The organism is Streptomyces millisiae (assembly GCF_031845425.1).
Taxonomy (GTDB): Bacteria; Actinomycetota; Actinomycetes; order Streptomycetales; family Streptomycetaceae; genus Streptomyces; species Streptomyces millisiae.
Genome location: NZ_JAVREM010000024.1, coordinates 1 through 56,051 on the forward strand (window position 1 = coordinate 1; position 56,051 = coordinate 56,051).

Sequence of the window (56,051 nt, forward strand, 5' to 3'; positions counted from 1 at the left end):
ACGCTCGACCCGCCCGCCCTTCCACGCTGCGCGCCTGCCCGGTCCCCGGCGATCGGCGCGGCGCGTCGCCTCTGGCGGGGGGCGAGCCTCTGCGTCCCGGCGGCAGCGCAGGGCAGCGCCACCCACTCACCCGCACTTCCGTGCTGCGCGCCCCCGTAGCCGCGGTGCGAGGCGCGTGGTGTTGGCACGGCTGCCCTGCGCTGCCGGCGCTACGCGTCTGCCGCCGGTGGTGTGGTCGGCCCGCGACGGCCGTGTGGTGCGCCGAGGCGCTCTCGCCTCCGGGCGGAACGTGTGACAGGCTGCCGGTCAGGCCGGCTTGCGGAGGCCGCGCCGTCGCCCGAGCCCTGCGGGCAGCGCGCGGCGCCGCCGGTTCGGCGGGCAGTGCCGCCGCGCAGCGGCAAGCCCGCCCGGGCGCGCGGCCACAGCCGGCGCGCAGCGCCGTCGCGCCGTCGCCCCAGCCCGCGCGGCCAGCGCTCCGCCGCGCGTAATAGTCCACACACTCACCGTCATCGTCCACAGCGCCGGTCCTAGCATCAAAACGATTCACCCCCCACACAATCCGGACGGAGAATCCCATGCGCAGGACGAGCGCGCGATTCAGGCTGGGCAGTGCAGTGGCAGTGATGACAGCGGTGGTGACCCTCGGCGGGCTCACCGCGACGAGCGGCGTCGCGGCGGAGCCGGTCGAGACGGTCGCCGTCGGGACCCCCACCGGCTTCGGCCGGGCCACCACCGGCGGTGCGGGCGGCAGTGTCGTGACGGTGACGTCCGCCAGTGCCTTCGCCTCGGCGGCAGCGAGCAGTTCCACCCAGGAGATCCGCGTCAGCGGCACGATCAACCTGTCGAGCATGACGCGGGTGACCTCCAACAAGACGATCATCGGCGTCGGCAGCAACGCCCGGATCACGGGCTACGGCCTGAACATCCGGCAGGCCAACAACGTGATCATCCAGAACATCACGTTCTCGGGCTCGGCCGACGACGGCATCAACATCGAGTACTCGACCAACGTCTGGGTCGACCACAACAACTTCACCGGCCACAACGACGGCGCCCTCGACATCAAGCGGGCGTCGGACAACATCACCGTGTCCTGGAACCGCTTCTACGGACAGGACAAGAACAGCCTGCTCGGCCACTCGGACGACAACAGCTCCGAGGACTCGGGTCGGCTGCGGGTGACCTACCACCACAACTGGTACGACGGCACCAACCAGCGCAACCCGCGGGTGCGCTTCGGCAACCCGGTGCACGTCTACAACAACTACTACAGCAACATCGGTAGTTACGGCGTCGCCTCCACCACCAACGCCGGCGTGCTGGTCGAGGGCAACTTCTTCGAGAACACCGACGACCCGTTCCACCGGGGCGAGGGCAGCTCGCCCGACGGCGCGCTGGTGGCCCGTAACAACCACTTCGTCAACTCGGGCACCGGCGAGACCGGCGGCAGCGTCGCCGGCATCCCGTACAGCTACAGCGTCGACACCCCCTCGGGCGTCAAGTCCAGCGTGACCTCCGGGGCCGGCGTGGGCAGGATCTGACCCGCCCGCACCACCCGTACCACTCCCGGACTTCCCGGCGACAGGCCGGCGGCTCGCGGTATCCCACCGTGCCGCCGGCCTTGTCGGCGTCGCTCCCCGGCGCTATCGTCCACGCCACCCCAGCACTGAAACGTTGAAAGCCCACAGCGCCCCCAGCGCTCGCAGCCGTCCGTCCGTCCCAGGAGCGAGGAAGCCCCATGGCGGAACACGGGTCCCCACCGGCGTGGCGTCACAACGGTCAGCGGCAGCCGCGGCCACGGCGTCTCCGCAGGCCGACCATCGGCCTGGTCACGGCCAACATCCACCTCGGCGTCGGCGCCTCCCTCTGGTCAGGCGTGCTCGAGGCGGCGGAGCGCGAGGACGTCAACATCGTCTGTTTCCCGGGTGACGCCCTCACCCCCGGCGGCGCCCCGCGCAACGCGCTCTACGAACTCCTCGACCAGTCAGGGCTGGACGGCGCGATCTGCTGGACCTCGACGCTCGGCCTGCCGGTCGGCGGCGAGCGCTCCGCCGCGCTGGTCCGCAGGCTGGGCGGCCTCGGCCAGGTGATCAGTCTCAACCGGGCGCTGGACGGGCACGAGACGCTGCTGCTCGACTCGTACGCCGGGATGCGCAAGGCCGTCGGGCACCTCGTCGAGCACCACGGCCGCCGCCGACTCGCCTGTCTGCGTGGGCCGATGGCCAACCCGGTGGCGCTCGACCGGTTCCGCGCCTTCAGCGACGCGCTGGCCAGGTACCGCATCCCGCAGGACCGGGCGCTGGTCTCGGCCTCCCTCGACTACGCGGCCGGCGCCGGCGCCACGGCGATGCGGGTGCTGCTCGACGTGCGCGGACTGCGCCCGGGGCGCGACTTCGACGCCGTCGTGGCGTGCAGCGACGTGCTGGCCGCCGACGCGCTGCGGCTGCTCACCGAGCGCGGCGTGCGGGTGCCCGAGGACGTCGCGCTGATCAGCTTCAACGACTCGGTCGAGGCCAGGATCAGCGACCCGCCGCTGACCTCCGTCGCGCTGCCGTTCGGCGAACTCGGTTCGCTCGCCGTGGAGACCATCCTCGCCAGGCTGCGCGGCGTCCGGCCGCCGGAGCGCAGGGCGGTGCCCGGCACGCTGGTCATCCGCAGGTCCTGCGGCTGCCCCTCGCCGCTGGTCACCCAGGGCGGCGCGGGTCCGCAACCGCCCGCCGAGCCGCCGGAGTCGGCGCCAGGCCCGCTCGACGAGGAGTTACGCACCGCCTTCCACGCGGACGCCGAGGCCGACGGCGGCGCGTTCCTCGGCGAGTTGGAGCGCCGTGTCGGGGGCATCGAGGGCTTCGAGGACATCGCCGCCTGGGACCGCGCGCTGCTGCGGCTGCGCGCCGCGGTGCCGGCCGACCCGCGTGCCGAACGGCTGCTGGGCCAGGCCAGGTTGATGGTGGCCGACAAGTCGCGCCGGCTGCTCGAGTACGAGCGCTGGACCCTGGAGCAGGAGTCCCGGCGGCTGCGCGTGCTGTCCACCACCCTCACCACCGCCGTCGACCTGTCCGAGATCGACGCGGCACTCGACCGCCATCTGCCCCAACTCGCCATCCCCGGGCATCGGTTGGTCGTGGCGGAGGCCGAGGGCGCGGCGCCGCAGGGCCCGCCGCCGCTGCCGCCGGCGGACGGTGAGCGGCGGTTCACGGCCGTGCTCGAACCGCTGCACATCGGCGACGAACCGCTCGGCTACGCCGTGTTCGACGCGGGGCCGCGCCGCTACGCCGCCCGGCACGGGGCGCTCTACCGGGCGCTCGGCGAGCAGATCAGCGCCGCGCTCAAGGGGGTTCGGCTGTTCACCGAGGTGCGCCGGGCGAGGGACGCCGCCGAGCAGGCCAGCAGCTTCAAGACCCGGCTGCTCGGCAACGCCAGCGACGAGCTGCGCACACCCGTCGAGGCCATCCTCGGCCACACCACGCCGGGCGAGCCGGCGCACGAGGAGGCGGCCCGGCTGCTGCGGCTGATCGACGACCTGCTCGACCTCTCGCGCTCCGAGATCGACGCGCTCGGCCTCGACCGGCGGCTGCTCGACCCGCGTCCGCTGCTCGCCGAGACGTTCCAGGACGCGGCGGCCGGTGGCCGGCTCAGGCTGCCGCGCCGGCTGCCCGCGCTCTGCGCCGACCCGGACCGGCTGCGCCAGATCGTCCACAACCTGTTGACGGCGGCCGGGCGTTACCCGGACCTGAGCGTGGACGTGGCGCCGCCGTGGCTCACCGTGCTGGTCACCAGCCCCGAGTTGGCCGCGCCGTCGCACGAACCGGCCGAGGACGAGCGGTACTTCCAGCCGTTCGCGGCCGGCGGGCCCGGCGGCCGGCTCGGCCTGGCGATGGCCCGCCGGCTGGCCGTGCTGCACGGCGGCTCGGTCACCCTGCACCGCGGCCCCGGCCCCTTCGGTTTCCGGCTCGACCTGCCGCTGCCCACGCCGGCCGAGCCGACCGGGCCCCGGGCCGCGCGGGGCCCGGCCGGCCCCACCCTGCTGATCGTGGAGCGCGCGCTGCCCGAGGTGGCCACCGTCGCGCGCCGGCACGGTCTGCGCCCGCACCGGCCGCACCAGGACGAGGACATCGCGACCGTGGTGGCCGCCCACCCGCCGGCGGCCGTCGCCTGGGACGCCGGCCAGGCGACCCCGCAGGAGTGGGCGGCCGTCCGCCGGCTGCACGACCATCCGGCGCTGCGCGACGTGCCGTTCCTGCTGTACGGCCCGATCGTCGGCAAGGACCTCAACCAGGCGCTGCACGCGCTGCGCCCCTCGGGACTCGCCGCGCCGGCGCTGGTGGTGGGCGGCTCGGCGGCCTCCAGGGAGCGGTTCCGGCGGCTGCTGACCGGCGTGCTGCCCGGGCGCACGGTGCGCGCGGCGGCGGACGGCACGACGGCGCTGGCGCTGCTGGCCGAGGAGGCGCCGGGGCTGCTGGTCGTGGAGCGGGTGCTGCCCGACATGGGCGGCTTCGAGCTGGTGGAACGGCTGTGGCACGACTGCCCGGTGCTGATGCTGAGCGACGAGGGGTTCACCTTCGCCGACGTCCGACGCGCCGAGCCGCACCCCGGGCTCGTCCTGCTGGGCCGGGGCATCCTCACCGACGCCGAGACGGCGCGGCTGCTGACGTCGTTGACCTCGGCCTCGCAGCGCCAGCAGCGGGCGGCCGACCCGGCGCCGGTGCGCTACGCGCTGGCCTACATCGAGCAGCACTACCGGCACCGCTTCTCGCGCTGGCAGATCGCGCAGGCGGCGGGCGTCAGCGAGGACCACCTGGGCCGGCTCTTCCACCGCGAACTCGGGCTGACCCTCTGGGAGTACCTGACCCGGTTGCGCATCGAGCGGGCCAAGGAGCGGCTGCAACGCAGCGACGACAACGTGCAGACGGTGGCCCGGGCGGTCGGCTTCCACGACCGGGCCTACTTCAGCCGCGTCTTCCGGCGGCTGACGGGGGTGGCACCGCACGCCTACCGCGACGCCTCGTGACCGGGGCGGAAAAGCGTTGGTGGCCGCGCGGGCGCCGCTGTTACGGTCGCGGATCGTGAACGACGACTGGCTGACGGTGAACCGCGAGAACTGGGACGACCGGGTGCGGGTGCACGCGGAGAGCTCCTTCTACGACCTGCCGGGGTTCCGGGCCGGCGCCTCGCCGCTCCGCTCGTTCGAGCGGGCCGAGTTGGGCGAGGTGGCGGGGAAGCGGCTGCTGCACCTGCAGTGCCACATGGGGCAGGACACCCTGTCCTGGGGGCGGTTGGGAGCCGAGGTCACCGGCCTCGACTTCTCGGCGAAGGCCGTTGAGCAGGCCCGCGCGCTGGCGGCCGACGTCGGCCTCGCCGACCGGGCACGGTTCGTGGTCTCCGACGTCTACGAGGCGCCCGCCGCGCTGCCCGGCGAGCGGTTCGACATCGTCTACACGGGGCTCGGCTCCCTGGTGTGGCTGCCCGACCTGACCCGCTGGGCCGAGGTCGTGGCCGGCCTGCTGGCCGAGGGCGGGGCGCTGTACCTGGTGGAGTTCCACCCGGCCACCGACATGCTGGGGGAGGACGGGCGGACGGTCGACCACGACTACTTCGACGCGGAGCCGTGGCGCCAGGACCACGCGTACACCTACACGGACGGGCCCGCGCTGGAGAAGACGGTGTCCGTGCAGTTCCTCCACCCGCTGGGGGAGGTCGTCAGCGCGCTGGCGGGAGCCGGGCTGCGGGTCGAGTTCCTGCACGAGCACCCGTTCACGATCTTCCAGCGCTATCCGGTGCTCGAGGAGAGCGAGCCGGGGATCTTCACCTTCCCGCCGGGGCATCCCCGAGTGCCGCTGATGTTCTCGCTCCGGGCGCGCCGCTGAGCCTCGCCCGACGCCTGCGCCTGTTGAACGATTCGTTCACGTCAATTCGTTGACAATGGAGTGAACCCGGGGGCAGGCTTGTGCCATGACGGAAGCACTCGCACCCGACCCGTTTACTCCCCCCGACGCCGCCGCGGCGCGCGAACACCGGGGCGCCGCCGCGCTGTTCAGGATCGCCGAGCGGCACGCGGCCACCGAGGCACAGCGCGCCCGCCAGACCAACCCGCACCTGCCGGCCCCGCACGAGGCCGTCCGGCTGGTCGCCTTCCTGCTGAGCGGCGCGGCGCGGCCCGAGGAGGGGGAGCCGGAGGTCGACCGGGCGGACATCATGGCCGCGCTGACGCTGATGCCCCGGGTGCGGGCGGAGCTCGACGAGCTGGAGGCCGGGCTGCTCACCATGGCCCGCGGGCGCGGGCTCACCTGGCAGGAGATCGCCTTCGGCCTCGGCCTCGGCACCCCGCAGGCCGCCCGCCAGCGGCACGCCCGGCTGAGCGAGCGCGCGCCCGAGGCGGGCGACGACTGAGCCGGGGACGGCCGAGAGGGCTCAGGCGATTCTGGAGGTGGAGGAGCGCATGCTGCGCTTCTCGTACTCGGCCTTGGCGGTCTGCAGCAGCCGCTGCCACGAGGCGACCGTGGGGCGCCTGCGCAGCAGGGCGCGGCGCTCGCGCTCGGTCATGCCGCCCCAGACGCCGAACTCCACGCGGTTGTCCAGGCCGTACGCCAGGCACTCGGCCCGCACGGGGCAGCCGCTGCACACCGCCTTGGCGCGGTTCTGCGCGGCGCCCTGAACGAACAGTTCATCCGGATCCGTCTTGCGGCAGACCGCGTGCTTAGTCCAGTCCACAACCCAGCTCATGCCGGTGCCGTTCCTCTCCCAGACGAGGGCTCCCCCACGGCGGCAAGTGGCATATGACCGCTTGCCAGTTGAGGACGTTACGGAAGGCGGACGGCAACGCAACACCCCCTATGGGCCTAATCTTTGATGGCCCGATCGGACTATGCGGTCCGTGAAGTCACCCGTGTGAGGGATGTTGGGGGTCCTGGTGGGGAGAACGAGGACTCTCTCTGTGGAATACCCAGCGGAACGGAAACCACCCGTCCGGGCTAAGGCGACTTGACGGCGCCGCAGAGGGGTGGCATAGGAGCGCCGGAACGACGGTACCTCCCGGGCGGCCGCGCCGCCCGGGGTACCGCGAAAAACCGGGAAATCCAAGGGGATCAAGGGGGGAGGCGGGGGCCTCAGACCAGCGCGGCCAGCTCGGCGGCCGGCAGCGAACCGGGCTCCCGGCCGTCCCGCGCGAAGGCGTTGGCGATCCGCGTCAGCGCCTCGTTGACCGGGGTCGGCACCCCGTGCAGGCGGCCCAACAGCACGATCTCGCCGTTGAGGTAGTCCGCCTCGATGGTCCCGGTGCCGCGGCGCAGGCTCTGCCAGGACGAGCCGCGGCTCGCCGGCGCCCCCGGCACATCGCGGATGTCCATCCGGTCGCCGCGCAGCGCGCGTTGCTCCTCCTGGCCCGCGAAGGGGATGCCGGCCGCCGCGAACACCTCGCGGCCCTCGTTCGCGGCCCGGTGGAACAGCTCGCCGAGCGCCGGGTCGGCGCCGAGCGGCCCGGCGACCGCCTCCACCGAGTTGGCCAGGTTCATCAGCAGCTTGGCGTACTTCCAGCGCATCACGTCCTCCTGGACCGGGGCCAGGAAGCAGGAGCGCTCCAGGTCCTCGGCGATCCGCCGGGCCGTGTCGTCCACGCCGCCCGGGTAGCGACCGAGGTGCAGCATCCCGCTCAGCGGGGCGCAGGGCGCGACCACCACGCCCGGCTCCAGGAACACGGAGGGCAGCCACACGCAGACCCCGTACACCCGGGGGAACCGCCGCAGTGCGAGACGCTCGTTGGCCACGCCGTTCTGCGCGCACAGCAGCGGCAGGTCGCCGGCCACCGGGGCCCAGGCGTCCAGGGCGGCCACCGTGTCCTGCGTCTTGACGGCCAGCACCAGCACGTCCTCCGCCGTCGGGCGGTACTCCTCGGGCCCGGACAGCACCGGCAGCCGCAACGTCAGCGAGTCGTCCGGGGTGAGCAGCCGCAGCCCGCCCTCCCGCAACGCCTCGCCGTGCGCGCCGCGCGCCACGAGGACGACCTCGTGCCCAGCCTGTGCCAACCGTCCGCCTATGCTTCCGCCGACCGCGCCGGCGCCGATGATGATGTAGCGCATCACACCATTCTCGCTCCGGCGCGTTTCGGGCGCGGAGACGGGAACTCCCGGCCCGCCGTGTGCGTCATGTTCACAACAGCTCTTGGTCATTGCCCTGGGGGGAGCGATGGGTGAGCGACTGCACGGAGCACACGGCCAGGAGGCGCTGACCGACGGCCTCGTGCCGCGCCTGGTCGGTCTCGAGCGGCTGCGCGACCGACGGATCGCCCAGGAGTTCCCCGGCGCCCGGCCCGTCGTCGAGGTGTCGGCCGGCCGGGCCGGCGGCAAGACGGTGCTGCTCGACGCCCTCTACTCCGGCTACAACGGCCGGGTGCCGCTGGCCAGGGCCGACCTGGCGGCGCCGGGATTCGGCGAGAGCGGCCTGTCGGGACTGCCGGGCGGCGGCTCGGAGCCGCCGCGCAACGCCTCCCCCGTGACCCAGCTGCTCTACCTGCTCTCCTACAAACTCGGGCTGCGGCCACGGCGGTTCACCCAGGCGCCGACCTTCCCCCGACTCGCGCTCGGGCTGCTGGTGGTCACCACCTGGCGACCTGGCACCGGCGCGGAGACGGACGTCGCACCGGCCGAACTCCGCACCGCCGAGGCACGGTTGCGCGAGATCATCCGGGAGGACAGCCCGGACGCCAAGCGGCGCAAGGAGTTGCTGCGGCAGTGGTTCGACGCGCTCTCCACCCATCTGCCGACGGTGCTGACCGTGTTGCCCGGCATGGAGGCCATCACGCAGGCCACCCTGGCGACCGCCCGCGACCAGCTGCTCGCGGCCCGGCCCGACCGGGGCGCGCTGCGCTGGTGGGGCGAGCGGCTCGGCCGCTTCCAGGGCGACGACCTGCAGCGACTCTTCGCCCTGGTACGGGACTTCCGCCGGCTCGACGCCAGCCGGCAGAGCGCAGAGGAACTGCTGGTCGCCGCCCTGCTGCACGACATCGCCGACCACTACGGCTTCCTGCGCCGCCGCAACCGGACCCCGGCCCCGCTGATCCTGCTCGACAACGCCCACACCGCCGACGGCCGGCACTTCGTCCGGGTGCTGCTGCGGGCCTGGGACTCCCTGCCGCGGGGCGCCGTGCGCCCGGTGGTCGTGATCACCAGGCCGGCCATCGACACCGGGGGCCTCGGCATGGCCGACATCGCGGCCCGCACCCCGTGGCTGCCGGCCGAGCGCGGCGCGCCCGAGCGCTGGCTGCTCCGCGTCGAACTGGGCGCCGTGCGGCCGGAGGACATCATGCGGATGCTGGGCTCCGCCGACTACCCGCCCCATCTGCCCCGGCTGATCGCCCGGTTCAGCGGCGGCCGGGCCGGCTGCGCCCGGCTGCTGGCCGACGCGGTGGTGGAACGGCTCAGCTCAGGCGACCCCTGGCAGCCCCGCTGGCTGCTCACGCTGCCGCCGGCCGGGGACGAGCCGGACCGTCCCGCCACCGTGGGCGAACAGGTGCTGGAGCGGCTGCTGCCCGACCGCCGGCTGCGCGACGACCTGACGCGGCTGGCCATCGCCCTGGACGACGAGGCGGCCCGCCGGCTGTGGGCGCTGGTCGGCACGGACGAGCAGCCGGACGCCGGCCCCGGCCATCCGGCCAGCGGCCGGCTGCGCGCCGTCCGCGACGAGTTGGACGGCGCGCACTGGCGCCGCGAGCCCTGGCGCTGGCCGAGCGGGGAGGACCAGCCGGGCGGACCGGGGCACCGAAACGTTCCGCTGGTCGGGGACCGCGCCCTGCGCGCCCTGCTGCTGTGCCGTCTCGCCGCCACCGCCGGCGAGGAGCAGTGGACCAGGCTCCACCGCCGGCTGCGCTCCGGCTACAACCGCGACGACCTGCCCCCGGGGTCGGTCAGGCACGGCGTCGCCTATCTGCACCACACCCTCGCCCTCGGCGATCTCGACACCGTGGAGCGCGCCCTGCACCACCGGTTCGTCAACGCGCCGCCCGAGGAGTGGCTGGCCGTCGTCAACGTCGTCTGCGCCGCCCCCCACCCCCCGGCGGGGCCGCGCGGCGCGGCCCGGCGGTCCACCGACACCGACTGCCCGGTCTGCGCGGCGCGCGGTCCCGCGGACCAGGACCCGCTGCCGGCCCACCGGGCGATCAGCCGGCTGGTGCACGCCGTCTGGCGGCTGTCCGACCCGCTGGCGCAGGCCGGCACCGACGACGACTTCGACCGGGTGGAGTCCGCGCTGCTCACCCTCTACGAGCACAACGACGAGCACGACGTCCTGCTGGCCGCCTGGCGCGAGTGGCCCGCCCGGCTGCGGGACGGCGCCCAGGCACCGGATCTGCCGATACCGAGGGGGTACCGACCATGAGATTACGCGGCTGGGGTCCGCTCACCAGAGCCCTGGCGGGCGCGCTCACGCTGGCCCTGCTCGCCCTGGCCGGCTGGGTCGGCTACGAGCGCTACTGGCCCGACACCTCCTGCGGCCGCGGCGTCGAGGAGCGCGGCCCGGACGCCGAGTGCGTCGGCGTCACCGACGGCGAGTTCGTCTTCCACCCGGCCCTGGAGGAGGTCTCGGCCCGGATCAAGGAGGAGAACGACCGGGTCACCGGCTCCGACGTGCCCTATGTGACGGTCGCCTTCATCCTCCCGATGACCTCGGACGACGAGGTCGAGCGGCGGCAGACCCTGCACGAGGTGCAGGGCGCCTACCTCGCCCAGTACCGCGCCAACCACCGGGCCCAGCAGACCCGCCCGCCGATCCGCCTGGTGCTCGCCAACCCGGGCCGCAACAGCGCCCAGTGGCGGCCGGTGGCGGAGGAGCTGCGGCGGATGGCCGACTCCCCCGAGCACAACCTGCGCGCCGTCGTCGGCTTCGACGTCAGCACCCGCACGACGGCCGAGGCCATCTCCTACCTCACCAACGAGGCCGGCATCCCCATGGTGGCCGGGCCGCTCACCGCCGACGACCTCGGCAACTCGGAGGAGCACATCCGCTACCCGGGACTCGCCCGGGTGGTGCCGGACAACAGCGACCAGGCCGCCGCGCTGGCCTCCCTCTACTCGAACATCGACCCGGCCCGCACCCTGCTGGTCGAGGACCTGCGCGAGGACGACAACTACATCGCCTCGCTGCGCGACGTCTTCGGCCGCGTGACCTCGGACGCGCCCAACGCCCCCGAGCAGTTCGTCTCGCCGCCCGACCTCACCGACGAGGGCAACCTCCCCAACGACTTCCAGCGGATGGTCGCCACCATCTGCACCTCCGAGGCGGAGGTGATCTACTTCGCCGGCCGCAACGTCCAACTCCGGCTCTTCGTCAACGCGCTGGGCGCCCGCGGCTGCGCCGAGAAGGAGTACACGGTGGTCACCATCTCCGGCGCCTCGACGCTGCGCACCGACCCCGAGTTCGACTGGGGCTCCCTGGAGAACGACGTGACCGTCCGCTACGCCACCATCGCCCACCCCGACGCCTGGACCGGCGAGAACGCCCCGGGCACCGGCGGCTCGCCCGAGGCACTGGGCGAACTCCTCGACCTGATGGCCGAGACCGGGCAGGGTGACGTGGAGCAACTCACCGACGGGCGCGCCATCACGATGTACGACGCGACGCTCACGGCGATCACGGGGATCCGCAACTCCACCGGCGGAGAGGTCTCCGTGCCCGCCCTGGAGGACGTCGGGAACTCCTGGCTGCGGATGCACGGCGGCGGGAAGGTCGAGGGCGTCTCCGGCTGGATCTGCCTGAACAACCATGGCGACCCCCACAACAAGGCCGTCGTCGTGGTCGAACTCGACGCGGACACCGAGGACATCCGCTTCGTGGGGCTCGCCTGGCCACAGGGCGCCCCACCGGAGCCGGACTGTCCCCTCCCCAACCCGGACTGACCCCGGCGGCCGGGCCGACCCGGCGCGCCCGGCCCGGGCCGCGGGCGGGGCGCGCCGGACGCGGCGTCACCAGTAGACGACGACCCGGTCGCCCTCGGTGACCTCGTCGAAGAGCTGGGCTATCGCGGCCTCGTCCCGGACGTTGACGCAGCCGTGGGAGGCGCCGTTGTAGCCGTTGGCCGCGAAGTCCTGCGAGTAGTGCACGGCCTGGCCGCCGTCGAAGAACATCGCGTAGGGCATGGGCGAGTCGTAGAGCGTCGAGTGGTGGTTGCGCGACTTCCAGTAGACCTCGAACTCGCCCTCCCTGGTGGGCGTCTCCTCGGCGCCGAAGCGCACGTCCACCGTCATCCGCACCTCGCCGTCGATCACCCAGGACAGCGTCTGCGAGGTCTTGGAGACGCACAGCACCCGGCCCGTCAGGCAGCGCTCGTCCAACTCCTGCGCCGGCTCGACCTCGGGGATCTCGACGGGCGGGAACATCTCCTCCTGGCTGGGGGCCGTGGTCTGGCTCGTCAGCGCCTCCCAGGTCGGCTCGAAGACCGTCCCCGTGGCCTCGATGCCGGCCGCCTCCTGGAACGCCCGCACCGCGGCCGTGGTGACGTCCCCGTAGTAGCCGGTGGGGTTCTCCTCGAAGTGGCCCGCCTGCTTGAGCCTGGCCTGGAGCTCCCGCACCTGGTCCGAGTTGTCCCCGTAGCCGAGTATCTGCTGGGGCGGGTACAGCTCGTCCTGGCTCGGCGCGCCCGTGGCCTCGGTGAGCGCCGCCCAGGTGCTCGCGAACACCGTGCCCGAGACCTCGAGGCCCTCGGCCCGCTGGTACTCGGAGACGGCGCCCAGCGTGACGTCCCCGTAGTAGCCGGTCGGCTGGGCCAGGAAGTGGCCGAGCGCCGCCAACCTGGCCTGGAGCTCGCGCACCTGCTCCGACTCGTCGCCGAAGTCGAGCACGACCTCCTCGGTCTCCTCCTCGGCCGCGCCGTCGTCGGCCTCCGACTCCCCGTCCTCCCGCGGCGATTCCTCCTCGCCCGGCGCCGAGCTGGACGGATCGCCTGACCCCCCGCCCTCGGCGCCCTGCGCCGAACAGCCGGTGAGCAGCAGGGCAGCCACGGCGGCTGCGGCCGCCGCCGGAGCGGCCACTCTACGGAAGAGCGCGGTGCGCATCAGTGTTCCCCCTGGAGCTATCGGACCCTAAAGGACCTCACTGATAAAGATGCGCCTACCCGGCGGAATGTTGCACCCGGCCCATAACGAAGCAGCCACGATCGGCGCACGGCCGTCGCGCGCGGGGGCGCGCGGGCGTCAGCCCGTGGCGCGCCCGGGCAGCAGCGCGAGCACCGAGTCGACCGAGGCCACGGCCTCGGGGTCGGCGGCCCGCTTGTCCTCCCGGTAGCGCAGCACCCGGGCGAACCGCAGTGTCACACCCGCCGGTTGGGGGCCCCTCCCAGACGGAGTCTGGGGGAGTGTGGAACGCTGCACCCCGTCGAACGCCACCTCCACCACGAGTTCGGGCCGCACCCGCACCACCCCGCCGTCCCGCCGGTCCCGCCCGCCGTCGTCCTCGGCCAGTTCCAGCAGGCGTTCGGTCTGCCAGGCGAGCATGGCGTCGGTCATGCCCTTGAAGGTCTTGCCCAGCATCACGAAGGAGGTGCCGTCCGCCGACCGCGCGCCCAGGTGCAGGTTGGACAGCCGGCCGCGGCGCCGGCCGTGGCCCCACTCGGCGGCCAGCACCACCAGGTCCAGGGTGTGCACCGGCTTCACCTTGAGCCAGGCCGCGCCGCGCCGTCCCGCGTTGTAGGGCGCGTCGAGCGCCTTCACCAACACCCCCTCGTGGCCGCGCGCGAGCACCGCCTCGGCGAACTCCCGCGCCGCGCGCCTGGACTCGCCGGACGCCGGTTCTGGCACCGGCAGCCGCCGCACCCGGCGCGGCTCGGGCGCCACCCTGGCCAGCTCGGCGTGCCGCCGCTCGGTCGGGAGCCCGAGCAGGTCGCGGCCGTCCACGGTCAACAGGTCGAAGAAGACCGGGGAGAGCGGCAGCGCGCCGGAGAGCGAGCCGACCCTCCCCCGGCTAACGCCGGGAGGTGCCCCCAACGACACGTCCTGGAACGGGTGCGGCCGGCCGGCCTCGTCGAAGGCGATCACCTCGCCGTCCAACACCGCGCTGGCCACGTCGAGTTCCAGGGCGGCGGCGCGCACCTCGGGCAGCCGGTCGGTGATCTCGTCCAGGGTCCTGGTGAAGATCCGCACCGCGTCGCCGTCCCGGTGCACCTGCACCCGGATGCCGTCCAGCTTCTCCTCGACCACGCAGGGGCCGAGCCGGTCGAGCGCCTCGTCGAGGTCCTCGGCGCTCTGCGCCAGCATCGGCAGCACGGGCCGGCCCACGGTCAGCCGGAACTCGGCGAGCGCGTCCCGGCCGCGCGCCAGCAGCGCCTCGGCCACCGCGCCGAGCGAGCCGCCGAGCATCACGGCCCGCCGCACCTCGTCCGGCGCCGCGCCCACGGCCGCCGCGAGACCCTCGGCGGCGAGCGCGTCCAGCGCGCCCTGCCTGAGCTCGCCGCTGATCAGCCGGATCAGGAAGTCCTGCTCCTCCTCGGTGGCCTCGGCGAACAGCGCGCCGAGCAGCTCCCGGCGCCGGCCCGTGGCGCCGGCGCCCGAGGCGGCGGCGATGTCGGCCAGCGCCGCGTCGGTGGCGGCCACCGTGAGCCGGGGCTCGGGGGCGGGCGGCGGCCGTTGGCCGGACAGCGCCCGCCAGCCCACGCCGAGCCGGCGCTGCGGCAGCCGCCCGGCCAGGTAGGTGACGACGACCGGGGCCTGGGCCGGCTCGGTGCCGGCGAGCAGCCCGGCGAGCGCGGCCACCTTCGCCGACCGCGACCTGGTGGCCGCGACCTCCCGGGAGGTCCGCGCGACGTCGGCGAGCAGCATGCTCCTCATCCTCGCCCGGCCCGTCCCGGCGCGCACCCGCTCAGCGCAGCAGGTTGAGGCTGGCCACCACGGTGAACAGCAGCACCAGCCGCTCGAACCTGGCCTGGTCGATCCGGCGGATCAGCCGCCGCCCGGCGAACGCGCCCAGCAGCACGCCCCCGACCAGCGCCGCGTTCAGCAGCAGCGACTCCCCGTCGATCAGGCCGAGGCCCACGCTGAACGGCACCTTGAAGAGGTTGACGATGAAGAAGAACCAGGCGGCGGTGCCCAGGAACGCCAGCTTCGGGAAGCCGGCCGACAGCAGGTACAGCGACATCACCGCGCCGCCGGCGTTGGCCACCATCGTGGTGAACCCGGCGAGCAGCCCGAACACCGGGGCGCGCCACCGGCCCGTGCTGGTGTCGGTCTCCGCGCGCCGCTGCCGCCACAGGTGCAGCGCGACGACCGCGAGCAGCACCCCGCCGATCGTGCGGCGCATCACCGTGTCGTCGACCACCGCGATGAACCCGACGCCCAGCACCACGCCGACCGCCACGGAGGGGAAGAGCCGCAGCAGCGCCGACCAGTCCACGTGCCTGCGGTAGGCCCGCACAGCCAGCATGTCGCCGAAGATCAGCAGCGGCAGCAGCGCCCCGCTGGACTCGCGGGCGGGCAGCGCGGCGGCGAACAGGGCGACGCTGATGGCGCCGATGCCGCCTATCGAGGTCTTGGCCAGGCCCACCAGGACCGCCGCGACGCCGAGCAGCGCCCAGTCGATCCCGCTCAGCCCGCTCACCACATCCGGAGACTCTATTCACTCGAACGGGCGGGTGGGGAACTTGTCCGGCGTTCGGTACGTGATAACGGCGTGACGAAGTTTCGGCTACCGAGCGTGTCCCGGCCCCGGATGCCGCGCACGGTGCGCGGCAAGCGCACCCTGGTGCAGGTCGTCATGGCCGTCGTGGTGCTCGCGCTGCTGCCGGCCACCTGGGTGCACGCCTCCACCCACGACCGGATCAGGTCCGTGGGGGACGCGCCGTCCGCGCCGGTCGCGGTGGTCTTCGGCGCCGGGCTCCGCGCCGGCGGGGAGCCGTCGGCCTGGCTGGCGCACCGTCTCGACGCGGCCGCCGAGCTCTTCCACTCGGGGCGGGTCGAGGCCCTGCTGGTCACGGGGGACAACAGCACCGAGGAGTACAACGAGCCGGACGCCATGCGGGAGTACCTGGTGGGTCTCGGCGTGCCGGCGGAGCGGATCGTCGCCGACTACGCCGGCTTCAACACGTGGAACTCGTGCGCCCGCGCCGCCGAGGTGTTCGGTGTCACCCGGGCGCTGCTGGTCTCGCAGGAGTTCCACATACCCAGGGCGCTGGCCCTGTGCCGTGCCGCCGGTATCGACGCCCACGGCGTGGGGGTGCCCGAGCACCTCAGTGGCCTGCGGGTGTTCAGCTCGCTGCGGGAGATCGCGGGCGCCGTCCCGGCCGCCTGGGACGCGGCCTTCACCCCGGAGCCCCAGTTCGACGGGCCGCGTGAGACACGTCTCCAGGAGATCCTTGCCGCCGTAGGAGAAGAAGATGATATGGGTGGTAGTTAACCTGCTGGTCGCTTGACGGCGAGGTGGAGTTTCGCCCGGGGGACTAGACAGGCCCGACGTCCCTGGTCCCGAGACCCGCGAACGGAATCATGCCCCACTCCACCCCCACGACCGCGACCCTGTCGACGCCGACGACGTCGCCCCCGCGCGGCCCCGCCCCGCCCGCTCGCGAGCACCGCCACGACGTCGACCTGATGCGGGTGATCGGCTCGGTCGCCGTGATCCTCGTGCACACCGCGTCCTCCTTCATCCACGCCGTCGACGACCAGGAGGCCAACGGGGCCGGCGCCTTCTGGGTGGGGCACGTCGGCGAATCGTTCAGCCGGTTCGCGGTGCCGCTGTTCTTCGCCATGGCCGGCTGGGTGGTGCTGGTGGGCGCCCCGCCCAGGGACGAGCGGAAGATGTGGACACGCATCATCCGCAACACCGTGCCCGTGTTCGTGTGGAGCCTGGCCTACGTCACCTGGGCCTGGCTGCGCGACCGCAACGACGACCCGGCGGTCGACCTGGCCGCGCAGTCCTTCTTCGGCGACATCCGCCCGGCGTACCACCTGTGGTTCATGTACGCCTACATCCCGATCGTGGCCGTGCTCGCCTTCGCGGTGCTGGTCAGGGCCGGCAAGCACCCCTGGGGCCTGGGCCTGGCGCTGCTCGGCGTCGCGGCCGGCCCGACCGTGTTCTCCACTGTGACCGATGTCACCGGCTTCGACGAGCTGCCCGAGTTCGGCTGGAGCTTCGGCACCTACCAGGTGATCTACGCGGTCGGCGGCGCGCTGCTGATCGGCCTGCCCCACCGGGTCCCCGCCCGGTGGCGCTGGGGCCTGCTCGTGGTGCTGGCGGCGGCGCTGGCCGGCACCCTCTGGTACTCCACCCAGGTCCACTACCCCATCCCCTACGCCCACCTGTTCGTGGGTGTCTCCACCGTGTGCCTGATCCTGCTGCTCAACCGGGTGCGGGTCCCCGAGCGGTGGCGGCCCGCGCTCTCCAGGCTCGCCGGCGCCTCGCTCGGCGCCTACCTGGTGCACGTGTTCTTCGTCGAGGAACTGGTCGACCCGCTCGTCTCCGCCGACATGAGCGGCTTCGCCGCCGCTTGGACGATGCTGGGGATGCTGGCCGTCACCGTCGCGCTGTCCTACGGGGCCAGCCTGCTGTGGGAGCGCCTCGGCCTGCGCCGATGGCTCGGCTGAGCGGAACGGATCAGCCACCGCGAATTCACCAGGAGGACGCGGTGAGGTGAGGTCCCGTCAGGTTTTGCCTGCTAGAAGTTCTCGATCCGAACTTCGGCTTCGAAAACCTGATGAACGGGACCATGCTCACCTCCATCCCAGCCCCACCGGCCGTCGCAGCACAGCCCGAGCCGGTTGCCCAAGCCCGCGAGCACCGCTTCGACGTCGACCTGATGCGCCTGGTCGGCTCGGCCACGGTGATCTTCGCGCACACGTCGGCCACCTTCATCCACGCCACCGACGACGACCGGGCGAACGGGCCCGGCGCCTACTGGGTCGGGCACATCGGGGACTCGGTGAGTTCGTTCGCCGTGCCGCTGTTCTTCGCCATCGCCGGCTGGGCGGTGCTGGTGGGCGCCCCGCCGCGGGACGAGCCGCGCATGTGGGCGCGCGTCGTCCGCAACAGCGTGCCGTTGTTCGTGTGGAGCCTGGCCTACGTCGCCTGGGCCTGGCTGCGCGACCGCAACGAGGACCCGACGTCCGACCTGGCGGCCCAGGCGTTCTTCGGCGAGACGCGCCCGGCGTACCACCTGTGGTTCATGTACGCCTACATCCCGATCGTGGCCGTGCTCGCCCTCGTGGTGCTGGTCAGAAAGGGCAGACATCCCTGGCGACTCGGGCTCGCGCTGCTCGGCGTCGCGGCGGGCCCGACCGTGTTCGCCACCGTGGCCGAGGTCACCGGCTTCGACGGGCTGCCCGAGTTCGGCTGGAGCTTCGGCACCTACCAGGTGGTCTACGCCGTCGGCGGCGCGCTGCTGATCGGCCTGCCCTACCGCGTCTCCCGCCGGCTCCGCTGGGCGCTGGCGGCCACGATGCTGGTCTCGTTGGCGGCCGTCGTCTGGTACGACACCACCATCCACTACCCGATACCCAACGCCCACGTCTTCGTGGGGGTCGCCACCATCTGCGCGATCACGCTGCTCAACCGGATACCCGTGCCGGAGCGCTGGCGGCCCACGCTCTCCAGGCTGGCCGGGGCGGCGCTCGGCGCCTACATGGTGCACGTGTTCTTCGTCGAGGAACTGGTCGACCCGCTCGTCTCCGCCGACCTGAGCGCGCCGCTCGCCGCGCTGCTGCTCCTGGTGATGCTGACGGTCACCCTCGCGCTGTCCTACGGCACGAGCCTGCTGTGGGGACGCCTCGGCCTGCGGCGGTGGCTCGGCTGAGCCGAGCCGACACCGGGGCTCAGCCGCGGCGCATGGAGCGCCGCACCTTCCGGGCGAATCGCAACGCCGTGCGACCGCCCGGGAGTTGGCCCGTGATGCTGGCGCCGATGCCGCCGGGCAGCGCCAGCGTGGTCAGCCGCGCCCGCACCACATAGCGAGACGCCGCCCTGCCCTGGTTCGCGGCCAGCCACTCCTGGGCCTCGGCGCGCAGCTCGGGATAGCGCTTGAACTGCATGCAGTAGCCCACGGCCCGCACCAGCGGGCCGAGCTCGGCGCCGACCCCCGCCCGCGCCGTGACCACCTCGCCGGCCCCGCGCTCCTCGATGTCGGGGACCAGGGCGTCGACGATGGTCAGCGGGATCCGGTTGCTGTTCTGGAACGGGGTGAGCCGCCCGAGCACCGTGCCGGTGCCGAGCCGGGCGATCGGGATGCCGTAGTAGGCGGAGGCCGTCAGCAGCGCGGTGGAGAAACACCCCACCACCAGGGCGGGCCGCAGCCGGTGGAACACCGTCTCGGCCAGCATCGGCGAGTCGAGCACGGTGAGCCGCACCCCGACCTCGGCCGCCGCCTTCTCCAGCGCCTTGGAGTAGCGGGCCGGCGCCGTCGGATGCGGCTTGAAGACCACCGAGTGGCAGCCGGCCGCGGCGGCACCGCGCAGCATCCGCGCGTGCAGCTCCTCCTCCTCGGCCGGCTCCAGGATGTTCAGCGCGGCCAGGTACTGGCCGAGGACGACGGCCGTGGACTCGTGCTCCGCGCCCTCCAGGGCGCCCAGCACGGACGGGTCGCTCTCGGCCGCGCTGATCTCGTCGAGCACGGCGCGGAACGCGTCGTTCGGCACGGTCTCGGCCGGCACGCCGTAGTCGGTGAGCAGCATCGGCGCAAGACCCGGCACCAGGTCAAGGTGGATCAGCCGCTGGATGCGGCAGGCGGTGTTCCAGTTGAGCCGGTCCCTGGTGGGGCCGTAGCTCATCAGGCCGTCGGCGTAGACGTGCACGTCGGCGTCGGCGAAGATCGCGGCCAGCGCGATGGAGTGCTTGGCGTGCACCGACTCGACGACCAGGTCCATCGGCCCGTCGGGCAGCTCCCAGGCGGTGCGCAGCAGCCGCTCCCATATCGGGACGTCGTGTTCGCGCGGGGTCCAACTGCCCGGATGGTGCGGCTCGATGGTCTCGTTCCAGTTGATCACCCGGTCGAAGCGGGTGACGATCCGGCCCCAGCCGGTCATCTCGGAGAGCAGCACCGAGGTCTCGGGGATCGCGGCGTTGTTGCTCACCAGCAGGATCCGCTCCTCGGCGGCCTCGTCGGGCCCGAAGAGGCCGGCGTCCAGCGCGGCGGCCAGCGTGGCGGCGCCGTAGAGCGTGGAGACCTCGAAGATCTGGGTGCGCGCCGGGGTCGTGGCTTCGGTGCTCATCAGGCCGCGGTCACCTTACGCGTCGTCGTCCGGCCGAGCAGCCGGCGCAGCACCCGGCCGCGCTCGGGGCCCATCTCGTTGATCGTCCGGTCCAGCAGTTCCTGCGGCATCCGGTGCAGCGCCTCCGTCGACATCTGCCGCAGCCTGCGGGCCACGTCGGACTGGTGCCGGTCCGCCTTGCCGATGTGAAAGGCGATCATGGCGCAGTAGGTGCGAACGATCTTGGGCAGGAACCGGTCCGCCTCGGGGTGGGCCAGCACCTCCTCCATGATCAGGTCGTGCGCGGGGATGAAGTCCAGCTGCCGCTCGTCGCCGACCTGGGTGAGCGAGGTGCTGATGCCGCGCCGGTAGAACAGACCGTGCAGGCCGGTCGAGACGTAGGAGCGCGCGCGCAGGTGCAGCTGCCAGGTGAAGACCCGGTCCTCGCAGGTGCGCAGGTTCGGCACGAAGCGCACGCCGAGGTCGTCGAAGACGTTGCGCCGGCAGACCATGGACCAGACGTTGGGGTAGTCCACCATGCTCTTCCGCTGCGCGGGCAGGATGCCGTCGCGCGGGTCCATCAGCGTGTTGCGGCGCGGCGCCGGCGCCCGCTCCAGGGTGCGGCTGGTGCCGGTGACCTGTACGTGGTCGGTGCGCACGAAGTCGCAGTCGAACGACTCGACGGCCGCCAGCAGTTGGGTGAGGTAGCCCGGCGCGTACCAGTCGTCGCCGTCGAGGAAGGTCAGCCAGCGCCCGCGGGCGGCGTCGATGCCGGTGTTGCGCACCTGGGAGATGCCGCGGTTGGTCTCGTGGTGGATCACCCGGACCCCGGGGATACGGGCCGCGGCCTGGTCCAGCATCTCGCCGGTGGCGTCCCTGGAGTGGTCGTTGACCAGAATGAACTCCCGGTCGTCGCCCACGTTCCGGGCGAGCGCCCGCAAGGTGTCGGGCAGGAACTCCTGCATGTTGTAACAGGCGACGATGACGGAGAGTTTGGTCACGCTGGCTTCCAGTGGCTTTGGGCAGGTAGAACGCGACGTTAAACAGATTGCCGACGCGAAAGGGTACGAGAGGGTGACGTCAGGGTGAACGGTGGCGGTACGGTCGATGATCCCATCGCCTCGCCCGGCGCGTGACGAGGCGGGCGAGGCGGCGGGCATGCACCGGGCCGGACGCCGGTTCGGTGGTCAGGAGCCGAGCTGTGCGGCCACGTCGTCCGCGTAGCTGGTCAGCCGGGTGTAGACGCCCGGGTAGCCGGCGCGGGCGCAGCCGTAGCCCCAGGAGACGACGCCGGCCAGCCTGCCGTCAAGCACCAGCGGCCCGCCGCTGTCGCCCTGGCAGGTGTCCACGCCACCCTGCGGCAGCCCCGCGCAGACCATGGCCGCCGCGTCGAACTCCGCGCCGTAGGACTCGTCGCAGTCGGCGTCCGTCACGGTGGGCACCACGGCGGTGCGGAGCTGGTTGGAGGACGGGCCGTTCTCCCGGGTGGTGCCCCAGCCCACGATCCGCGCCGAGCTGCCCGCGGCGTAGACGTCGGTGTCCGTGGCGCCCACGTAGGGCAGCGTCTGGTACGGCATGGCCTCGGCCAGCGTGATGACCGCGACGTCGTTGGTGATCGTGGCGCTGTCGTACTCCGGGTGCACCCAGATGTCGCTGGCCTCGATCTCGGTGCCGTCGGTGCCGTTGCGGTAGGTGCGGCCGCCCACCACCACGACGTCCTCCGCGTCCTCGCCCTCCATACAGTGCGCCGCGGTGACCACCTTGGTCGAGGTGACCAGGGTGCCGCCGCAGTACTGGTAGCCGCTGGTGTCCGTGATCTGCATGACGTACGGGTAGGCCGCGGCCGTGGTGGTGGAGCCGCCGACGATCGGCTGGGGGGCGGCGCTCGCGGCGGGCGCGGTCAGGACGGCGGCGACGGTGGCGACCGAGGCGGCCGCGGCGACGGTGGCCAGGGCACGACGGCCCGCGGGCAGGAGGGACATGCTTCTCCTCAGGGTGGTGTGGGGGTGGAGGGGAAGTACCGACGGAGAGGAACGGTGGGGGGAAGGGGTGGGGGCGCGGCGTCGTTGCCTGGCGCGAAGGGCCCCACCGCGTGGGCGCGTCGGCTCGGGTTCGCGCGACGCGACGCGTGGTCGCTTCACGCTAGCCGGCCCGGGAGACGGCGCCCAAGAGGGGAACTCCCCATAATCGGGGGCCCCTTGGCGTCCCGGTGCGGACCCCACATGGGGAAAACCCGCTGTGGGGCGTGGGGTTCAGGCCGGCGCGCCGGCCGCGAGCCGAACCACGTCCACCCGGGAACGGACGCCGAGCTTGCGGTAGACCCGGGTCAGGGTGGCCTCGACCGTCTTGACGCTCACGCACAGCCGGGCGGCTATCTCCCGGTTGGTGCCGCCCTCCGTCACCAGGCCGACCACCCGGCGCTCCATCTCGGCGAGCGCCGCGAACGGGCCGCCGCCACCGCCCACCGCGTCCCGGCCGCGCGCCGGCTGGATGGCGGGGGAGGGGCGGGCGGCGCCCGCCGTGAGCGCCGTGAGCGCCGCGAGGCGCTGGTCCTGCGACGCCTCGGCGCGCAGCGCGGCCGGCAGCAGCGGATGCGTGAACCGCACCACCCCGTCCTCGGCCGGCGGCTCCACCACCCGCAGCCGGACCGCCTCGGCCACCTCCACCACGGCCCGTGGCCGCCCGGCCGCCCGCAGCGAGTCCACGGTGGGCGACGCGGGCCCGAGCCCCACCCCCAGGCTCGCCAACAGCAGCGTCTCGCGGGCGCCCGGCGACAGCGGGCCGAGCAACCGACGTGCCTCCGCCCGTAGGTGGGCGGGCATCGGCAGCGGCTCGCCGGGGCGGGGCACCGCGCGCCCGCCGGCGACCGCGCGGGCCAGCTCCAGGGCGAAGTGCGGGTTGCCGCCGCTGGTGCGGTGGATCTCCCGCAATGCCCAGCCGGGGACGCCCGCCGCCAGGCGCCGCCCGAGCAGCTCCGCGAGCCGCCCGAACTCCAACGGCTCCACCGGCAGTTCCTCCGCCGGCTGGGGCAATGCGCGTAGATGAAGGGCGACGTCGCCACCCGTCAGCGGAGTGCGCACGGTGGCCACCACGCCGACCGGCAGCCGCCGCACCCGGCGCGCCGCGAAGGCCAACAGCTCGGCGCTCGGCCGGTCCAGCCACTGCAGGTCGTCGATGGCGAGCACCACCGGCCTGCCCGGCCGGGCCAGGGCCCGCAGCAGCGACAACACCGCGAGCCGCAGGGCGAGTTCGCCCTGCCGCCGGGACACGGCCGGCGGACCGCCGGTGAGCGCCGCGTCCAGCGCGGCGCGCTGCGCGGCCGGCAGCGCGTCGACGGCGGCCAGGCCCGACTCGTCGAGCTGGTCGTACAGGTCGATCAACGCCAGGAACGGCAGCCGTGACTCGGCGCGCGCCGGCGCGCAGCGCAGTACCAACGCGCCGTCCCGGTCGGCGCGGTCGGCCAGCGCTTCGAGCAGCGCCGTCCGGCCGATGCCGACCGGCCCGGACAGCAGCACCGCCCGGCCGCGGCGCAGCCGGTCCCCGGCGCGCGCCAACAGCTCGGTCCGGCCCACGAGGGGCCCCTCGGCGCCGAGCTCGGGTGGGGGACGGCCGTCCGCTGTGTCGAGCACCGATCAATACTGATCGAAACCCCGGCCGCCGCTCAATACGACGTCATCGGACCTTCACGTCCGGACCGCGGCGCGCCGGTTCGTCCCGGGGCGTTCGCGGAGCGCGTACCGCGCGACGGCTGCCCCCGCCGCGCGGCGTTCCTACCCTGGGGGGATGAGCGACCACGCCCCGAAACCCGCCCCCGACGAGGCGGAGCACGCCGCCCGCGTCGTTCCCCTGACCCCGCGCCCGGAGGCGCCCCGCGCCAAGGAGCCGCTGTGGCGGCACCTGGTCGGCGACGTGCTGCGCCACGAACGCCGGACCCAGGAGCGGACCCTCAAGGACGTGGCCGACGAGGCCCGCATCTCCATGCCGTACCTCTCCGAGCTGGAGCGCGGTCGCAAGGAGGCCTCGTCCGAGGTGCTCGCCGCCGTCGCCCGCGCCCTCGGCCTCAGCCTGGCCGAGCTCCTCGCCCGCGCCCACGGCCGACTCGCCCCCGCGCCCCGCACCACCACCTCCTCCGTCACCCGCCTCGCCCCCCGCCACGGCCGCACCCCCGGCCGCCACTCCAGCGAACTGCGCCTCGCGGCGTAGCCGCGTAGCCGCGCGGCCGCGCGGCGGTGTTCTCCCCCTCTGGTCGGAGTTCGGTTTTCGACCGTGGGCGGATGACCTGGAGACCACCGCGCCCGAGGCTTCGGGTATGACTTCTTCACGAACAGTTGCCGGGGGCTCGGCGGCCATCAGGGTCGAAGGGCTGACCAAGCGTTATGGCCGTGGAACGGCGGTGGACGACCTGTCGTTCACGGTCGGGCCCGGCAGGGTGACGGGATTCTTCGGCCCGAACGGGGCAGGGAAGACGACCGCGCTCAAGGTGGTCGTCGGACTGGCGCGGCCGACAGCGGGCCGAGCGTTCGTCCGGGGCACGCCGGTCACGACGAGCAGGCCCGACGCGCGCCTGCTCGGCGTGGCCATCGAGCCGTGCGGGGCCCATCCCGGCCGAACCGGTCGGGCGCACCTGCTGTCGCTGGCCGCGCTGGCCGGACTACCCCGCCGCCGGGTCGGCGAGGTCCTGGAACTCGTCGGCTTGGAGGAGGCGGCCAAGGGCCGGGTCGGGAAGTACTCGATGGGCATGCGCCAGCGGCTCGGGCTCGCCGCGGCACTGCTGGGCGATCCGGAGATCCTGGTGCTGGACGAGCCGGTGAACGGCCTGGACCCGCAGGGCATCCGCTGGTTGCGCACGCTGCTGCGGGAGCGGGCCGCGAACGGTGGCACCGTCCTGCTGTCCAGCCACATGCTGGGCGAGGCGGCCCAGACCGTCGACGACGTGATCGTGATCGACCGGGGCCGGCTGGTCCACGAGGGCGCGATCCGGGACCTCGAACGGTCCGGGGAGAGCGTGGTCGTCGTGCGCACCACCGAGGCCGAGCGCCTGTCGAAGTTGGTGGTCGCGGCCGGTGGCCGCGCGGAACGCGATGACGATGCCGGAGGGGGGCTGCGGGTCGAAGGGCTCGACGCCGCGGAGGTCGCACGGCTGGCCCACCGCGACGGCATCCTGCTGGAGGAGGTCGTCCAGCGGACCGCGTCGCTCGAGGACGTGTTCTTCGGTCTCACCGGAGGGGCGGACCGTTGAGCCATCTGCTGCGAGGCGAACTGATCAAGACCGTGACCACCCGGACCGTGCTGGGCTTCGCGGTGGGCGGGATCGCGTTCGCGGTCCTCAACGTCCTGGCGGTCGCGGTGTGGTCGGGCACGCTGGACGAGGTGCCCGAGAAGGCGGAGGCCCTGTCGGCGTTGCCGATCCTGCTCCTGCTCTGGGGGTTGGTCGGTACGGCCGGGGAGCATCGACACCGGACGGCCGCACCGGCGGCTCTCGTGGCCCGCCGGGACCGCGGGGTGGTGCTGGCGGCGCGCATCGCCGCCTACGCGCTGACCGGGCTCCTGCTCGGCACGCTGACCACCACGGTGTCGGTCGGGCTCGCGTTGCCGCTGCTGAGCGACCAGCCGGGCCCCGACCTCACCTCGGGAGACGTCGGTGCCGTCGTGGCGGGCAACCTCACGGCGTTCGTCCTGTCCGCGATCCTGGGCGCCGCCCTCGGCGCCCTGATACGCAACCCGGTCCTGGGCGTGGTCGTCCTGCTGATCGTGAACTTCGCCGTGGTCCCGCTGCTGTCCGACGTCTGGGAATCGGGGATCAACCTCACGCCGTTCGGCGCGGCCGGGATCCTGAGCCGGATGACGCACAACACGACGCTGTCGGTGGCCGAGGCGGGATGGGTACTGGCCGCGTGGACGGTCGCGGCCACGCTTGTCGCGGTCATCGTCGAGCGACGGCGCGATCTGGCGTGAACCGGCACCTTCGGCGGGCCCGGGCGGCGTACGGCCAGCTGGTCGCGCGCCGCTCGGCGCTGTTCGACATCGCGCTGGCGGCCATCACGACCGCGGTGGAGCTGGGGCTGCTCTTCGACGACGACACCCGGGTCCGCCCGACCCCGGTCGTGGTGACGGTGCTGGCCGGTTCCCTCCTGCTCGTCCGCCGCCGCGCGCCCCTGGCCGTCCTCGTCGCGGCCTGTGCGGGGGCCGCGGTGCTCGTGCCGCTGGGCTACTCCCCGGGCGGGGCACTCGTGGTGGTCGCCCTCGCCTCGCTCGCGGACCTGCGTGACCGAAGGGTCTCGGGAGCGGCGCTCGTCCCGACGACGCTGTTCCTCCTGTCGGCGAGCATCTCCTCGCCGCCCATCCCGATCGCCGCGTGGGCCCTCGGCTCGTACCTGCAGACCCGGCGGCGCTACACCTGGGCGCTGGAGGACCGTGCGGCCACCCTGGAACGGGAGCGCGAGCAACTCGACCAGATCGCGGCACAGCGGGAACGCACGGCCATCGCCCGCGAACTCCACGACATCGTCGCGCATTCGGTCACCGTCATGCTGATCGGCGTGCGCGGTGCCCGGGACGTCCTGCCGACCGAGCCTCGGGTCGCGGCCGAGACCCTGGAACGGGTCGAGGCCAGCGCGGAGCAGAGCCTGGCCGAGCTGCGCCGGATCCTCGGCCTGCTGCGCACGACCGACGACGGCGCGCAGTGGCGACCACCGCCGTCGCTCGACCAGCTCGCCGAGCTGGTTTCCGAATACCGGACCGCCGGGATGCCGGTGCGGCTGGAGCTGACCGGCGAGGCCCGGCCGCTGGCCGTCGGCCTCGAACTGTCGGCCTACCGGATCGTCGAGGAGGCGCTGACCAACGTGCTCAAACACGCCGACCCCACCCGGGTCACGGTGACGCTCCACTACGGGCGGACGCGGATGGACGTCAGGGTCGAGGACGACGGCGGCGGCCGCGGCCCGGCCCCGGCGGGCGCCGGACACGGCATCCGCGGGATGCGGGAACGCGCGGCGGTGGCGGGCGGCAGCCTGGACGCCCGCCCCACCGCCGACGGATTCCTGGTGACCGCCCGGCTCCCCGTCGAGGATGTGGCATGACCATCCGCCTGCTGATCGCCGACGACCAGGAACTGATCCGCACCGGCCTCCGGCTGTTCCTGCAGACCCAGCCCGACCTTCAGGTCGTCGGGGAAGCCGCCGACGGCCGCGAGGCACTCGCCCAGGCCGCCGCGCTGCGCCCCGACGTGGTCCTGATGGACATCCGCATGCCGCGCATGGACGGCGTCGAGGCCACCTCCCGGCTGACCGCCTCCGGAGCCTCGTCCCGGGTGCTGATCCTCACGACCTACGACCTGGACGAGTACGTCTTCGGCGCACTCCGGGCGGGCGCGTCGGGTTTCCTGCTCAAGGACGCCTCACGGGACCGCCTGCTGGAGGCGATCCGCGTCGTGCACGCCGGTGAGGCCCTGCTGTCGCCGTCGGTCACCCGCAGGCTGATCCAGGACTACGCCACCCGCACCGAACCGCTCCGGCCCCCGACCAGGCTGCTGGCCGCGCTCACCCCCCGGGAGCGCGAGACGCTCCTCCTGGTGGCCAGGGGCCTGTCGAACCCGGAGATCGCCGCGCACCTGGTCGTGACCGAGGCCACGGTGAAGAGCCACATCGGCAGCGTGTTCGCCAAGCTCCAACTGCGCGACCGCGCCCAAGCCGTGGTGTTCGCCTACGAGAACGGCGTCGTCCACCCGGGCGGCCCGGGCTGAGCCGCCCGACCCCGCGCCGGCCAGGCGCCCCGCGTCGCCCGACCCGCGCCGGTCAGGCGCCCGGAAGTGACGGTCGGCGGGTCAGGACCTGGTCCGCGAGGCCGTACCGCACCGCCTCGTGGGCCGTGAACACCCGGTCCCGGTCCATGTCGGCGCGGAGCGTGGCGACGTCGTGCGGCGTGTGGCGGGCCAGCACCTCCTCCACCTGCGAGCGGATCCTGACCATCTCCTTGGCCTGGAGGCTGAGGTCGGAGACCGTTCCCTGCCGGCCGCCGCTCGCCGGTTGGCCGAGCAGCACCCTGGCGTGTTCGAGCACCACCCGCCGGCCCGGGTCGCCGCCGGCGAGCAGCACGGCGGCCGTGGACGCCGCCTGCCCGACGCAGATGGTGGAGATCGGGGAGCTGACGTAGGTCATCGTGTCGTAGATGGCCATCAGCGAGGTGTACGAGCCGCCCGGCGAGTTGAGGTAGATCGAGATCTCGCTCTCCGGGCTCGCCGACTCCAGGTGGATCAGCTGCGCGATGACGACGTTCGCCACGCCGTCGTCGATCTCGGTGCCGAGGAAGATGACGCGCTCGGAGAGCAGCCGGCTGTAGATGTCGTAGGCGCGCTCGCCGTTCGGGGTGCGCTCGACCACGGTCGGAATCGTGTACTGGCTCATCCTCAGAACCCCGTCCTTCGCTGAAGGCCGGCCGGCCGCACGTCGTCGAGCGACGTCAGCACGTGGTCGACCAGCCCGTACTCCTTGGCCTCCTCGGCCGTGAACCAGCGGTCGCGGTCGCCGTCCCTGGCGATGGTCTCGGGGGACTGGCCGCTGTGCTCCGCGGTGATCCGCTCGATGGTCCGCTTGGTGTGCTCTAGGTTCTCCGCCTGGATCTCGATGTCCGCCGTGGTCCCGCCGATGCCGGCGGACGGCTGGTGCATCATGACGCGGGCGTGCGGCAGCGCGTAACGCTTGCCGGCCGCGCCCACGGTGAGCAGGAACTGTCCCATGCTGCCGGCGAACCCCATGGCGAGCGTGGCCACGTCGTTGGGGATCAGCCGCATCGTGTCGTAGATGGCGAGCCCGGCGTGCACCGAGCCGCCCGGGCTGTTGATGTAGAGGCTGATGTCGGCCTTGGGGCTCTCGGCCGAGAGCAGCAGGAGTTGGGCGCAGATCCGGTTCGCCGACACCTCGTCGACCTGCGTGCCGAGGAACACGATCCGCTGGGTGAGCAGGCGGGCCGCGAGATGGTCGTCGAACCGGCTGGGCGGGGTGTCCCCGTCCGTCGCCCGGATGGGCAGGGTTGCTGTCATCGGTCCTCCCTGTCGGGGTTCGCGGGGCGCGGCGCCGGCGCGCCGGGCCGCTCTCCTCCCACCCTCGGCCCGTTCCGGCGCGCGCCGAAGGTTTCTCGGCCCGTGGCAGATCTCCTCTCAGCCGAGCGCCAGCCGGGGGCGCGCGACCGCTTATGCGAACGGCGTTCGACAGCTAGCATCCGGAGCTTGACTGGGAGCGCTCCCAACCGCCCGGGCTCCCAACCGTTTTCGCCCCACCCCCCACCCCGCGGCATCGAACGGAAGGGACGACCGTGCAGAGCCGTACGCCTCCCCCGCTCATCCCCCTCCTCACCCCCCTGCTGACCGCCCTCACCGCGCTGGCGATCCTGCTCGGCCTGGCGGTCGCCGCCCCCACCGCCCACGCGGCCGAGGACCGCCGGCCGCCGGCCGTCGCCTCGGCCCAGTCCACGGTCGCGGCCATGCAGCCCGGCTGGAACCTCGGCAACACCCTCGACTCCACCGGCTCGGACGAGACCTCGTGGGGCAACCCGCGGGTCACCCGCGAGCTGCTGCGCTCCATCAGGGCGCAGGGCTTCAACAGCGTGCGGATCCCGGTGACCTGGAGCCAGCACCAGGGCGCGGCGCCCTCCTACTCCATCGACCCGGCCTACCTGGCCCGGGTCAGGGAGGTCGTCGACTGGGCGCTGGCCGAGGGGCTCTACGTGCTGATCAACGTGCACCACGACTCCTGGCAGTGGGTGATGAACCTGCCGACCCAGCACGACGCCGTGCTGGCCCGGTTCACCGCCACCTGGACCCAGATCGCGAACACCTTCCGCGGCTCCTCCGACCGGCTGCTCTTCGAGAGCATCAACGAGCCGTTCTTCGAGGGCAGTTCGGGTGACGCCCAGAACGCCCAGCTGCTGCACGAGCTCAACACCACGTTCCACGGCGTCGTCCGGCGCTCCGGCGGCAACAACGCCAGCCGGATCCTGGTGCTGCCGACCCTGCGCACCAACGCGGACCAGGCCAGGCTCGACGAACTGACGGCCACCTTCACGGCGCTGAACGACCCCAACCTGGTGGCCACCGTGCACTTCTACGGCTTCTGGCCGTTCAGCGTGAACGTCGCCGGCTACACCCGGTTCGACGCGGAGACCCAGCAGGACCTGGTCAACACCTTCGACCGGGTCCACAACGCGTTCACGGCCCGCGGCATCCCGGTGATCGTCGGCGAGTACGGGCTGCTCGGCTTCGACCGCCACACCGGCGTCATCGAGCAGGGCGAGAAGCTGAAGTTCTTCGAGTTCCTCGGCAACTACGCGCGCTCGCGCCAGCTCACCACGATGCTGTGGGACAACGGCCAGCACTTCAACCGGACCACGCTCCAGTGGAACGACCCGAGCCTCTTCCGGCAGATCAGGTCCAGCTGGACCACGGCCTCGTCGACGGCCGCGACCGACCAGATCTTCGTCCGCCGCGGCCAGACCCCGGCCGCCGCGACCATCGCCCTGAACCTCAACGGCAACACCCTGAGCTCGCTCCACCACGGCTCGACCCAGCTGGTGCGGGGCACCGACTACACGGTGAGCGGCGACCGGCTCACCATCACGGGGCCCACCCTGGCCCGGCTCACCGCCTCCGGGGCCTACGGCGTCAACGCCGTGCTGTCGGCCCGCTTCTCGCGCGGCGTGCCGTGGGACCTGAACGTCATCACCTACGCCCCGCCGACCGTGCGCGCCGCCAGCGGCACGACGAACGGGCTGACCATCCCGACCGCGTTCAACGGCGACCAACTGGCCACCATGGAGGCGGTCTACTCGGACGGCGGCTTCGCCGGGCCGCACAACTGGACCTCGTACAAGGAGTTCGGCGCCGCGTTCTCGCCGAACTACAGCGGGGGCGAGATCACCCTGCCCGCCGCGTTCTTCGCCGAGGTCCGCGACAACTCCACGGTCACGCTGACCTTCCACTTCTGGAGCGGCACCACCGTCCGCTACACCCTCACCCGCTCCGGCTCCACGGTCACCGGCACCCCGGCCTGACGCCGGGGTCCAGGACCCTAGGACCGGGCCGCCGGCTGGGTGTTGGCGGCGTGCAGGTCGATCATGGTCCGCACCGGCGGCGGCAGCCAGGCGTCGACGGTGGCGGCCCACGGGTTGGCCAGCCGCTCACTGATCTCGGCCACGCTCGGCCGGGCCGCGGGATCGGGCGCCAGACAGCCCTGCACGAGATCCCGCAGCCCGGCCGGCAGCATGCCGAGGGCCGCCTGGACCGGCTGCCCGTCGGCGAGCGCCGCGATGCCACCGACGTGGCACAGCACCATGCCGTACGCGTACACGTCGGTGGCGGGCGTGACCGCCCCGCCGGTCAGCTGCTCGGGCGCGAGGAAGCCGGGCGTGCCGACGACGTGTCCGGTGCGGGTCAGGGCGGTGCTGTCGACGGCGCGGGCGATCCCGAAGTCGATGACGCGGGGGCCGCCCTCGGAGACGATGATGTTGCTCGGCTTCAGGTCGCGGTGGATGATGCCGCAGCCGTGGATGCCCTGCAGGGCCTCGGCCACCCCGCCCGCGATCATGTACAGGGTGGGCGCGGGCAGCGCGCCGTGCCGGTTGATGACGTACTGGAGCGAGGGGCCCGGGATGTACTCGGTGGCCAGCCACGGCGGTTCGCCGGCCGGGTCGGCGTCGACCACGGCCGCGGTGCGGACGCCGCCCACCCGCCTGGCGGTCTCGACCTCCCGCGCGAACCGCCGGCGGAACGCGTCGTCGGCCTCGAACTGGCCGCGGATCACCTTGACCGCCACCAGCCGCTGGTCCGGTGAGCGGCCCAGGAAGACCGTGCCCATCCCGCCCTCGCCGAGCCGCGCGACCAGGTCGTAGGCGCCGACCCGGCGCGGGTCGCCGCTCTCCAGCGGCCACTGTCCCGTCTCGGCGGGGCCAGCGGCCCGGGGGCCGCGCGCGGCGGGTCCCGCGTCGACCGGGTCGACGAGGATCCGGTCGATCCGGACGCCCCAGGCCGCCGCGGACGCGCTCAACTCCTCGTGCAGCGTGGTGCCGATCCGGGTGCGCGAGCCGAGCGCCTGCTCCCGGTCCAGCGAACCGACGTGCGCCCGCACCGAGTTGTCGACCTGCTGCTGCAACGCCTGCTCGTGGTCGGCGACCTCGTACATCGCCTGCACCGGGTCGAACACCTCGACGTAGAGGGTGATGTCGACGCTCAGCTGGCCCCCGTCCCTGGTGGCCACCGGCGCCGACGTCATCCGCACCACCCGCAGCCTGGTCTCGACGCGGTGCGCGACCTTCTCCAGCCACGGGATGACCAGGTTCCAGCCCGGCCGCAGCGTCCGGTGGTAGCGGCCGAACCGTTCGACGAGGAAGACCTGCCCGGCCGGGACGGACTTCGCCGCGGCGATCCCCAGCACGATGAGCAGCGGCAGGCCGACCGCGTTGGCGATCAGGGTGATGACGAGATCCAAGGCCACTCCTCGGCCGGGGTGTGGTGCACGACACGGACGACGCGGCCAAGACTACGGTTCGCCGTTCCTCGGCCGTGACGCCAACGACCCTTCGCCGCAAGGCTGTTGCTTGTCAATTCGGTCGTTCCCGAGTCCGGGGGGTACAGCCCGCTGTAGTCCCGATCGGGTGGCCAGCGGGCTCGGCCGCCGCCCCCCGCCGTCACTAGTTTCGTTGCTCGTCAGCCCAGCCGAGACCGAACCACCGTGACGGGAGCCCGACATGGACGACCCCTACCTCCTCACCGGCGACACCGCGAGCGCCCCCACGCCGCCCGCCGCCGCCCGGCCCGGGCTGCTGCCGGGGCTGCTCTGGCTGGTCCTGGCGGTCAGCGTGGTCGGCAACTCCGTGGGCTCGCTGGCCGGAGCGCCGACCGCCGCCCACCTCGCCTTCGGCACGGTCACCGCGCTCAGCGGGGCGGCCCTCGTCGCGCTCCGCCTCAGGTCGCGCCGGTGAGCGCCACCGCCACCCGGCCGGCCCCCGCGATCGTCCTCACCCGGGTCGGCAAGACCTACCCGGGCGGGGTGCGCGCCCTGCGCGACGTGTCGCTGACCGTGGAACGCGGCACCTTCCTCGCCGTGATGGGCCCCTCGGGCTCCGGCAAGAGCACCCTGATGCACTGCGCCGCCGGGCTCGACGTGCCGAGCGAGGGCGGCGTCGCCGTCGACGGGCACGAGATCGGCCGGCTGAACGAGACGCGCCGCACCGAACTGCGCCGGGAGCGCGTCGGGTTCGTCTTCCAGTCCTACAACCTGGTGCCCTCGCTCAGCGTCGCAGAGAACATCACCCTGCCGCTGCGGCTCGCCGGCCGCGCCCCGGACCGGGAGTGGGTGAACGCGCTGGTGGAGCGGGTCGGCCTCGCCGGCCGGCTCGGCCACCGACCGACCGAGCTCTCCGGCGGGCAGCAGCAACGCGCCGCCATCGTCCGGGCCCTGGTGGCCAGGCCGGCCGTGGTGTTCGCCGACGAGCCGACCGGCGCGCTCGACCTGCGCACCGCCCACCAGGTGCTCGACCTGCTGCGCGACCTCGTCGACGAACTGCGGCAGACCGTCGTGATGGTCACCCACGACCCGGCCGCCGCCGCGCGGGCGCACCGCGCCCTGGTGATGGCCGACGGCCGCGTCGTGGACACCCTCGACCGGCCCACCGCCGTCGAACTCGCCGACCGACTCGTCGCCCTCGGAAAGGACTGAGCCCCATGCTGCGTCTCGCGGCGGACATGGCCAGACGCCGGATCACGGCCCTGCTCGCCGTGGCGTGCGCGGTGCTCGGCGGCGCCGCGCTGATCACCGCGACCGGCGTGCTCGCCGAGTCCGGGCTCCGCTCCCACCTGCCGGCCGGCCGGCTCGGCGACGTGGACGTGGTGGTCGCCGCCGACCAGACGTTCAGGCCCGGCGGCGACCTGCCGATCGCGCTCCCCGAACGCGGCCGGGTGCCGGCCGGGCTCACCGACCGCCTCGCCGAGCTGCCGGGCGTCACCGCGGCCGTCGGCGACCTCGGCTTCCCCGCCGCGCTCCTCGCCGCCGACGGCCGGGTCGTGGCGACCGAGGACCCGGCGACCGCCGGGCACGGCTGGGCGTCGATCGGCCTGTTCGCCGACCCCGAGGTCGCCGGCGCGCCGCCGGCCGGCGCCGGCGAGGTCGCGCTCGACGCCGCCCTCGCCGCCGCCGGCGCCGTGCGCGCCGGCGACCGGGTCCTGGTCTCCGCGGCCGGCCGGACCGCCGAGTACCGCGTCTCCGCCGTGGTCGACGCGCCGGGGGCCGGCCTGCTCTTCGCCGACCCGACCGCCGCCGACCTCGCCGGCCGCCCCGGCACGGTCGACCTCGTCGGGCTGCGCGCCGAGCCGGGCGGCGTCGCGGCGCTCGCCGCCGCGGTACGGGACGAACTCGCCGAGGAACCCGGCCTCACGGTCGCCACCGGCGCGGACCGCGGCGACCTCGCCGAGCCCGAGGCCGGCGCCGCGCGCTCCCTGCTGATCCTGCTCGCCGGCTCGCTGTCCGGCGTCGTGCTGCTGGTCACCGGCTTCGCCATGGCCGGCGCGCTGGCCGTCTCCGTCGCCGGGCAGCGCCGCGAACTCGCCCTGATGCGGGCCGTCGGCGCGACCCCGAAGCAGATCCGCCACCTCGCCGCCGCCCAGGCGAGCATGATCGCCGCCGTCGTCCTGGTGCCCGGCGTCGCCCTCGGCTACCCGCTGGCCGAGCGGTTCAGGGCCGCGCTCGCCGAACGCGGCGTCCTGCCGGAGGCCCTGCCGCTCACCCGCGGCCCGCTCCCGGCGCTCCTCACCGTCCTCCTGGTGGCGGCCGTCGTCCAGGTGTCGGCCAGGGGCGCCGCGTGGCGCACCTCCCGGCTGCCGGCCACCGAGGCGGTCGCCGAGTCGCGCGTCGAGCCGCGCGCCCCGTCCCGCCTCCGCACCCACGCCGGCCTGCTGGTGATCGCCGCCGCGACCACCCTCTCGGTCGCGCCGCTGCTGGCGCGGAACGCGCTCGGCGCGGCCGCCACCTCGATGGCCGGCATCGTCGGGGCGATCGGCCTGGCCATGGCGGGCCCGGCGCTGGTCGGGCGGGCGAGCGGTGCCCTCGCCAGGCGGCTGCCGGCCCGCGCCTCGGCCGCCAGCTGGCTGGCGACGGCCAACGTCCGCGGCCACGCGCCGCGCCTGGCCGGCGTCGTCAGCGCCGTCGGCATGGCGGTCGCCTTCGTCCTCACCTACGTCCTCGCCCAGACCACCGTGCTGGCCGCCGCCGACGCCGACGTCCACGACGGCACCCTCGCCCAGCACCGGATCGCCGCGCCGGCGCTCGGCGGGCTGCCCGCCGACGTGCTGCCGGAGGTGCGGGCGACCCCCGGCGTCCGGGCCGCGGTCCCGGTCGGCACCACCACCGTGATCCACTCCTACCGGATGCTCGGCGAGACCGAGGTGGAGTCGGCGTCCGCGCTGGTCCTCACCCCGGACGCGCCGGCCGTCCTCGACCTCGACGTGCGGTCCGGCAGCCTGGCCGACCTCACCGGCGACACCGTCGCGGTCAGCGAGGACGTCGCCCGCACCCGCGACGCGGGGCTCGGCTCCCGGGTGAGCCTGGTGCTCGGCGACGGCACCCCCGTCGAGGCCCGCGTCGTCGCCGTCTACGCCCGCGGCCTCGGCTTCGGACCGATCGCGCTCTCCCGCGACCTCGCGGCCGGCCACACCACCAGCGACCTCGACCAGAGCCTGCTGGTCCGCGCCGACGACGCGGCGGGCGCCGAGGCCGCCCTCGCCGAACTCGTCGCCGCCCGCCCGGGACTCACCCTGGAGGCGACCGCCCTCGACACCGGCGGCGAGGCCCCGCCCGAGGTCTGGATGAACCTGGCCGTCGTCGTGGTCCTCCTCGGCTACCTCCTGCTCACCATCGCCAACCGGCTCGTCGCCACCACCGCCCAACGTCGCGAGGAGATCGCCGCGCTCCGCCTCATCGGCACCACGCCCCGGCAGATCCGCGCCATGATGCGGCGCGAGGCCGCGATCGTCACCGCCGCCGCGCTCGCCGCCGGGCTGGCCCTCTCCGCCGTCCCGCTCGCCCTCCTCGGCCAGGGCTTCCTGGACCGACCCTGGCCGGCGGGACCCGGCTGGCTGCTGCCGGCGGCCGCCGCCACGGTCGCCGCCGTCGCCTTCCTCACCACCGAACTCCCCACCCGCCGGGCGCTGCGCGCCGCGCCCACCGGCTGAGCCGCGGGACCGCCGGTCACGCCATCGTCTTCGCCCCGTCCAGGGCCTCGCGGACGATGTCGGCGTGGCCGGCGTGCTGCGCGGTCTCCGCGATGATGTGCAGCAGCGCCCGGCGGGCCGACCAGCGGGCGCCCGGCTCCCACCACGGGGCCTCCGGCAGCGGGTGGTCGACGCTCAGGTCGGGGAGGGTGGCCACCAACTCGTCCGTCCTGCGGGCCGTCTCCTCGTACTCGGCCAGCACGCCCGCCAGCGTCTCGCCCGGCAGCAGCCGGAACTCGTCGGCGAGCCTGGCCTGGTTGGCCTCGTCGGTGAAGTCGCCGAGCGCCGAGGGACCCTTCTCGATGAACGCCACCCAGCCCCGCTCCTGCGCGGAGACGTGCTTGATCACCCCGGCCAGGCACAGCTCGCTGACGGTGGTCCGCCGGGTGGCCTGCTCGTCGGTGAGGTCCCGCGCCGTGTGGCGCAGGAAGTGCCGGTGCAGCGCCAGCGTCTCCAGCAGGTCGGCCCGCTCCGAGTCCAGCTTCGCGTCCTGAACGGTCATGATCTCCGCCTTCCGGTCTCTCCGTCGGTCGAGAACGACGCTATGGGCCCCTCCGGCCACTTCCTGACCTGAATTACGGGAGACTCACTCGTATGGCGAACACCAGCTCCCGGACCCTGCGGCTGCTCTCCCTGCTCCAGACCCACCGCTACTGGCCCGGCACCGAACTGGCCGACCGACTCGGCGTCTCGGTCCGCACCCTGCGCCGGGACGTCGACCGGCTGCGCGAACTCGGCTACCCGGTCGAGGCGCGGCGCGGCGTCGAGGGCGGCTACCAGCTGGCGGCCGGCGCCGCGCTGCCGCCGCTGGTGATCGACGACGACGAGGCCGTCGCCCTGGTCGTGGCGCTGCGGGCCGGCGCGCAGGGCGGGGCGGAGGGGATCGCGGAGCCGTCGGTCCGGGTCCTGTCCAAGGTGACGCGGGTGCTGCCGGCCCGACTGCGGCGGCGCGTGGAGGCCCTGCACGCGATGACGGTGCCGGCCGGCTGGGGGGCCGCCGGCGACGCCTCCTTCGACCCGGCCGCCCTCACCGTCCTCGCGCTGGCCTGCCGGGACGACGAGCAGCTCCGCTTCACCTACACCGCCGCGTCCGGCGAGCCCACCGAGCGGCACGTCGAACCGCACCGCCTGGTCTGCCTCGGCCGCCGCTGGTACCTCGTCGCCTACGACCTCACCCGGCACGACTGGCGCACCTTCCGGATCGACCGGCTCTCCGCGCCCCGCACCACCGGCGGCCGCTTCCGCCCCCGGCCGCTGCCGGCGGCCGACGCCGCCGAGTTCGTCCGCCGCGGCCTGCGGGAGCTGCCGCGCCCCCACCGGGTGGAGGTGCTGGTCGACGCCCCCGCCACGACCGTCCGCGCCCGCGTCGGCCGCTGGGGCACGGTCGAGGAGGTCGACGCCACGCGCTGCCGACTGCTGATGACCGCCGACACCCTGAACTGGCCCATGCTGGCGCTCGGCTCCCTGAACGCCGACTTCACCGTCCTCGGCCCACCAGAACTCCACACCGAACTCCACACCTGGGCCACCCGCTTCACCCGCGCGGCGCTGGCGCCTGACGGCGCCTGACGCCACGACGCCTCGCCCGCCGGCGCTCGGCGCGGCTTCGGAAACGGCGGGACCGACCGCGCGGCGCCTGCCGGCGGCGGACGGCTGGCCGGCGCGCGGCGCGCGCCCGGCGTGGCTACGAACGGCGGCGGCCGCCGCCGCGGCGGCCGCCTGTGGTTCCGGAGCCGCGTCGGGCGCCGGTGTTCTGACGTCTGCCCTGCGACGCGCCGCCCTTCGACTGCGCCTTGCCCTTGGCACTCTTGGCGCCTGCGGCGCCTGCGGCGCCCTTCGCCGCGGTCTCCTTCTGGCGGCCTCGGGAGCTGTTGACCGTCCGGCCGCGGACGATGCCGATGAAGTCCTCCATCAGCTCCGTGGTCCTGTCCTCCCGCCACGACAGGCCGACCCGTGACTCGGGGACGCCGGTGAGCGGCCGGTAGGTGAGGTCCCTGCGGTGGTACAGGCGGGCGAGCGACTGCGGCACGACCAGCAGCCCCACCCCCGCCGCGACCAGTTCGACGGCGTCCGCCGTCGTGGCGGGGCGCTCGTTCGCGGCGCGCCCCGGTGGCCGTTCCCAGTCGAGCGTGTCGTCGAGCGGGTGCAGCACCAGCTCGTCGGCGAGGTCCTCGACCGACACCTCGTCGACCGCCGTCACCACGTGGTCCTTCGGCACCACGACCACGGTCGTCTCGGTGTAGAGCGGGATCACGCTCAGGTCCGTCCGGTCGGTCGGCAACCGGAGGAAGCACGCGTCGGCCTCGCCCGCGCGCAGCGCGTCGGACGCCTCGGCCGCCGGCACCCCGGCGAGCGTCAGCGGGACGTCCGGCATCCGCTCGCCCCAGATCCGCACCCACTTGCCCGGGGTCACGCCCGGCACGTACGCCAGCCGGAACGAGGTGGCCGCTTCCGATTCCGTCACGACGTCCGTCATCCCGCCAGGCTAACCGGTCCTGGTCCGAGGGCCGGGCGCGCGCTCGTTACCCTTGGCGGCATGACCTCGCACCGGACCTCCCAGACGATGAAGCCCGCCACCGCGGCGAAGAAGCTGGAGGTCTACCTCCCGGCCACCCCCGCCGAGTTCCAGGAGGGCGTCGTCACGCGCGCCGAGTTCGACGCGCTGCAGACCGACCCGCCGCAGTGGCTGCGGGACCTGCGCCGTGACGGACCGCACCCCCGCCCGGTGGTTGCGGCCAGGCTCGGCGTCTCCATCGCGGGGCTGGCGCGGGGCGGGGTCACCGAGGCCCTCACCACCAAGCAGATCGAGGCGCTGCGCAGCGACCCGCCGGAGTGGCTGGAGCGGGAGCGCGCCACCCAGGCCGAGGTCCGCAAGGAGGCGGACCGCATCAGGGAGAAGCGGGAGAAGCAGGAGAAGCGGGAGAAGCGGGAGAAGGCCGCGGCGCGGGACGCCGGGCGCGGTCGCCCCCGCTCCTGACGCGCGCCGGCCATCACCGACCAGGACGGAGCGTTCGGGGCCACGCAGGTGCGGGCCGTCTACCGGTATGACGGCGACCAGCACGCCGGTCCTCGTCGGCCCGGCCTCCTGGCGCCAGGACCGCGCACCGTCACGGACGTACCAGTCCCGCGCTGATTGCGATGAGCGCGTAACTCCCCATCCTTCCCAGCCCGTTGAGTGAATACTCTCCCCTCGTTCGTCGAAACGCCTCGAGGGGATATCTGATGCGCAGGACCATACGTCTCGCCCTGCCCGCGGTCGCCGTCGCCACCGCGCTCGTGTTGGCCGGCTGCAAGAGCGGCCGTGGCGGCGGCTCGTCGTCCGGCGACCACAGTGGCGGGAGCAGCGGCACCGGCGGCCAGCACGACGATGACGACGACTTCGACATCGACATCGACGGCACCACCGGCGGGGGCACCACCACCACCACCGGCGGCGGCTCGGGCGGCAGGAACGACAACAACACCGTGCCCACCAACGCGCAGCTCGAGGGTGACTGGTACACCGGCGTCGACCCGATGGCCGCCAACCTGGAGATCGAGGCCGGCCAGGTCACGTTCTACGAGGACTTCGACGTCGAGGGCGACGTCTGCCAGGGCGTCGTCAGCGACGGCAGCCTGACGCTGACCAGCTGCGAGCAGTACGGCACCCAGAGCTGGAACGACGACTCGGCCACCCTGGCCCTGTCCGGCGACGTCCTCCAGGTCACCTGGGCCTCCGGCACCACGATGGAGATGCGGAACATCCACACCCCCGGCAGCTTCACCGACGCCGAGCTGGCCGAGCTGGAGGCGACCATCGACCGCCTGAACGGCATGTGAGGGCAGGCAGGGGCAGGCAGGGGCAGGCGAGCGAGGCGAGGCGAGGCGAGGCGGCGCGGCGGGGGCCGGGCCGCACCCCGCCGCCGATCACGCGGTCACGCCGGGGCCGGGGAGTGCGGCCCGGTGTCCTCCCGCACCGCCGCGAGCACCTGGGCGGCGGCCAGGTCGGCGCCGGCCAGCAGCGGCGACGGGGTACCCGGGGTGGCGCCGATGGCCGAGCCGGGCTGCACGCCCTCGGCCGGGATGCCGAGCACGACCACCCGCTCGTCCGCGACGCCGGCCGCGTCCAGGAGGTGGAAGCCGTCCGGGGTGACGTCCAGGGTGCCGCTGGACACCGGCGGGCCCTGGTCGCTGGGCCAGCGGTGCAGCCGCGCCCGCCCCGCGCGCAGCAGCGTGTCGAGCAGCGGGTCGTCGGTGTCGGTGACGATCCCCTTGGACATGCGGGTCTCCACGAAGGCGCGGGCCCGCACCGGCGCGTCCCGCCGCACCGCGGACCGGCCGACGAACGCGCCGTCCTCATGGCTCACCGAGGCGTCCTCGCCGAGCAGTTCGAGCACCCCCGCGTCGATCAGGGCAAGCACCTGGGCGGTGCGGTGCGGCGGCGGACCCGACGCCAGGGCGAGTCCGAGCGGGGTGAACCAGCCGTCGACGTCCCGCGCGACGCTGCCGCCGTCCAGGGCGCCGCGGGTCACCAGCCGCCGCACCGGGCCGCGCAGCGCGGCCATGGCGCGGTTGACGGCGTTGCGGGGGCTGGTGAGGGGGGCGTGCATCGCGTCCAGCTCGTCCTCGACGTGCTCGCGCACCCACCGCCGCCAGGTCTCCTCGCTCACCGGGCCCGGCGAGCGCGGCCGGTCGAGCCGGCCCACGGACAGCGCCCAGCGGTCCGAGGTCACCGCGGCCGCGACCACCTCGTCCACCTCCGCGTCCCGCGTCGCGGCGCGCAGCCGGTCGAGCAGCCCCGCCTCGTCGGTGCCCGGCCGCAGCGCCTCCGGGCGGTGCGCGAGCAGGGTGGAGAGGTGCGCCCAGGCGAACTCCCTGGCGAGCCGCGGCCACACGTCGCGGCGGAAGTCCTGCCCGCGGCCGGCGGCCGTCCGCTCGAACCAGTCGCGGGTGGCGAGCCGGGGCTCGTACCGGGGCGGGAACCCCGTCGGGTAGGTCGCCTTCGACCGGTACGGCAGGCCGCGCCGCGAGCCGGCCACCAGGTGCGGCTCGCGGCCGCTCGGCAGGTAGCGCAGCCGCGCCGGTCGCGCCGGGTCGCCGGCGGGCTCGAAGCGGCCGCCGCGCCCCTCGGTGAGCAGCGCGACGACGTCGAAGAAGTTGGCGCCCAGCCCCGCCACCAGCACGGTCTCGCCGGCCGGCACCAGGTCCCAGTCGCGTTCCGCGGGCATGCCGGGCTCGACGTAGACGAGGCCGTCGCGTTCGGCGGCCGCCACCAGGGACCGCACCCGCGGCGAGCGCTTGGCCTGCACCATGCCCTGGGCCAGCACGACGACGCGGCCGGTCAGCTCGTGACCGTCGGCCAGCCGGACGGCGCGGGACCCGTCCGGGGCCGGCGCCAGGTCCACGGCGGTGCCGATCAGCCGGGTGACCGCCACCCGGCCCGTGGCCTCGGCCCGCGCCAACTGCTCCCGGTAGTACACGCCCTGGATCCGGCGGGTCGGGTAGGACCACGGGCGCAGCTCGGCGGCCTCCGCGGCCACCCAGGCGGGGCGGTCCGGCGGCGGGCTGCTCTCGCGCGCCCAGGTGATCAGGTCGGGGCCCGGCGTCACCGGGCCCGTCATGGGCGTGGACTCGTCGGTGTAGATGGTGGTGTGGGCGCTGTAGGTGTTGTTGAGGAGCAGCGGGGACTGGTCCGTGCGCCAGGTGGCGCCGGCGCCGACCTCCACCCGGTCCACCACGGCCACCCGCACCGGCGGCGCGCCGGCCGGGTGCCGGGCGGCCAGCCGCTCCACGACGGCGACCGCGCGGGGGCCGCCGCCGACCACGACCGCGTCGAAGGCGGCGGCGGCCGTCACGCCGACTCCGCGGCCGTCGCCGTCGCCGGCAGCGGTTCCAGCGCCGCCGGCCGCACCTCGACGCCGTTCTCGCCCCGGGTGACCCGGACGTCGAGTCCGTAGACCCGGCTGAGCACGGCGGCGTCGAACGCCTCGGCCGGCGGCCCGTCCGCGACGACGCGCCCGCCGTCCAGCAGGACCGCCTGGTCGCAGAAGTGCGCCGCGTGGTTGAGGTCGTGGATGGCGATCAGCGCGGTGACGCCCTCCTCCCGGGTCACGGAGCGGACGATCTGCAGCGTCTCGATCTGGTACCGCAGGTCGAGCGCGGACGTCGGCTCGTCCAGCAGCAGCACCCGTGGCCGCTGGGCCAGGGCGCGGGCGATGAGCACCCGCTGGGCCTGCCCGCCGGAGAGCTGGGACAGCGGCCGGTCGGCAAGATCGGTCAGGCCGAGCCGGTCGATCGCGGCGTCCACGACCTCCCAGTCGCGCCGGGTGGGTCGCAGCCCGATGTGCGGGGTGCGGCCGAGCAGCACGGCCTCCCGCACGGTCTGCTCGAAGGGCGTCGCGCCCGACTGCGGGACGTAGGCGACCACGCGCGCGTGCTCGCGGCGGGAGACGGCCAGCAGGTCCTGGCCGGCGAAGGAGACGGTGCCGCCGGCCGGCGCGAGCACCCGGGCGATGATCTTGGTGAGGGTGGACTTCCCCGAACCGTTCGGGCCCAGCAGGGCGCAGAAGCCGCCCTCCGCCACCCGGAGGTCGACGCCCTCCAGGACCGGGTTGCGCCGGTAGGCGAACCGGACCGACGCGACTTCGAGACTCACTGGGCGGCCCTCCTGGTCAGGATCAGGTTGATGAACACGGGGGCGCCGATGAAGGCGACGACGATGCCGACCGGGATCACCGAAGGCGCCAGCACGGTGCGCCCCACCGTGTCCGCGACCACCAGCAGCAGCCCTCCGGTGAGGAAGGAGAACGGCAGCAGGTAGCGGTGGTCGGCGCCGATCGCCAGGCGGGCGATGTGCGGTCCCACCAGGCCGACGAAGCCGATCACGCCGCAGAAGGACACCACGACCGCCGCCAGCACCACCGAGACCACGATCAGCCCCACCCGCACCGCGGTGACGTTGACGCCGAGGCTCTTGGCCGCGTCGTCGCCGGCGAAGGCGATGGCGTTGAGGTCGCGGCTGAACCAGAGCAGCAGCGGCAGCGCCGCCAGCGCGAAGCAGCCCACCACCAGGACGTCGTTCCAGCCGGCGTCGTTCACCGAGCCGAAGGTCCAGCGCACGATGGCCTGGAGGGTGTTCTCGTCGGCCACGAACTGCAGGGCGGCGGTCATCGCCTCGAAGAGCTGGGTGAGCGCGATGCCGAGCAGCAGCAGGGTGGCGGCGGACATCGCCTTGGCGGAGGCCAGGCCGAGGACCAGCGCGGAGACCGCCAGCGCGGTGCCGAGCGCGCTGCCGATGACCAGCCACGAACCCGATCCCGCGGAGCCGCCGGTGACGAGGATCGCCAGCGCGGCGCCGAACGCGGCGGCCGGCGAGACGCCCAGCGTGAACGGGCTGACCAGCGGGTTGCGCAGCAGGCCCTGCATGACCACGCCCGCCATCGAGAGCGCCGCGCCGGCCGCGAAGGCGAGCAGCACCCGGGGCAGCCGCAGGTTGATGATGACCGAGTAGGTCTGGGCGAAGTCGGCGTCCAGCACGCCGCCGAACACGCGGAGGCGGACCGCGCGCCACACGTCGGACAGCCCGGCGTCGGTCGTGCCGGCCGTGACGCACCAGGCGATGACGAGGACGGACAGCACCGTGCCGGCCCAGAGCACCGCCGGCCGACCCGTCCACGCCCGGCGCCGCCGCTCCCGCCCCTCGGACGGCTCGGACGGCTCGGGGGCCGGCGCGCGGGGGACGGGTGCCGCCGCCGTCTCGCCAGCTGAGATGCTCATCTCGCGTCAGCTCACCTTCTGGATGTACGCGTCCTCGCCGGGGAACTCCGTGCCCTGGAACTCCTCGGCCCACCGCGCCAGGTAGTCGCCGGGCTCGACGTCGGCGAACTCCTCGGGGTGCAGCCAACTCGCCAGGTAGAGCGCCCCGATGGCCTTGGACAGGCCGCTGGTGGCCCAGCCGTTGGTCACGAAGACCCGGTCGCCCGTGGTCGCCGAGAGGTCCTGCCAGCCGGCCCGCCCGAGCAGCTCGTCGCGCAGCGTGTCGAACCGCTCCTGCCCCGTCGGCTCGGCGGAGGGCCCGAACTCGTGGACCACGACCTCCGGATCGCGCTCCAGGATCGCGGCGGGGTCCACCGTCGTCTCGGACTGCTCGTCCCCGCCGGTGTCCAGGTCGCCGAAGACGTTCTCGCCGCCCGCGGCCACGATGATCTGGTCGAAGCCCGAGCCGGGCAGCCCGGTCAGGTACGGCTGCTCGGTCTCCCAGTACACGCGCACCGGCTCGGTGCCGGCCACCCGCTCGTCGATCAGCCCGAAGATCTCGTCGTAGAAGCCGGAGACCCGCTCGGCACCCGCCGGCTCGCCGAAGACCTCGCCCAGCAGGTCCACGGTCTCGTGGAACACGTCGAAGTCCCAGGCGGTGGCCACCACCACGGGGATACCGAAGGACTCGAGCTGCTCGCTGGCCTCCTGCCAGGCCCCGTTGCGGGGCAGGATGAACACGTCGGGGTCGAGTTCGACGACCGACTCGTAGTTGATCTCCTGGAGATCCTCGCTGACCACCTCGTCGTCGGCGATGTCCAGGTAGGGCAGCCGGGTCTGCGAGACCCGGTCGAAGCCCACGACCCGGTCGCCCGCCCCGATGGCCTGGGCGAACTCGTTGCCGTAGCTGTTCAGGACGACCGCGCGCTCGGCGGGCCCGTCGAGCTCCACGGTGCGGCCGACGTCGTCGACGACGGTGAGCGAGCCCTCGCGGTCACCGCTGCTCTCCTCCGCTGTGTCCTCGGTGGTGACGGTCCCGCAGGCGCCGGCGAGGAGCGCTACGGCGGTCGCGGCGGTCAGGGCGGACAGGCGTTGTCTCATGACGATTCCGTTCTGTTCTCGGGTCGGATCAGGGCCAGTAGGGATCGCCGAGGCTGAGCATCAGCCGGTTCGCCCAGGCGAAGAAGGCCGTGGCCGACACCAGGTCGGTCAACTCGACGTCGGTGAGCCCCACGGCGCGCAGCCGGTCCACGTGCGCGGTGGTGGCGCTGACCGGGGTGGTGGCGAGCGCCGCGGCGAACTCGACGATCGCGGCCCAGCGGGCGTCCTGCCCCTCGGCCAGCGGGGCGGTCTCCAGGGGCAGCCAGTCGGCGTCCCGCTCCAGCGAGACCGCGAGCAGCCGGTCCACGTCCGCCGGCCGCTTGGACATCTGGGCGGACTTCCGGGCGTGCACGGAGGCGCAGTACACGCAGTCGGTCACCTTGCTGGTCGCCGCCGCGGCGAGCTCGCGCTCGGCGCGCGGCAGGCCCTCGGTGGTGGCGAAGATCGCGGCGTCCAGCGCGGTGCGGGCCGCCAGCACCCTGGGCAGCCGGGCCAGCAGCCGGAAGTACTCGCCGTTGGTCTTGCCCCGGAACGAGGCCTCCTGCTCCTCCGTCAGCTCCTCGGTCGGCACCGGCGGCACCCACGCCGTCCAGGACAGCAGCTCCCTGGTGTACTCGACGGGACGCTCACGCCCGTTGGACGCCGTCCGCGCGGTGCTCTTGACCCGCCCACGCCCGGGCGTGGCCCGCCCCGGCGCCGCCGCCCCGACCGGTTCCCTGCCCTCGATCAGCCGCAGCCCCTGGATCGCCCGCGCCTGGAACGCGGTGAACGCCGCGACCTGCGAGATCGCCACGATCTCGTCCGGCGACCACCCCGCCTCGACCAGCCGCTCCAGATCCGCGCGGGTGGCCAACGCCGGCGAGACGGTGATCAGGTCGACATGGGCCACCGCCGCCCGCAGCGCCGGGTCCTCGGGAAGCTCGTCCGCCCACAGCGCCGGGTCACCGCCCCGCTCCGCGTGCTCCTGAACCAGCTCTTCCACGCCGTGCCGCCGCGCGGCCAACGCGGCCAGGCCGCGCCGCACCGGCACCTCGTCGCCGAACAGCGCCTCTCCGGCCTGCTGGGCCCGCGCCGCCACCAACGGCTTGGTGCCGCGCGCCGCCTCGATCCCCTCCCCGAGACCGGCCAGCCGCCCGATGTCGTCCTGCTCCGTGGTGCCCATGAACTCCGCCTCGCCGTGCCTGCTCACTGAAGGCCGAGGCACGGGCAAACCGCTCGGCCGTCCACATTTCAAGACGGAGTTCTCACCATGCGAGAACTCACCGGAGCACGCTTGCCGCATCACCGCAGCCGGGTCGTCTCCCCGGGGGCACCCCACCGTGCAGGAGGGTTGCCGGCCAGCTAGCCGGGGCTTCACGCTGGCACTCTTGACCTGCGCGGAAAAGTAGCCGACGAAAACGCCCCAGAGAACCCGCTGTCCGCCATATGAGACATGCGTCCACGCGCCGGGTGGCACCTGGTCCGCGCCTCACATCTCCGACACGATGACGCGATGCGTCCCTTCCGCTTCCTCACCGCGCTCGCCCGACCCCACGACGGACCTGGCCTCGCCGCCCACGCGCGTCGTGCCGAGGCCATCGGCTACAGCGCCCTGGTGATCCCGGACCACCTGCTGGCCCAGTACGCGCCGATCCCCGTCCTCGCCTCCGCCGCCGCGGCGACCGAGACGCTCCGCGTCGGCACCTTCGTGTTCAACACCAACCTGCGGCACCCCGCCGTCCTGGCCCAGGAACTCGCGACGCTCGACCGCCTCTCCGGCGGCCGCCTGGAGATCGGCCTCGGAGCCGGCTGGAACAAGCCCGAGCACGACGCGATCGGCATCCCCTTCGAGCCCGTCGCCACCCGGGTCGCCAGACTCACCGAAGCCATCCGGGTCCTCAAGGGCTGCTTCGCCGACGAGAGGTTCTCCTTCGCCGGCGAGCACTACACCATCACCGACTACGACGCGCAGCCCAAGCCGGTCCAGCGCCCGCACCCGCCGTTCTTCGTCGGCGGCGGCGGAAGGCGACTGCTCACGCTCGCCGCCCGGGAGGCGGGGATCGTCGGCCTGGCGCCGCGACTCGGGAAGGACGCGCAGGGCCTGCCGACCCTCGACGCACCGAGCATCACCCTCGCCGCCACCGAGGAGAAGATCGGCTGGATCCGCGAGGCGGCCGGCGACCGCTTCCCCGAGCTCGAACTGAACAGCTACCCGACCGGCGGCCCGATGGTCCTCACCCACGACGCCAGGGGCGAGACCCGCAGACGAGCCGACCAACTCCGCGAACGCACCGGCGTCGAACTCACCGCCGAGGAGCTCGCGGAGTCCCCGCACGTGTTCATCGGCTCCCTCAAGGAACTCACCCGCAAGTTCGTCGACCTGCGCGAACGCCTCGGCATCAGTTCCTTCCTCCTCGACGACATGGAGACCTTCGCCCCGATCGTCGAGGAGTTGGCGGGCCGCTGACCGCCCCGAGCATGTCAGGTCAGCGGCTCGATCGGCTCCGGGGGACGTTGCCCGTGAGGCGGGAGCCGTCGCTGTCGTAGCCGCCGTGGCCCGCGTCCCTCAGAGCCGGCCGCTGTGGCGCAGCCGGAGCCGGCGCCGGGGATGCGAACGCAGCACGGGGTGGAGGTCCCAGCCCTGCTCCGAGGCGCCCCGCAGGACGTAACCGGCCCCCGCGCCGCGGAAGTAGTGCACCCCGAGGTCCAGATCGCGCTGCAGTCCGTGCGAGGTCTCCACCCGCCGGGTCTTCCTGGCGAGGTACCGGTCCACGCGCGCCCGGTAGTACGCCGAGTCGCCCTCCCGCACCAGCGCCACCGGGGTCACGCACCAGCGGGGGATGAACGGCACCCGGCCCAGCGTGGCGTCCAGCACCCGGATCGCGCCGTCCTCGGTGCGCGGCAGCACGTAGACGACCAGTTGGACCACCGTGGCCACGCCGTAGCAGCAGGCCGCGAGGGCGATCCACACCACCCACCACAGCGGCAGGAACACCAGGGTCAGGGGGAGCAGCAGCAACCAGCGCAGCGCGGCCGGCCGGACGGGGAGCGGTCTCCAGGCAGGGTCGTCGTAGTCAGGCACGGATGGTGTTCCCCCCGGGTTCGTCATGGCGCTCGACGGCGTGCCGCGAGTCTACGGCGCGATGCCCCCGGCCCGGGATGGTTGGGCGAGTGTGGCCACGGCGGTGACCACCGCGGCCCTGCGTTCGCCGGAGGAATCCTGGCCGGTCTCCGTCCGCAGCGCCTTCAGCGACCAGGAGGCGGTGTCCCAGCTGATCACCAGGGCGATCACCATGGCCATGAGCTCCGGGGGCGGGATGTCGGCGCGGACGCGGCCTGCTTCCTGAGCCGCTTCGATCGCGGTGACGTTCCGGCGGTACTCCTCGACCTCGGCGTCGATGGGCTGTTGCCGTTCGAGTCCCGCCCACAGGTACAGCCGCCGCACGTGCGGCCGTTGCTCCAGCCGGTCGTACAACTCGCCGGCGTAGTCGGGCAGGTTGCCGGCGTCGATCGAGACGGCTGCCGCCAGCTCCGTCATGCTCTCGGCGACGACCTTGTCGAACAGCTCCTCCTTGGTCCCGAAGTGCATGTAGATCGACCGCTTGTTGGCCTGGGCGGCGTCGGCGATGCGGTCGATCCGGGCGCCGGCCAGCCCGTAGGCGGCGAACTCGTCGACCGCCGCCTTCATCAGGCGTCGCTTGGTCTCGGTGGCGTCGGGTGGCATGCGCTCATCGTACATAACCATCCAGGTGTTTACATCGGCTCCGATCCAGGCTATGAATATATCCAGTTAGTTACCTAGGGAGGGAGCACGACATGACACACACCTGGTTCGTCACCGGCACGTCCTCCGGCTTCGGCCGCCACCTCACCGAACAGCTGCTCGCACGGGGAGACAGGGTCGCCGCCACCGCGCGACGCCCGGAAAGCCTCGACGACCTGGCGGCCCGCTACGGCGATCGGCTGTGGCGGTCCCGCCTGGACGTCACCGACACGAACACGATGCGCGAGGTCGTGGACCGCGCGTTCACCGAACTCGGCCGGATCGACGTCGTCGTGTCCAACGCCGGCTACGGCCTCTTCGGGGCCGCCGAGGAACTCACCGACGAGCAGATCGACCGCCAGATCGCGACCAACCTCACGGCCTCCATCCAGCTCGCCCGCGCCGCCACCCCACACCTGCGCCGCCAGGGCGGCGGGCGCTACATCCAGATCGCCAGCATCGGCGGCCAGGTCGCCTTCCCCGCCATGAGCCTCTACCACGCCACCAAGTGGGGCATCGAGGGATTCTGGGAGTCGGCCGCCGCCGAACTCGCCCCGTTCGGCATCGGCGTGACGGTCGTCGAGCCCGGCGTCTCCCGCACCAACTTCGGCGCCGGCGGCGCGGTCCTGGGCGCGCCCCTGCCCGCATACGCCGACGGCCCCTCGGGCCGGTTGCGACGCGTGCTCTCCGGCGAACTGCCCCCGCTGCCCGCGCCCGGTGACCCCGCGAAGATCGCGGCGGCCATCATCGCCTCCGCCGACCAGGCCGAGGCGCCGTTCCGCCTGACGCTCGGCTCCGACGCGTACGCGCTGGCGACCACGGCCCTGCGCGACCGCCTCGCAGCCCTCGAAGCCGGACGAAGCCTCGCCCACTCCACCGACGCCGCCCCCGCGGACCACTGAAGGGAAACCCTCATGTTCGACTTCACCGGCAAGACCGTTCTCATCACCGGAGCCTCCGGCGCACTCGGCACCACACTGACCGCCCGGTTCTCCGAAGCCGGCGCCAACACCGTCACCGCCGCCCGAACCGGCTACGACCAACTCGCCGCCCAACTCCACGGCCCCTCGCTCGGGGTGCCGCTCGACGTCACCAGCGAGTCCGACTGGACCGACGCGATCCACCAGACCGAGGCCCGCTTCGGGCCGCTGGACATCCTCATCAACAACGCCGCCTACCTGCGCGTCGGCACCGTGGAGAGCATCCCGCTCGACGAGTTCCAGCGCGTGCTCGACACCAACCTCACCGGCGCCCTCCTCGGCATCCGCGCCGCGGCCCCCTCGATGCGCGCCGCCGGCGGCGGCGCGATCGTCAACATCAACTCCGTCGCCGGCCTCGCGGCCGCCCCCGACCTCGTCGCCTACAGCAGCAGCAAGTGGGCACTGCGCGGCCTCATGCGCGCGGCCGCCAAGGGACTGGCCCGCGACAACATCCGCGTCAACTCCGTCCACCCCGGCATCATCGAGACCCCCCTCGCCTACGGCCCCGACGGCAACGCACTCGTACCGGTGGACGACTTCGCCATCCCCCGCAACGCCACCCCCGACGAGATCGCCCACTTCATCCTCTTCGCCGCCTCGGACCAAGCCCGCTTCGCGACCGGCTCCGAACTCATCGCCGACGGCGGCTTCACCCTCGGCCCTCTCACCTGACGGCGAGAACGTGCCGCGGCCTCCCAACGCGCCGGCCCGCCACCGCGCACACGGCACAAGGCTCAGGTACCTGAACGTGACGACGCCGATCCGGTCGGGGTTAACGCTCCCGTTAACATCCCGGCCGTGGCTCAATGGGAAGTAGTACTTGTCGCGGAGGTCGCGGCGTGGTTCGAGAGGCTGGCCGAGGACGACTGGGAGAGCGTCGAGCGAGGGGTCGGCCACTGGTGGACCGGATCAAGGGTGCCGAGAACCACCACCTGAAGGAACTGAGACCAGGGTCGTCCGGTGGTAGCGAGATTCGCATTCTTTTCGCCTTCGACCCCGTGCGCCGGGCGGTGCTGCTGGTGGCGGGTGACAAGGCCGGCAACCGGCGAGGATGGTACGAAGCCAATATCCCCACCGCTGAAGAGCGTTACCGGAAACACATAGCCGATCTTGAGGGCAGGGAGTACGAATGAGCGCGGTCAGCTGGGAGGAGACGAGGCGCAGGGCGCGTGAGCGCCGTGAAGCCGCTGGGCTGCCCGTGCGGTCGTCGGCGGAGAAGCGGGAGGCGATGGACCGGCTTGTCGCCGAGGTGCGTGCCCACCGCCTCGCGGAGATCCGACAGGAACAGGCGCTGACCCAGCGCGCCGTCGCCGCGGCCATGGGGGTCTCCGCTCCGCGTGTGTCGGCGATCGAGCATGGTGACATCGACCGTGCAGAGTTGGCGACGCTCCGGTCTTACGTAGAAGCTCTCGGCGGACGGTTGCGCGTGGTCGCGGACTTCGGCGACGCGGAGTTCACGGTCGCCTGACCGCTCTGGCACGCCGCTAGCAAATCGGCCCGGACAGCACAACGGCCCAGGTTGGGGCGCAGAGCCCCTGACCTGGGCCTTCACTACTGGAGCGGGCGACGAGAATCGAACTCGCGCTCTGAGCTTGGGAAGCTCATGTTCTACCATTAAACTACGCCCGCCGGGAGCAGCCGTGGTGGCTGTTCGCCGGGGTCAGCTTACCGCATGTGGGGGTCGGTGGGATACGCCGGAGTGGCTGCGGGGGTGGTGTCGGTGTCTTCCCCTAGGGTGGCGGTCGTCATCCGGAGCAGGGAGAGGGAAGCGTTGCAGGCAGCCTTCGAAAGCGTCACCGTGGTCCGCTGTGCCGAGGGGCACGTGTTCAGTACGTCGCGGTTTCCCTTGCAGCAGTTGGGGAGTGAGCGGATCGGGCCCGGGAGGTTGGTGCGGTGTCCGCGGTGTGCGCGGTTGCGGAACGTGGTGCCGGTGAAGGGCGTCACGTCCGGGTTCGGTGGAAGTTCAGGTAGGAGCGGGACGGCGTAGGGCCGCGCTGGCCCTGGTAGCGGGAGCCGACCTCGGTCGAGCCGTAGGGGTGCTCGGCCGGGGAGCTCAGCCGGAACATGCAGAGTTGGCCGATCTTCATGCCGGGCCACAGCTTGATGGGGAGGGTGGCCACGTTGGAGAGCTCCAGCGTGACGTGGCCGGAGAAGCCGGGGTCGATGAAGCCGGCCGTGGAGTGGGTGAGGAGGCCGAGGCGGCCAAGGGAGCTCTTGCCCTCGAGGCGGGAGGCGATGTCCTCGGGGAGGGTGATCACCTCGTAGGTCGAGGCGAGGACGAACTCCCCGGGGTGGAGGATGAAGGGCTCGTCGCCTGGGGGCTCGATCATGCGGGTCAGATCGGGCTGTTCGGTGGCCGGATCGATGTGCGGGTAGCGGTGGTTCTCGAAGATCCGGAAGTAGCGGTCCAGCCGTACGTCGATGCTCGACGGCTGGACCATCACCGGGTCGTATGGCTCGATCCGCACCCGTCCGGTGTCGATTTCCGTCCGGATGTCCTTGTCTGACAGCAGCACGCCCCGAGGCTACAGGGTGGCTAGAGGGTGCCCAACTTGACCAGCATCAGGACGGCGAGCAGTTGGATCGCCGAGGCGGCCAGGGCGCGTGGCCAGGGGATCTCGTGGGACCGGCTGACCATCATGGTGAACAGCAGGCCGGCGAAGAGCCAGGTGGCCCAACCGACGAGCTGGACAACGGGGTTGGCGCCGCCGAGGAAGAGCGCCAGGGTGAGGCGTGGCACGTCGGTCAGCGTCATGATCAGCATGGCGAGGCCGGCCGTGGGCGCCCAGATGCCGTTGCCGCCGAACTGGCGCGCCAGGTTGTGCGTGACGGTGCCGAGCAGCAGGGCGCCGAGCACCATGACCACGCCGGTGACCAGGAGGTAGGGCACCAGCGTGGAGGCCGTCGAGTCGAGGGCCGACTCGCGGGCGCTGTCCAGGCCGAAGACGGCGAGCAGGCCGTAGAGGAAGGTGACGATCAGCGCCGGCAGCCACATCGGGTAGTCCCGCATGCGCCAGAAGGTGGGGCTGGGCCGGAAGATCACGCCGACGAGCAGTTGCTTCCAGGGGAGCGGCGGCCCGGGTGGGGGCGCGTCGCCGGCCGGGGCGTGGTCGTCCTGGCCGGCGTGGGGCTGCGTCGAGTAGGGGTCGGGGGCGCCGTAGCCCGGCGGGTAGCCGCCGGGGGCGGGCTGTGGGTAGGTGGGCTGCTGCCCGTACGCGTGGTGTCCGTACGGGGGCTGCTGATCGTCGCGCTCGTTTCTGAAACCGGCCACGAGTACGAACGTACCGCTTCCCGGCACCCGGAATGCGCCGGAGGGGCCGAGATGGGCCTCGCCCAGCGCCGCGAGCGCGGATGGACGTTCCCCAGACCCGTTCGACTCCTCCGGCAACCCGCCCTCCGCCCGGTCGCCGCGATCATGGCATGCCCGATCGGGCGGGACAAGGGCGCTATTTGGCCGGTTCCGGAGCCGGTTCGGGCGCCGTCGCGCGGGCCTCGCTGTCGCCGTCGTCGGGCTTGCGAACGGACTCCAGCAGCAGCTGGGCCACGTCGACGACGCGGAGGTCGTCCTTGATCGCGCCCGCGGTGTCGGCGGCCTGCTTGCCGTTGACCGAATCGGTCAGCATCACGAGGCAGAACGGGCACGCGGTGGAGATGATGTCGGGGTTGAGGGAGAGCGCCTCGTCGACGCGTTCGTCGTTGATGCGCTTGCCGATGCGCTCCTCCATCCACATGCGGGCGCCGCCGGCGCCGCAGCAGAAGCCGCGCTCCTTGTGGCGGTGCATCTCCTCGTTGCGCAGGCCCGGAACGCGCCCGATGATCTCGCGGGGCGGTGTGTAGACGCGGTTGTGCCGGCCCAGGTAGCAGGGGTCGTGGTAGGTGATCAGGCCCTCGACGGGGGTGACGGGGATCAGCTTGCCGGCGTCGACGAGGTGCTGGAGCAGTTGGGTGTGGTGGATGACCTCGAAGCTGCCGCCGAGCTGGGGGTACTCGTTGGCGATGGTGTTGAAGCAGTGCGGGCAGGTGGTGACGATCTTCTTGGCGGCCGCGGCGTTGAGGGTCTCCACGTTCTGCTGGCCGAGCTGCTGGAAGAGGAACTCGTTGCCCAGGCGGCGGGCGGAGTCGCCGGTGCAGGACTCGTCGCCGCCCATGATGGCGAACGAGACGCCGGCGATGTGGAGGAGTTCCGCGAAGGCCTTGGTGGTCTTCTTGGCGCGGTCCTCGAGGGCGCCGGCGCAGCCCACCCAGTAGAGGTAGTCGACGTCGGTGAGGTCCTCGACGTCCTGGCCGACGACGGGGACGGGGAAGTCGACCTCGCGTGTCCACTCCAGGCGCTTCTTCTTGGCCAGTCCCCAGGGGTTGCCCTTGCGTTCGAGGTTCTTGAGCATGGTGCCGGCCTCGCTGGGGAACGAGGACTCGATCATGACCTGGTAGCGGCGCATGTCGACGATGTGGTCGACGTGCTCGATGTCGACGGGGCACTGTTCGACGCAGGCGCCGCAGGTGGTGCAGGACCACAGCACGTCGGGGTCGATCACGCCGCTCTCGGCGGCGGGCGCGACCAGCGGTCGTTCGGTGGTCTCGTTGCTCTCGCCGGCCAGAAGGTAGGGCGCGGTGGCGTGCGCGTGGTCCCGCAGGGACATGATCAGGAGTTTGGGGGAGAGCGGCTTGCCGGTGTTCCAGGCCGGGCACTGGGACTGGCAGCGGCCGCACTCGGTGCAGGTGGAGAAGTCCAGCAGGCCCTTCCAGGAGAAGTGCTCGATCTTGGAGACGCCGAACTGCGTGTCCTCGCCGCCCTCCTCCTCGAAGACGGTCTCGAAGTCGATCGGCCTGCCGCCCGAGGTCATGGGCTGGAGCGCGCCCAGCGCGGCGGAGCCGTCGGCCTCCCGCTTGAACCAGATGTTGGGGAAGGCCAGGAAACGGTGCCAGGCCACGCCCATGCTGGTGTTGAGGGCGACGGTGATCGCCCAGGTCATGGTGGTGCCGAGCTTGACCAGGGCGACGAGGTAGACCAGGTTCTGCAGGGCGCCGGTGGACAGGCCGTCGAAGGCGGCGACCAGGGGGTAGGTGACGAAGTACGCCGGCCCGTAGCCGTCGACGTGGTGGAGGGCGCCCTCCAGGCCGCGGAGCAGCAGGATGCAGACGCCGATGGTGAGGATGACGTACTCGACGAAGTAGGCCTGCCAGGCGGTGGAGCCCGCGAAGCGGGACTTGCGGCCGGCCCTGGAGGGCAGGCTGAGCCGGCGGATGACGATCAGGGCGGCGATGCCGAGGGTCGTCGCCAGCGCGATGAACTCGATGTACATCTCGTAGGGGACGAAGCCGCCGAGCACGGGGAGGGTCCAGTCGGCCTGGAAGAGCTGGCCGAAGGCCTGGACGATGGTCAGGCCGAGGGTGAGGAAGCCGATGGCCACGAACCAGTGCGCGACGCCGACGGGGGCCCAGCGGTTCATCCGGGTGTGGCCCAGGAACTCGCGGGCCAGCGTCAGGGTGCGCTGGCGGGGGTTGTCGGTGCGCTGTCCCTGCGGCACGGGCTGGCCGAGGCGGAGACGGCGGACGATCTCCACGACGGCCCGGCCGAACAGCGCGACGGCGACCGCGGTGAGCACCAGCGAGACGACGATCGCGGCGAGTTGCATGGCGGCGGCTCCTCGGGCGTGCGGACGGAGGCGGGGGTCGCGGCCCGGCTGGCTGCCTGGCCGGCAGGGGCTAGCAAGATAGCCCAGCGAAATCCTACTGGAGGGTAACTTCACCTGACCAGCCGATCGGTCGCGACATCGGGCTGCGCGGCCGCCGGCCGGCGAGCCGCCAGTTGACTTCAAGTTACCTTGAGGTAAGAGCCTGGATCCCGCACGGGGACGAGACGTTCCCGGAGATCGACCTACTCGAGACAGGGGACAGGCACATGGCGCAGGAGCGGCACGAGTTGGCCGTCGCGGTGATCGGCGGAAGCGCCAGGGCCGGCAGGTTCGGCCCGGCCGTGGTGGCGTGGACCGCCGACCAGGCGGGGCGGCGGGACGACATGGTGGCGGACGTCGTCGACGTGGCCGACGCGGAACTGCCGTGGGACATGGGCGGATACGGCGCGGACCCGACAC

The 56,051-nt window shown here is 73.3% G+C and carries 50 protein-coding genes, 1 tRNA gene, 3 pseudogenes and 1 riboswitch (1 of these 55 running past the window's edge); of the genes and pseudogenes, 28 read left to right on the top strand and 26 right to left on the bottom strand.

Features of this window, described 5'->3' with window-relative positions:
* The first annotated feature begins 623 nt into the window (after window positions 1-623).
* From RNC47_RS18750 to RNC47_RS18765, 4 genes are all read left to right on the top strand, one after another.
* Window positions 624-1,541 (top strand): pectate lyase family protein, encoded by a 918-nt coding sequence (locus RNC47_RS18750; protein ID WP_311600239.1) that lies wholly within the window; start codon window positions 624-626, stop codon window positions 1,539-1,541.
* A gap of 197 nt (window positions 1,542-1,738) precedes the next feature.
* Window positions 1,739-5,008, top strand: coding sequence for a substrate-binding domain-containing protein (locus RNC47_RS18755; protein ID WP_311600241.1), 3,270 nt, complete (start codon window positions 1,739-1,741; stop codon window positions 5,006-5,008).
* A gap of 52 nt (window positions 5,009-5,060) precedes the next feature.
* Window positions 5,061-5,864 (top strand): class I SAM-dependent methyltransferase, encoded by an 804-nt coding sequence (locus RNC47_RS18760; RefSeq protein WP_311600354.1) that lies wholly within the window; start codon window positions 5,061-5,063, stop codon window positions 5,862-5,864.
* Between the two features lie 85 nt (window positions 5,865-5,949).
* Window positions 5,950-6,387, top strand: a complete 438-nt coding sequence (locus RNC47_RS18765; RefSeq protein ID WP_311600243.1) for a DNA-binding protein — start codon at window positions 5,950-5,952, stop codon at window positions 6,385-6,387.
* A gap of 21 nt (window positions 6,388-6,408) precedes the next feature.
* Here RNC47_RS18765 and RNC47_RS18770 read toward each other — a convergent pair.
* Window positions 6,409-6,766 (bottom strand): annotated as a pseudogene (locus RNC47_RS18770) (WhiB family transcriptional regulator).
* Window positions 6,767-7,103: 337 nt separating this feature from the next.
* Complete coding sequence (locus tag RNC47_RS18775; protein ID WP_311600245.1) at window positions 7,104-8,072, bottom strand: ketopantoate reductase family protein; 969 nt, start codon at window positions 8,070-8,072, stop codon at window positions 7,104-7,106.
* 106 nt (window positions 8,073-8,178) lie between these two features.
* On the opposite strand from RNC47_RS18775, the gene RNC47_RS18780 reads away from it, so the two are divergent.
* The gene (locus RNC47_RS18780; protein WP_311600246.1) at window positions 8,179-10,365 is read left to right on the top strand and encodes a hypothetical protein; all 2,187 of its coding nucleotides are present in this window, start codon (window positions 8,179-8,181) and stop codon (window positions 10,363-10,365) included.
* A complete protein-coding gene (locus RNC47_RS18785; RefSeq protein ID WP_311600248.1) occupies window positions 10,362-11,882 on the top strand; it encodes an ABC transporter substrate-binding protein in 1,521 nt (506 codons plus the stop codon). Before RNC47_RS18780 ends, RNC47_RS18785 begins: the two co-directional genes overlap by 4 nt.
* 66 nt (window positions 11,883-11,948) lie before the next feature.
* Here the strand turns inward: RNC47_RS18785 and RNC47_RS18790 are convergent, their stop codons facing one another.
* The 3 genes from RNC47_RS18790 to RNC47_RS18800 all read right to left on the bottom strand — a co-directional run bounded on the left by RNC47_RS18790 (window position 11,949) and on the right by RNC47_RS18800 (window position 15,570).
* Window positions 11,949-13,037 (bottom strand): L,D-transpeptidase family protein, encoded by a 1,089-nt coding sequence (locus RNC47_RS18790; RefSeq protein ID WP_311600250.1) that lies wholly within the window; start codon window positions 13,035-13,037, stop codon window positions 11,949-11,951.
* Window positions 13,038-13,175: 138 nt separating this feature from the next.
* Window positions 13,176-14,795, bottom strand: a complete 1,620-nt coding sequence (locus tag RNC47_RS18795) for an ATP-dependent DNA ligase (RefSeq protein WP_311600252.1) — start codon at window positions 14,793-14,795, stop codon at window positions 13,176-13,178.
* Between the two features lie 40 nt (window positions 14,796-14,835).
* Window positions 14,836-15,570, bottom strand: coding sequence for a sulfite exporter TauE/SafE family protein (locus tag RNC47_RS18800; RefSeq protein WP_311600355.1), 735 nt, complete (start codon window positions 15,568-15,570; stop codon window positions 14,836-14,838).
* A 111-nt stretch (window positions 15,571-15,681) separates the two neighbouring features.
* On the opposite strand from RNC47_RS18800, the gene RNC47_RS18805 reads away from it, so the two are divergent.
* The 3 genes from RNC47_RS18805 to RNC47_RS18815 all read left to right on the top strand — a co-directional run bounded on the left by RNC47_RS18805 (window position 15,682) and on the right by RNC47_RS18815 (window position 18,757).
* Window positions 15,682-16,365: a SanA/YdcF family protein gene (locus tag RNC47_RS18805; protein WP_311600356.1), complete on the top strand. Its 684-nt coding sequence runs from the start codon at window positions 15,682-15,684 to the stop codon at window positions 16,363-16,365.
* Window positions 16,366-16,454: 89 nt separating this feature from the next.
* Window positions 16,455-17,552 (top strand): acyltransferase, encoded by a 1,098-nt coding sequence (locus tag RNC47_RS18810; protein WP_311600254.1) that lies wholly within the window; start codon window positions 16,455-16,457, stop codon window positions 17,550-17,552.
* 122 nt (window positions 17,553-17,674) lie between these two features.
* On the top strand, window positions 17,675-18,757 hold the full coding sequence (locus RNC47_RS18815) for an acyltransferase (RefSeq protein ID WP_311600255.1): 1,083 nt from the start codon (window positions 17,675-17,677) through the stop codon (window positions 18,755-18,757).
* 19 nt (window positions 18,758-18,776) lie between these two features.
* Here RNC47_RS18815 and RNC47_RS18820 read toward each other — a convergent pair whose 3' ends face one another.
* From RNC47_RS18820 to RNC47_RS37775, 5 genes and pseudogenes are all read right to left on the bottom strand, one after another.
* The gene (locus RNC47_RS18820) at window positions 18,777-20,168 is read right to left on the bottom strand and encodes a polysialyltransferase family glycosyltransferase (protein ID WP_311600256.1); all 1,392 of its coding nucleotides are present in this window, start codon (window positions 20,166-20,168) and stop codon (window positions 18,777-18,779) included.
* Complete coding sequence (locus tag RNC47_RS18825; RefSeq protein ID WP_311600257.1) at window positions 20,168-21,148, bottom strand: glycosyltransferase family 2 protein; 981 nt, start codon at window positions 21,146-21,148, stop codon at window positions 20,168-20,170. Before RNC47_RS18825 ends, RNC47_RS18820 begins: the two co-directional genes overlap by 1 nt.
* Window positions 21,149-21,334: 186 nt before the next feature.
* Complete coding sequence (locus RNC47_RS18830; RefSeq protein WP_311600258.1) at window positions 21,335-22,129, bottom strand: serine protease; 795 nt, start codon at window positions 22,127-22,129, stop codon at window positions 21,335-21,337.
* A 270-nt stretch (window positions 22,130-22,399) separates the two neighbouring features.
* A pseudogene (locus RNC47_RS37770) lies at window positions 22,400-22,582 on the bottom strand (helix-turn-helix domain-containing protein); the annotation flags it as partial.
* Window positions 22,583-23,248: 666 nt separating this feature from the next.
* Window positions 23,249-23,776: pseudogene (locus RNC47_RS37775) on the bottom strand (ATP-binding protein); the annotation flags it as partial.
* 154 nt (window positions 23,777-23,930) lie between these two features.
* Here RNC47_RS37775 and RNC47_RS18840 point away from each other — a divergent pair.
* From RNC47_RS18840 to RNC47_RS18860, 5 genes are all read left to right on the top strand, one after another.
* On the top strand, window positions 23,931-24,350 hold the full coding sequence (locus tag RNC47_RS18840) for a helix-turn-helix domain-containing protein (RefSeq protein WP_311600262.1): 420 nt from the start codon (window positions 23,931-23,933) through the stop codon (window positions 24,348-24,350).
* Between the two features lie 106 nt (window positions 24,351-24,456).
* Window positions 24,457-25,386, top strand: coding sequence for an ABC transporter ATP-binding protein (locus RNC47_RS18845; protein ID WP_311600264.1), 930 nt, complete (start codon window positions 24,457-24,459; stop codon window positions 25,384-25,386).
* Window positions 25,383-26,102, top strand: coding sequence for an ABC transporter permease (locus RNC47_RS18850; RefSeq protein ID WP_311600266.1), 720 nt, complete (start codon window positions 25,383-25,385; stop codon window positions 26,100-26,102). Before RNC47_RS18845 ends, RNC47_RS18850 begins: the two co-directional genes overlap by 4 nt.
* On the top strand, window positions 26,099-27,226 hold the full coding sequence (locus RNC47_RS18855) for a sensor histidine kinase (protein WP_311600268.1): 1,128 nt from the start codon (window positions 26,099-26,101) through the stop codon (window positions 27,224-27,226). The genes RNC47_RS18850 and RNC47_RS18855 overlap by 4 nt, the downstream gene beginning before the upstream one ends.
* The gene (locus tag RNC47_RS18860; RefSeq protein ID WP_311600270.1) at window positions 27,223-27,888 is read left to right on the top strand and encodes a response regulator transcription factor; all 666 of its coding nucleotides are present in this window, start codon (window positions 27,223-27,225) and stop codon (window positions 27,886-27,888) included. Before RNC47_RS18855 ends, RNC47_RS18860 begins: the two co-directional genes overlap by 4 nt.
* Window positions 27,889-27,940: 52 nt before the next feature.
* Here RNC47_RS18860 and RNC47_RS18865 read toward each other — a convergent pair whose 3' ends face one another.
* On the bottom strand, window positions 27,941-28,549 hold the full coding sequence (locus RNC47_RS18865; protein ID WP_311600272.1) for a ClpP family protease: 609 nt from the start codon (window positions 28,547-28,549) through the stop codon (window positions 27,941-27,943).
* 2 nt (window positions 28,550-28,551) lie between these two features.
* Complete coding sequence (locus RNC47_RS18870; RefSeq protein ID WP_311600273.1) at window positions 28,552-29,184, bottom strand: ClpP family protease; 633 nt, start codon at window positions 29,182-29,184, stop codon at window positions 28,552-28,554.
* A gap of 272 nt (window positions 29,185-29,456) precedes the next feature.
* Between RNC47_RS18870 and RNC47_RS18875 the strand changes: the two genes are divergently transcribed.
* Window positions 29,457-31,190, top strand: a complete 1,734-nt coding sequence (locus RNC47_RS18875; protein ID WP_311600275.1) for a cellulase family glycosylhydrolase — start codon at window positions 29,457-29,459, stop codon at window positions 31,188-31,190.
* A 17-nt stretch (window positions 31,191-31,207) separates the two neighbouring features.
* Here the strand turns inward: RNC47_RS18875 and RNC47_RS18880 are convergent, their stop codons facing one another.
* Window positions 31,208-32,623 carry a protein kinase domain-containing protein gene (locus RNC47_RS18880; protein ID WP_311600277.1) on the bottom strand — a complete coding sequence of 472 codons (1,416 nt, stop codon included), beginning with the start codon at window positions 32,621-32,623 and terminating at the stop codon, window positions 31,208-31,210.
* 259 nt (window positions 32,624-32,882) lie between these two features.
* Between RNC47_RS18880 and RNC47_RS18885 the strand changes: the two genes are divergently transcribed.
* Genes RNC47_RS18885 through RNC47_RS18895 form a run of 3 tightly spaced genes read left to right on the top strand, consistent with a single transcriptional unit; the run spans window position 32,883 to window position 36,360 of the window.
* Window positions 32,883-33,116 (top strand): hypothetical protein, encoded by a 234-nt coding sequence (locus RNC47_RS18885; RefSeq protein ID WP_311600279.1) that lies wholly within the window; start codon window positions 32,883-32,885, stop codon window positions 33,114-33,116.
* Complete coding sequence (locus RNC47_RS18890; protein ID WP_311600280.1) at window positions 33,113-33,853, top strand: ABC transporter ATP-binding protein; 741 nt, start codon at window positions 33,113-33,115, stop codon at window positions 33,851-33,853. Before RNC47_RS18885 ends, RNC47_RS18890 begins: the two co-directional genes overlap by 4 nt.
* A 5-nt stretch (window positions 33,854-33,858) precedes the next feature.
* A complete protein-coding gene (locus RNC47_RS18895; RefSeq protein ID WP_311600283.1) occupies window positions 33,859-36,360 on the top strand; it encodes an ABC transporter permease in 2,502 nt (833 codons plus the stop codon).
* Window positions 36,361-36,376: 16 nt separating this feature from the next.
* Here RNC47_RS18895 and RNC47_RS18900 read toward each other — a convergent pair whose 3' ends face one another.
* Window positions 36,377-36,901 (bottom strand): DinB family protein, encoded by a 525-nt coding sequence (locus RNC47_RS18900; RefSeq protein WP_311600285.1) that lies wholly within the window; start codon window positions 36,899-36,901, stop codon window positions 36,377-36,379.
* A gap of 92 nt (window positions 36,902-36,993) precedes the next feature.
* On the opposite strand from RNC47_RS18900, the gene RNC47_RS18905 reads away from it, so the two are divergent.
* Window positions 36,994-37,968 carry a helix-turn-helix transcriptional regulator gene (locus RNC47_RS18905; RefSeq protein WP_311600287.1) on the top strand — a complete coding sequence of 325 codons (975 nt, stop codon included), beginning with the start codon at window positions 36,994-36,996 and terminating at the stop codon, window positions 37,966-37,968.
* Window positions 37,969-38,083: 115 nt separating this feature from the next.
* Here the strand turns inward: RNC47_RS18905 and RNC47_RS18910 are convergent, their stop codons facing one another.
* Complete coding sequence (locus RNC47_RS18910; RefSeq protein WP_311600358.1) at window positions 38,084-38,863, bottom strand: LysR substrate-binding domain-containing protein; 780 nt, start codon at window positions 38,861-38,863, stop codon at window positions 38,084-38,086.
* Window positions 38,864-38,935: 72 nt separating this feature from the next.
* Here RNC47_RS18910 and RNC47_RS18915 point away from each other — a divergent pair, with 72 nt between their 5' ends.
* Entirely contained in the window at window positions 38,936-39,376 is a 441-nt protein-coding gene (locus RNC47_RS18915; RefSeq protein WP_311600289.1) for a DUF5997 family protein, read from the top strand.
* A gap of 245 nt (window positions 39,377-39,621) precedes the next feature.
* Window positions 39,622-40,218 carry a hypothetical protein gene (locus tag RNC47_RS18920; RefSeq protein WP_311600290.1) on the top strand — a complete coding sequence of 199 codons (597 nt, stop codon included), beginning with the start codon at window positions 39,622-39,624 and terminating at the stop codon, window positions 40,216-40,218.
* Window positions 40,219-40,313: 95 nt separating this feature from the next.
* Here RNC47_RS18920 and RNC47_RS18925 read toward each other — a convergent pair whose 3' ends face one another.
* From RNC47_RS18925 to RNC47_RS18945, 5 genes are read right to left on the bottom strand one after another with little or no spacing between them, the layout of a single operon-like run.
* A complete protein-coding gene (locus RNC47_RS18925) occupies window positions 40,314-42,233 on the bottom strand; it encodes an FAD/NAD(P)-binding protein (RefSeq protein ID WP_311600291.1) in 1,920 nt (639 codons plus the stop codon).
* The gene (locus tag RNC47_RS18930) at window positions 42,230-43,033 is read right to left on the bottom strand and encodes an ABC transporter ATP-binding protein (protein ID WP_311600292.1); all 804 of its coding nucleotides are present in this window, start codon (window positions 43,031-43,033) and stop codon (window positions 42,230-42,232) included. The genes RNC47_RS18925 and RNC47_RS18930 overlap by 4 nt, the downstream gene beginning before the upstream one ends.
* Complete coding sequence (locus tag RNC47_RS18935; protein WP_311600293.1) at window positions 43,030-44,154, bottom strand: FecCD family ABC transporter permease; 1,125 nt, start codon at window positions 44,152-44,154, stop codon at window positions 43,030-43,032. The genes RNC47_RS18930 and RNC47_RS18935 overlap by 4 nt, the downstream gene beginning before the upstream one ends.
* Window positions 44,155-44,160: 6 nt before the next feature.
* On the bottom strand, window positions 44,161-45,234 hold the full coding sequence (locus RNC47_RS18940; RefSeq protein ID WP_311600294.1) for an ABC transporter substrate-binding protein: 1,074 nt from the start codon (window positions 45,232-45,234) through the stop codon (window positions 44,161-44,163).
* A 28-nt stretch (window positions 45,235-45,262) separates the two neighbouring features.
* Complete coding sequence (locus RNC47_RS18945; protein ID WP_311600295.1) at window positions 45,263-46,396, bottom strand: peroxidase-related enzyme; 1,134 nt, start codon at window positions 46,394-46,396, stop codon at window positions 45,263-45,265.
* Window positions 46,397-46,498: 102 nt separating this feature from the next.
* A riboswitch (SAM riboswitch) is annotated at window positions 46,499-46,607 on the bottom strand.
* Window positions 46,608-46,726: 119 nt separating this feature from the next.
* On the opposite strand from RNC47_RS18945, the gene RNC47_RS18950 reads away from it, so the two are divergent.
* Window positions 46,727-47,680: a TIGR03621 family F420-dependent LLM class oxidoreductase gene (locus RNC47_RS18950; protein ID WP_311600296.1), complete on the top strand. Its 954-nt coding sequence runs from the start codon at window positions 46,727-46,729 to the stop codon at window positions 47,678-47,680.
* Window positions 47,681-47,779: 99 nt separating this feature from the next.
* Here the strand turns inward: RNC47_RS18950 and RNC47_RS18955 are convergent, their stop codons facing one another.
* Both RNC47_RS18955 and RNC47_RS18960 read right to left on the bottom strand, forming a co-directional pair.
* Window positions 47,780-48,295: a hypothetical protein gene (locus RNC47_RS18955; protein WP_311600297.1), complete on the bottom strand. Its 516-nt coding sequence runs from the start codon at window positions 48,293-48,295 to the stop codon at window positions 47,780-47,782.
* Window positions 48,296-48,346: 51 nt separating this feature from the next.
* A complete protein-coding gene (locus RNC47_RS18960; protein ID WP_311600298.1) occupies window positions 48,347-48,937 on the bottom strand; it encodes a TetR family transcriptional regulator in 591 nt (196 codons plus the stop codon).
* A 92-nt stretch (window positions 48,938-49,029) separates the two neighbouring features.
* On the opposite strand from RNC47_RS18960, the gene RNC47_RS18965 reads away from it, so the two are divergent.
* The 4 genes from RNC47_RS18965 (at window position 49,030) to RNC47_RS18980 (ending at window position 51,424) form a co-directional block, all read left to right on the top strand.
* Entirely contained in the window at window positions 49,030-49,878 is an 849-nt protein-coding gene (locus tag RNC47_RS18965; RefSeq protein ID WP_311600299.1) for an SDR family oxidoreductase, read from the top strand.
* A gap of 12 nt (window positions 49,879-49,890) precedes the next feature.
* Window positions 49,891-50,628, top strand: a complete 738-nt coding sequence (locus tag RNC47_RS18970) for an SDR family NAD(P)-dependent oxidoreductase (protein ID WP_311600300.1) — start codon at window positions 49,891-49,893, stop codon at window positions 50,626-50,628.
* A gap of 227 nt (window positions 50,629-50,855) precedes the next feature.
* Window positions 50,856-51,089 carry a type II toxin-antitoxin system RelE/ParE family toxin gene (locus tag RNC47_RS18975; protein WP_311600301.1) on the top strand — a complete coding sequence of 78 codons (234 nt, stop codon included), beginning with the start codon at window positions 50,856-50,858 and terminating at the stop codon, window positions 51,087-51,089.
* On the top strand, window positions 51,086-51,424 hold the full coding sequence (locus RNC47_RS18980) for an XRE family transcriptional regulator (protein ID WP_311600302.1): 339 nt from the start codon (window positions 51,086-51,088) through the stop codon (window positions 51,422-51,424). The genes RNC47_RS18975 and RNC47_RS18980 overlap by 4 nt, the downstream gene beginning before the upstream one ends.
* 87 nt (window positions 51,425-51,511) lie before the next feature.
* Here RNC47_RS18980 and RNC47_RS18985 read toward each other — a convergent pair.
* Window positions 51,512-51,585, bottom strand: a tRNA-Gly gene (locus tag RNC47_RS18985).
* 142 nt (window positions 51,586-51,727) lie between these two features.
* Between RNC47_RS18985 and RNC47_RS18990 the strand changes: the two genes are divergently transcribed.
* Window positions 51,728-51,943 carry a hypothetical protein gene (locus RNC47_RS18990; RefSeq protein WP_311600359.1) on the top strand — a complete coding sequence of 72 codons (216 nt, stop codon included), beginning with the start codon at window positions 51,728-51,730 and terminating at the stop codon, window positions 51,941-51,943.
* Here the strand turns inward: RNC47_RS18990 and dcd are convergent.
* The 3 genes from dcd to RNC47_RS19005 all read right to left on the bottom strand — a co-directional run bounded on the left by dcd (window position 51,897) and on the right by RNC47_RS19005 (window position 55,592).
* On the bottom strand, window positions 51,897-52,472 hold the full coding sequence (gene dcd / locus RNC47_RS18995) for a dCTP deaminase (protein WP_311600303.1): 576 nt from the start codon (window positions 52,470-52,472) through the stop codon (window positions 51,897-51,899). The two genes, RNC47_RS18990 and dcd, sit on opposite strands and share 47 nt — an antisense overlap.
* A 20-nt stretch (window positions 52,473-52,492) precedes the next feature.
* Window positions 52,493-53,227: a YIP1 family protein gene (locus RNC47_RS19000; protein WP_311600304.1), complete on the bottom strand. Its 735-nt coding sequence runs from the start codon at window positions 53,225-53,227 to the stop codon at window positions 52,493-52,495.
* 175 nt (window positions 53,228-53,402) lie between these two features.
* On the bottom strand, window positions 53,403-55,592 hold the full coding sequence (locus RNC47_RS19005; RefSeq protein WP_311600305.1) for a (Fe-S)-binding protein: 2,190 nt from the start codon (window positions 55,590-55,592) through the stop codon (window positions 53,403-53,405).
* Window positions 55,593-55,858: 266 nt separating this feature from the next.
* Between RNC47_RS19005 and RNC47_RS19010 the strand changes: the two genes are divergently transcribed.
* Window positions 55,859-56,051: the 5' portion of an NADPH-dependent FMN reductase gene (locus RNC47_RS19010; RefSeq protein WP_311600306.1), read on the top strand. It continues 389 nt past the right edge of the window; the window shows 193 of its 582 coding nt (coding positions 1-193); it begins with the start codon at window positions 55,859-55,861; the stop codon falls past the right edge of the window.

Excerpts from the sequence above, each read along its gene's own strand:
- RNC47_RS18950 (WP_311600296.1), top strand. The coding sequence starts at position 46,727 with ATGCGTCCCTTCCGCTTCCTCACCGCGCTCGCCCGACCCCACGACGGA.
- RNC47_RS18750 (WP_311600239.1), top strand. The coding sequence starts at position 624 with ATGACAGCGGTGGTGACCCTCGGCGGGCTCACCGCGACGAGCGGCGTC.
- RNC47_RS18845 (WP_311600264.1), top strand. The coding sequence starts at position 24,457 with ATGACTTCTTCACGAACAGTTGCCGGGGGCTCGGCGGCCATCAGGGTC.
- RNC47_RS18780 (WP_311600246.1), top strand. The coding sequence starts at position 8,179 with ATGGGTGAGCGACTGCACGGAGCACACGGCCAGGAGGCGCTGACCGAC.
- RNC47_RS18755 (WP_311600241.1), top strand. The coding sequence starts at position 1,739 with ATGGCGGAACACGGGTCCCCACCGGCGTGGCGTCACAACGGTCAGCGG.
- RNC47_RS18915 (WP_311600289.1), top strand. The coding sequence starts at position 38,936 with ATGACCTCGCACCGGACCTCCCAGACGATGAAGCCCGCCACCGCGGCG.
- RNC47_RS18805 (WP_311600356.1), top strand. The coding sequence starts at position 15,682 with ATGCCGCGCACGGTGCGCGGCAAGCGCACCCTGGTGCAGGTCGTCATG.
- RNC47_RS18965 (WP_311600299.1), top strand. The coding sequence starts at position 49,030 with ATGACACACACCTGGTTCGTCACCGGCACGTCCTCCGGCTTCGGCCGC.
- RNC47_RS18790 (WP_311600250.1), bottom strand. The coding sequence starts at position 13,037 with ATGCGCACCGCGCTCTTCCGTAGAGTGGCCGCTCCGGCGGCGGCCGCA.
- RNC47_RS18865 (WP_311600272.1), bottom strand. The coding sequence starts at position 28,549 with ATGAGCCAGTACACGATTCCGACCGTGGTCGAGCGCACCCCGAACGGC.
- RNC47_RS18775 (WP_311600245.1), bottom strand. The coding sequence starts at position 8,072 with ATGCGCTACATCATCATCGGCGCCGGCGCGGTCGGCGGAAGCATAGGC.
- RNC47_RS19005 (WP_311600305.1), bottom strand. The coding sequence starts at position 55,592 with ATGCAACTCGCCGCGATCGTCGTCTCGCTGGTGCTCACCGCGGTCGCC.
- RNC47_RS18905 (WP_311600287.1), top strand. The coding sequence starts at position 36,994 with ATGGCGAACACCAGCTCCCGGACCCTGCGGCTGCTCTCCCTGCTCCAG.
- RNC47_RS18940 (WP_311600294.1), bottom strand. The coding sequence starts at position 45,234 with ATGAGACAACGCCTGTCCGCCCTGACCGCCGCGACCGCCGTAGCGCTC.
- RNC47_RS18945 (WP_311600295.1), bottom strand. The coding sequence starts at position 46,396 with ATGGGCACCACGGAGCAGGACGACATCGGGCGGCTGGCCGGTCTCGGG.
- RNC47_RS18970 (WP_311600300.1), top strand. The coding sequence starts at position 49,891 with ATGTTCGACTTCACCGGCAAGACCGTTCTCATCACCGGAGCCTCCGGC.
- RNC47_RS18885 (WP_311600279.1), top strand. The coding sequence starts at position 32,883 with ATGGACGACCCCTACCTCCTCACCGGCGACACCGCGAGCGCCCCCACG.
- RNC47_RS18980 (WP_311600302.1), top strand. The coding sequence starts at position 51,086 with ATGAGCGCGGTCAGCTGGGAGGAGACGAGGCGCAGGGCGCGTGAGCGC.
- RNC47_RS18785 (WP_311600248.1), top strand. The coding sequence starts at position 10,362 with ATGAGATTACGCGGCTGGGGTCCGCTCACCAGAGCCCTGGCGGGCGCG.
- RNC47_RS18860 (WP_311600270.1), top strand. The coding sequence starts at position 27,223 with ATGACCATCCGCCTGCTGATCGCCGACGACCAGGAACTGATCCGCACC.
- RNC47_RS18830 (WP_311600258.1), bottom strand. The coding sequence starts at position 22,129 with ATGTCCCTCCTGCCCGCGGGCCGTCGTGCCCTGGCCACCGTCGCCGCG.
- RNC47_RS18840 (WP_311600262.1), top strand. The coding sequence starts at position 23,931 with ATGAGCGACCACGCCCCGAAACCCGCCCCCGACGAGGCGGAGCACGCC.
- RNC47_RS18765 (WP_311600243.1), top strand. The coding sequence starts at position 5,950 with ATGACGGAAGCACTCGCACCCGACCCGTTTACTCCCCCCGACGCCGCC.
- RNC47_RS18795 (WP_311600252.1), bottom strand. The coding sequence starts at position 14,795 with ATGCTGCTCGCCGACGTCGCGCGGACCTCCCGGGAGGTCGCGGCCACC.
- RNC47_RS18870 (WP_311600273.1), bottom strand. The coding sequence starts at position 29,184 with ATGACAGCAACCCTGCCCATCCGGGCGACGGACGGGGACACCCCGCCC.
- RNC47_RS18820 (WP_311600256.1), bottom strand. The coding sequence starts at position 20,168 with ATGAGCACCGAAGCCACGACCCCGGCGCGCACCCAGATCTTCGAGGTC.
- RNC47_RS18935 (WP_311600293.1), bottom strand. The coding sequence starts at position 44,154 with ATGAGCATCTCAGCTGGCGAGACGGCGGCGGCACCCGTCCCCCGCGCG.
- RNC47_RS18810 (WP_311600254.1), top strand. The coding sequence starts at position 16,455 with ATGCCCCACTCCACCCCCACGACCGCGACCCTGTCGACGCCGACGACG.
- RNC47_RS18920 (WP_311600290.1), top strand. The coding sequence starts at position 39,622 with ATGCGCAGGACCATACGTCTCGCCCTGCCCGCGGTCGCCGTCGCCACC.
- RNC47_RS18900 (WP_311600285.1), bottom strand. The coding sequence starts at position 36,901 with ATGACCGTTCAGGACGCGAAGCTGGACTCGGAGCGGGCCGACCTGCTG.
- RNC47_RS18895 (WP_311600283.1), top strand. The coding sequence starts at position 33,859 with ATGCTGCGTCTCGCGGCGGACATGGCCAGACGCCGGATCACGGCCCTG.
- RNC47_RS18960 (WP_311600298.1), bottom strand. The coding sequence starts at position 48,937 with ATGCCACCCGACGCCACCGAGACCAAGCGACGCCTGATGAAGGCGGCG.
- RNC47_RS18815 (WP_311600255.1), top strand. The coding sequence starts at position 17,675 with ATGCTCACCTCCATCCCAGCCCCACCGGCCGTCGCAGCACAGCCCGAG.